The organism is Halomonas caseinilytica, from assembly GCF_001662305.1.
GTDB lineage: Bacteria > Pseudomonadota > Gammaproteobacteria > Pseudomonadales > Halomonadaceae > Halomonas > Halomonas caseinilytica.
In genome coordinates, this window is record NZ_BDEP01000014.1 from 169,547 (window position 1) to 226,496 (window position 56,950).

Genomic DNA, 56,950 nt, shown 5'->3' on the forward strand with positions numbered 1-56,950 from the left:
GGCGGGACGCCGTCCTGGCAGCGATCCTGCTCGGCACCTGTCATGCCCTTGAAAGCGGTGGTTCGTGATCCGATGCACCGCGGACGTGACGACTACAAGCACAACGCCGTCATTGCATCCGATCGATCGATGACGACACGCACTCTCAAGGTGAAACATGTCGAAACTCTCCCACGCACAATGGTCATCCCGGCTGACCTTCATCCTCGCGGCGACGGGGTCCGCGGTCGGCCTGGGCAATATCTGGAAATTTCCCTACATGGTGGGCGACAGCGGTGGCGCTGCCTTCGTGCTGGTCTACCTGCTGTGTATCGCCTTGGTGGGGCTACCGGTCCTGGTGGCGGAATGGCTGATCGGTCGCCGTGGCCAGAATAATCCGGCCAATGCCATGTCTGACCTGGCCAAGTCAGTGGGGCAGCCACGTATCTGGATGATCGTGGGCATCAGCGGCATTCTCGGGGCCTTCCTTATCCTGTCGTTCTATAGCGTGATCGGTGGCTGGTCACTGTATTACACCCTGAGCTCGGTGACCGGCGCCTTCAGCGGCCAGGATGCCGATGGCATCGGTGCATTGTTCAACGGCATGCTGGGCAACCCCGGGCTTCTGTTGCTGGGGCATTCGGTCTTCATGCTGCTGGTGATCGGTATCGTCGCTCGCGGCGTGACCAAGGGGCTGGAGGGTGCTGTGCGTACCCTGATGCCTGCGCTGGGCGTATTGTTGCTGGTACTGGTGGGCTACGGCATGACCACCGGTCACTTCGGTGAAGCACTCGGGTTCATGTTCAATCCCGATTTCGGCGCTCTGAATGGCGGTGTCGTGCTGGCTGCCATGGGGCAGGCCTTTTTCACCCTCTCGCTGGGCATGGGCATCATGATGGCCTATGGCTCCTATCTGGGTAAGGAGGTCAACCTGCTCAAGACTGCCCGCACGGTGATCATCCTCGATACCGTGGTGGCCCTGGTTGCCGGCCTGGCGATCTTCCCCATCGTCTTCGCCAATGGCCTCGATCTGGATTCCGGACCGGGACTGATCTTCGTTACCCTGCCGCTGGCTTTCGGCAACATGGGAGGCGGCGTCATCCTGGGCTTGATGTTCTTCCTGCTGTTGACCTTCGCCGCCCTGACGTCGGCAATTTCGCTGCTGGAACCCGTGGTGGAGTTCGTCGAGGAGCGCACGCCATTGTCGCGTGTCGGCTCGACCCTGGTGGCCGGAGTGGCGACCTGGGTTCTGGGCGTTGCCGCCTTGCTCGCCTTCAACGTATGGAGTGACGTGCTGATTCTCGGCTTCAACGTCTTCGACTTCCTCGACGTCTTGACCAGCAAGTATCTGCTGCCGTTGACGGGCCTGATGGCGATCATCTTCGTCGCCTGGGTACTGGATCGTGAAGGCGTGCGTCAGGAGCTGGGATTGGGTGATACCGGTGCCAAGGTCTGGACGTTGGTATCGCGCTTCATTGCGCCACTGGGCGTGATTGTGGTGTTCATCTCCAGCCTTTGAAGGGCCGGTGGTACCGCGTCATCGAGAGTGACGCCTCTCTAGAGCCCCGCTTCGGCGGGGCTCTACGTTGGTGCCTGGCACCGGATGTCGGGCAGTTGGCGATCAGTGCATGTCGTCGTTCGGTTCGTCCTCGGGAAGCTCGGCGATGTCCTGGCTCAGGCGCTTGAACTCCTCGTGGAGCTCGATACCGCGCCGGGCACGAAGATTGCGCTGGGCTGCGCTGCGGGAGCGCTGCTCGTGCTCGCTGACTTCCATGCTCATGAAGATGTCGAGAAGTTCGCTCCTGACGGAAGTTAACCGTTCGGCTTTACGCATGATCGACTCTCCTGTCTGCAGTGAATGTGCCGGCATCCTGGACGCTGCGCGACACTGCACTTCTTACTATACCCCACTTGACAGAATGATGACGTAACGTCAACCGATGTCGTGGCAGTGGCCCGATGAATCCCTGGGTGCGCATTGCCGAACGGCTTGGGGCATACTGTGAATACAAGATCTTCAACCTATGCGCGGGACGCCGAAAGGACGCCCGCTAGCCGAAACAAGGAGTGTCCGCGTGAGCCTTGGCCTGTTCGATGAAATGAGACGCCGCATGGAGCACTTTCGTCGCTCCGAGCAGAAGGTGGCGCGTTTCGTGTTGCGCAACCCCGAAGAAGTGATCCACATGCGCATCGTCGATCTGGCTACCGAGGCCAAGGTCAGCGAACCCACGGTGGTGCGCTTCTGCCGAGCGCTGGGATGCAACGGCTTTCAGGATTTCAAGCTCAAGCTGGCACAGATGCTGGCGACCGGCAGTCAGTTCGCCCAGTTCTCGATGAACGACAGCGACTCGGTGGCGGAATTCTCCCAGAGCATATTCGACTCCACCGTCGGGACCTTGCTCTCGGTGCGTGACCGGCTGGACAACGAATCGCTGAGTCAGGCAATCAATGCGCTGGCCATGGCCAACCGTGTCGAATTCTACGGTTTTGGCGCCTCTGGGGCGGTGGCCTTCGATGCCCAACACAAGTTCTTTCGCCTGCAGATCTCCACCGCTGCCTACAATGATCCGCACATGCAGAACATGTCGGCGGCGACCCTCAAGGAAGGCGATGTGGTTGTGGCGATCTCCCAGACCGGCCGTACCAAGGCGCTGGTCGCGAGTGTGCGCCTGGCACGCGAGGCCGGCGCCACGGTGATTGGCCTGTGCCCGAGCGACACGCCTCTGGCCGCTGAGGTGACCCTGCCGCTGTATATCGACGTGCACGAGGATACCGAGATCTATACGCCCATGAGTTCACGCATCGCCCATCTAGTGTTGGTCGATGTTCTGGCAGTGGGCGTGGCCAAGACCCGAGGGCCGAAACTCGCCGAACAGCTCAAGGCGGTGAAGCGAAGCCTCAACCCGCTGCGTTTTCCGGAAGAGGGCGAGTCCTGAGCCGGCATAGCCGACTCAGGAGCTTTACGCCATGAGCTTGAAGCGGGAAGACAACGCTTGACCCGGGGTTCGAGGGGCCAGCTTCCAGCTTCCAGCGTATGATAAGCTGTTGCTCCATTTTCCGAGCAGCGATGCCTTCCCCATGGACGACGTCACGGCGATCCTCGATCAGATGAACCCGGCCCAGCGCGAGGCCGTCAGTGCTCCCCAAGGCAACATGCTGGTGCTGGCCGGCGCGGGCTCGGGCAAGACGCGGGTCCTGGTGCATCGCATCGCCTGGCTGATGCAGGCCGAGAGACTTTCGCCCTATGCCGTGCTGGCGGTGACCTTCACCAACAAGGCGGCCCGGGAGATGCGCACGCGTCTCGAGGCACTGCTGGGCATTTCACTGCGCCATGTCTGGGTGGGCACCTTTCACTCCATCGCTCATCGCCTGTTGCGCACCCATTGGCAGGATGCCCGCCTGCCGCAGCATTTCCAGATCATCGACAGCGACGATCAGCTACGCCTCATCAAGCGCCTGCTCAAGGACTACAACATCGACGACGAGCGTTATCCGCCGCGTCAGGTGCAGTCCTTCATCTCGGGATGCAAGGAAGAAGGCCTGCGCCCCCATCAGGTGGATGCGCATGGCGATGCCTACCTGTCGCAGATGGTCGAGCTCTATGAGCGTTATCAGTTGACCTGCGAGCGGGGTGGGCTGGTCGATTTCGGCGAGCTGTTGCTGCGCAGCCTGGAGCTGCTGCGCGACAATCCCGCCTTGCTGGCCCATTACCAGGAGCGTTTCGGTCATGTGCTGGTCGACGAGTTCCAGGACACCAATACGCTGCAGTATGCCTGGCTGAAACTGCTCACCGGCATGCGTACGCCGATGACCGTCGTCGGCGACGACGATCAGTCGATCTATGGTTGGCGCGGGGCGCGCATCGAGAACATCCGCCGCTTCGAGAACGAGTTTCCCGACACCAAGCTGGTGCGTCTGGAACAGAACTATCGCTCCACCAGTGTGATCCTCGACGCCGCCAATGCCCTGATTCGTTACAACGCCGAGCGCATGGGCAAGGAGTTGTGGACGGCCGGGGACCATGGCGAGCTGATCTCGGTGTATGGCGGCTTCAACGACCTCGACGAAGCGCGCTATATCGTCGACACCATTCGCGAGCGGGTTGGCGAAGGCATCAATCGCCGCGAGATCGCCATTCTCTATCGTTCCAACGCCCAGTCGCGGGTCATCGAGGAAACGCTGATTCGCCAAGGCGTGCCTTATCGGATCTACGGCGGTCAGCGCTTCTACGAGCGTCTGGAGATCAAGAATGCCCTGGCCTATCTTCGCCTGTTGCTCAATCGCGATGACGATGCCTCTCTGGAGCGGGTGATCAATGTACCGGCTCGGGGTATCGGTACTCGCACCGTCGAAACCCTGCGCAACCGGGCCCGCCAGACCGGCGATTCGCTCTGGCAGGCCCTGCACGATGCGACCTCGGATGGCAGCCTGCGCGGTCGGGCCGTCTCGTCGCTGAAGGCCTTCGCCGATCTGATCGAGCAGCTCGACAACGAGGCCGCGGGGCTGTCGCTCCACGAGATCATCGATCGCGTCAACGAACGCACCGGGCTGGTCGAGCATCACCGCAACGAGAAGGGCGAGAAGGGCCAGGCCCGGGTCGAGAACCTGGAGGAGCTGGTGACCGCGGCCAAGGCCTTCACCCAGGGCGAGACCCTCGATGGCGTGGAAGCCGGCGAGGGCATGGCTGCCCTGGAAGCCTTTCTGGCCGAGGCAGCTCTCAATGCCGGTGAGCACGAGGCCGATGAATTCGAGGATTGCGTGCAATTGATGACGTTGCACTCGGCCAAGGGGCTGGAATTCCCGGTGGTATTCATGGCCGGCGTGGAGGAAGGCCTCTTCCCGCACAAGATGTCGATGGAAGAGCCCGGCCGGCTAGAGGAGGAACGGCGGCTCTGCTATGTGGGCATGACACGGGCCATGAAGAAGCTCTACTTCACCCACGCCGAATTGCGTCGGCTGCATGGCAAGGAGACCTTCCAGCGACCGTCGCGTTTCCTGCGCGAGGTGCCCGAAGGCTTCATGGAAGAGGTCAGGCTACGTGGCCAGGTCTCGCGTCCCGTCACCACCTCGCGGCCTTCGCCGGGTCTGCAGCAGAATGGCGTCGAGGGCGGGGCGGATTTGCCGTCGTTGTCGCTTGGCCAGCGCGTCAGTCACCCGGTCTTTGGCGAGGGCGTGATTCTCAACGCCGAAGGCGAGGGGGAGCGTGCCCGTGTCCAGGTCAGCTTCGAAGGAGAGGGCGACAAATGGCTGGTACTGGGCTTCGCCAAGCTGACGCCGCTGTAGTTGATGCCCTGGTAGGACGCCCTTGTAGAAAGGCACAAGCCCTGATGCATCGTTGCGTTCGCGACAATGGGTGGCGCCAGTGGTTCGCTTGCCGATGAAATCGGCCTTCGCGCATACTGCCTGTCGGACACGGTGCCGCCTGGCACGATACATAAAAAAGACCACCAAGGAGCCGCCCTCGCCATGGAGCGTCGCAACTTTCTCAAGACCAGTCTCAAGACCCTGGGTGCCGGCACAGCAGGCGTCGTCGCCGCCCCCTTCGTCAACACCGCCAGTGCGCAGGAGACCATCACCTGGAACATGGTGACGTCCTGGCCGAAGAATTTTCCTGCCCTGGGCACCGGGGCCAACGATTTCGCCGCGCGCATCGAACGCATGTCGGGCGGACGCATGCGCGTGAAGGTCCATGGCGCCGGAGAAATGGTACCGGCCATGGAGGTCTTCGATGCGGTCTCGGCCGGCACCGCCGAAATGGGGCATTCTGCTTCCTATTACTGGCGTGGCAAGGTCGCCGCCGCCCAGTTCTTTACCGCCGTGCCCTTCGGCATGACCACCACCGAGACCAACGCCTGGTTGTATAATGGTGATGGCCAGTCCCTGTGGGACGAGGTCTATGCCGAGCACAATCTCAAGCCCTTCCCGGTGGGCAATACGGGCACCCAGATGGCCGGCTGGTTCAAGAAGGAAATCAAGTCGCTGGACGACATGCAGGGGCTCAAGCTGCGCTTGCCCGGGTTGGCCGGAGAGGCGATGAGCGGCATCGGCGTGACCACCATGACCACGCCCGGCAGCGAAATCTTCACCTCTATGCAGACCGGGGTGCTGGACGCGGCCGACTGGGTCGGGCCGTACAACGATCTGGCCTTCGGTCTGCACCAGGTGGCGGATTACTACTATACCTCAGCCTGGAACGAGCCCAGCGCCGTCCTGGAGGGTACCGTCAATCTGGATGCCTGGAAGGCGTTGCCGGATGATCTCAAGGCGGTGGTGACGGAAGCGGCGCGGGCCTCCAACCTGGCCATGATCAGCGAGTTCGCGCTGCGCAACGCCGAGGCGCTGAAGACGCTGGTCGATGAGCACGGCGTCAAGTTGCGCTCCTTCCCCGACGATGTCATGTCGGCACTGCACGAGTCTTCCCGGGAGGTACTGCAGAAGCAGATCGACAGCGACGAGGCGTCACGTCGTGTGTATGACTCCTATCGCACCTTCCAGCAGAAGGTGCGTCCCTTCACCGATGTGGGCGAGTTTGCCTATCTGAAGGCCCGGGAAAAACAGCTGGGATAAGCCCGCATGAGCCGATGACGGTGGCCGCGCTTGTCTCTAGTTGTCTCCCTGGCGCACGGCCCGGATGCGGCCCTTGTCGTCCAGAGCGACCATCACGAAACGAGCCTCGGTGACCTTGTGCAGTTCATCGGGGTTGCGATCCTGTAGGGCGTGGCTCCACACCTCGACATCGATCTTGATCGAGCTGCGGCCGATCTCGCGGATCTCGGTGAAGATATTGACGACCGAGCCCACGCGGACGGGGCAGAGAAAATCCATGGCCTCGATGGCAACGGTGGCGGTTCGACCATGGGCTTCACGGCTGGCGGTCAGTTCGGCGGCCTGATCCATGTGGCCGACCAGCCAGCCACCGGGGATGTCGCCGTGCAGGTTGGTGTCCTGGCGACGGGCGGTCAGCTTCAGTGCCAACTGACCGCGCGGTGCTGGAATATCATCGAGTTCGCTCATGGGTCGTGATGCCTGGGTTGTTATTGTGGATAGGGGGAGCGCGAGTGGCGTTATCCTATTACGGCAAGCCATGATAAACGGCAAGGTCGTGGTCACTCCACCTTTTGCGGCATCATGACGCGGGCCGGCTCACCAGCCGCTTGTTCCACCGGGAGGACGCATGCTATCCGCCATTCGCCAACGCCTTCGGGTCGCCTTGCTGGTCGTGGGCTTCGTCTGCGCCACGCCCACGTTGGCCGAGGAGCCCGTCGGCACCTTGGGTACCGTGGGTTCCGATACCATGGCGGGCCTGATGTTGCGGTGGGGTGAGCAATTGGCACGCCAGCATCCGGGCATGCGCCTGCAACTCCAGGCCAGCGGCTCGGCCAGCGCGCCGCCGGCATTGACGGCTGGCACCACCCTGGTGGGCCCCATGTCGCGCCCGATGACCGAGGTCGAACTGTCGGCGTTCGAACGCCATTACGGCTATCCGCCTCAAGCCCTGGTGGTGGCGCGCGATGCTCTGGTCGTGGTGGTGCATCGTCACAATCCTCTGCGCAGCCTTGACCGCCCCGAGCTGGATGCCATCTTTTCGGATGGTCGTCGATGCGGTGCGGATGACAGCATGGATCGTTGGTCAGCATTGATCGAAGGCGATATCCAGGGACACATCATGCCGCACGGGCGAAATGCGGTTTCCGGGACGCATGAACTGTTCCGGCGCGAAGCCTTGTGCAATGGCGCCTTTCGCCCCGACGTCAGCGAGCATCCGGGCTCTGCCGCCGTGGTCGCAGCGGTGGCTTCCGACCCGCGGGCGATCGGTTATGCCGGCCTCAACCACCTGACCCCCGGCGTGCACTCGGTGGCCTTGCGCGATGACGATGGCAATGTGCATCGGCCCGAGCCGTCGGCGGTGCGGAGTGGCGATTATCCCTTCACGCGCGATCTGCGGCTTTACGTGAATCTCCCCCCGGATAATGCCTTGCCCGAGGTCGAACGTGCCTTTCTCGATCTGGTCCTGTCGCCGGAGGGACAGGCGATTGTCGAGGAGCTGGGATTCGTCGCATTGCCGCAGGCGGTGCTGGAACGTCAACGCCGCGATCTCGGTCTGGAACCACTGGGTTCCTGACGGTTGTCACTGCATTGTCATGACACTGTCGTATTTTTTCGCTACCGCATTTATTCCGCTCTGGACCCAGCATGCAACATACGCCTTCACCGCCCCCTGTACGCCGGCATTTCCGTCAGACCCGTGACCGCCTGGCCACGGCGCTGATCACTGCCGGTGGCATCGGGGTGATCGCGGCGGTGATGGCCATCGGCGTCTTTCTGGCGGTGGAGGTGGTGCCGCTGTTCTGGTCCTCATCGGATGCGCCCCGGATCAACCTGGAAACGCTGTGGCTGCCCCAGGCTTACGAGGGCCATGAGGTACCGGTACATCGCTGGCAGCCGGCGATGCCCGAGGGGGGAGGCGAACCTCGCTTCGGCATGCTGCCGTTGGTCTGGGGAACCCTGGAAGCGGCGATCTGGGCACTAGTGATTGCCGTGCCGCTTGCGCTGGGAGCGGCGGCACACTCGGCGCTGTTCATGTCGCGTCGCTTGCGGGCCCGCTTGAAGCCGACCCTGGAGCTGATGGAGGCCATGCCGGGTGTGGTCATCGGTTTCGTGGCCGGGTTGGTGTTGGCACCCTGGCTCGACGATCACCTGGCGCTGGGTCTGACGCTGCTGGTCATGCTGCCCTCGGGACTGCTGCTTGCCGGTGGTCTGTGGGCGCGCCTCGGCGCCCGATGGCGTCGCCCCCTGCCGATGGGGTGGGCGGCATTATGGCTGTTGCCCTGGTTGCTGGTGTGCTGGTTTCTGTCGTCCTGGCTGTCACCCGTGCTGGAAGCCTGGTGGTTCGGGGGCGATCTGCGTGCCTGGCTGGAGGTGTCTCTGGGGCTGGATTATGCGAATCGCAATGCCATCATCGTCGGCATGGCGATGGGATTTGCGGTCATGCCCAGCATCTATGCGCTGGCCGAGGATGCCTTGTCGGGTGTACCGAAGTCACTCGTTGAAGGCGCAGAGGCGCTCGGTGCGACACGCTGGCAGTCCTTGTGGAAGGTGGTGCTGCCGGCGGCCGGTCCGGGTGTGTTGTCGGCAGTGATGATCGGCGCCGGCAGGGCCGTGGGAGAAACCATGATCGTGCTGATGGCCAGCGGGAATACTGCGCTGATGACTGCCAGTCCGCTCGATGGCCTGCGCTCGATGGCGGCGAGCATCGCCATCGAGCTGCCCGAGGCCGTGCCTGGCGGAACCCATTACCGCTTGCTCCTGCTGGCGGCCTTGCTGCTGTTCGTCTTCACCTTCTGCGTCAATACGCTGGCCGAGGTGGTCAGGTCACGGCTTCGTCGGCGTTACCGTCGCATGGAGGGCCTGGGCTGATGATGACCTGGCGACGTCCATCCAGACGGGCGGCACGCAGCGAGGGGCCCTGGGCCTGGCTGGCTGCCGGCAGCGTCGCGACATCGCTGGCGCTGCTGGCGCTGCTGCTGGGGCTGTTGGCGGTGCGGGGGCTTGGCCATTTCTGGCCGGCCGAGGTGTCTCTGGTGGCCCTGGACGATGGCCGCCAGTTGGCCGGATGGGCGGTCAAGGAGTCGCCCCTACCGGGTGGCGACGGTCGAGAGCGACTGTATCGTACGGGCAACCGGGATCTGGATGGTGCCATCTGGGATTGGGTGGACCTGGACGAGATCCGCGAGGTGAGCCATCCCTCCGATCTGGTGGTTCTGGAGCGGCGGCGCTGGAGTGAGTTCATCGGTCGTCTCGAGGCGGTCGAGACCGAGTCGGGGGAGCGCATCTCGGGTGAATCGGCCTGGCCGGCTCTCGAGCGGCGCTTGACGGCGCTCGAACAGCATCGGGCCTCGATCGAAAGATTGCGACACCAGGTCATTCGTCCTCTGGTGCTTCGCCTCGAGGCGGGCGAGGCGTCCGAGCTGGAACGGGAAAGGCTCTCGGCGGCCCAGGAGCAGGTGCGTGAGCAGCAGGCTGCCTTGCCGAAGGATATCCTGATCCTGGAAACCGTCGACGGCAGACAGCTTCGCCAGCCGCTGACGGAAGTGACCGATGCGCTTCAACCCAATGCCATGGGGGTGGGCGAGAAGGTCGTTGCCTGGAGCCAAGGCGTCTGGCGCTTTCTCTCCGAGGGGCCGCGTGCCGCCAACACGGCCGGCGGTGTCTGGCCGGCGATCTTCGGTACGGTATTGATGGTGGTGCTGATGTCGATCTTCGTGACCCCGTTCGGTGTGCTGGCGGCAGTCTATCTCAACGAGGTGGCCCACCAGGGACGATTGACGCACTGGGTGCGCATCGGCGTGCGCAACCTGGCCGGCGTGCCGTCCATCGTCTACGGCGTCTTCGGGCTTGGTGTCTTCGTCTATGGCATTGGCGGCCACCTGGATGACTGGTTCTTCTCGTCGTCGCTGCCATCGCCGACCTTCGGCACCGGCGGCTTGCTGTGGGCGTCATTGACGCTGGCGCTGTTGACGTTGCCGGTGGTGATCGTCGCCACCGAAGAGGGGTTGGCACGCATCCCCGAGAGTCAGCGGGAGGGAGCCCTGGCGCTGGGAGCGACCCGCTTCGAGATGTTGACGCGGATCGTGCTGCCGATGGCGATGCCGGCCATGTTGACCGGCGTGATCCTGGCGGTGGCGAGGGCCGCCGGCGAAGTCGCGCCGTTGATGCTGGTCGGGGTCGCCAAGCTGGCGCCCCAGGTACCGGTGGACGGCGAGTTCCCCTTTCTCCATCTTGATAGGAAGTTCATGCATCTGGGCTACCACATCTTCGATGCCGCCTTTCATGGCGGCGATGTTCAGGCAGCGATGCCGTTGATCTATGCCACGGCATTGTTGCTGGTCCTGGTGATCCTGGTGCTTAACCTGACTGCAATATTCTTGCGTCACCATTTGAGATCGCGCCATGGCACCCTGTCGAAATAGTGAGGTGCCATCATCGCGCCAAGGGGAACCTTGATGACTGTCATGCAGGAGACGCGTTCTTCTCCGGGAGCGTTCATCGATTTCAGTCCCGATGTCACGAGCCTGGAGATTCGTGGTTTCGGCCTGCGCTACGGCGACAAGCCAGCGCTCGCCAACCTGTCGTTACGGGTGCCGCGCCATCGGGTCACGGCCTTCATCGGTCCTTCGGGGTGTGGCAAGTCGACGCTTTTGCGTGCGCTCAACCGTCTGCATGACCTCAACGAGGATGTGACATGGGAAGGTACCATCCGCCTCGAGGGGCAGGACATTCATGCTCCCGAGGTCGCCGTGGCGGAATTGCGTCGTCGGGTGGGCATGGTCTTCCAGGCGCCCAATCCCTTCCCCATGTCGATCTATGACAACGTGGCCTTCGGGCTGCGGCTGCAGGGAAGGATGCCCAAGCGGCGGGTCGACGACATCGTCGAATGGGCGCTGCGCTCGTCGGCGTTGTGGGATGAGGTGAAGGACCGCTTGCGGGCCTCCGCCTGGTCGTTGTCCGGTGGCCAGCAGCAGCGTCTGGTGATCGCCCGTACCCTGGCCGTGGGGCCCGAAGTACTGCTGCTCGACGAACCGGCCTCGGCACTGGACCCGATTTCCACGCTCAAGGTTGAAGAACTGATCCGCAACCTGAAGTCGAGCCTGACCCTGGTGCTGGTCACGCACAACATGCAGCAGGCGGCACGGGTCTCGGACTACACCGCCTTCCTGCAGGACGGCGAACTGGTGGAGTATGCCCCCACCGACACGCTGTTCACCAATCCGCGCCTTGCGCGTACCGAGAATTACATTACCGGACGCATGGCCTGATGGCCCTGCTCCCAGGAGAGTCTCATGGACATCACCAGTGACATTCACAGCCAGCATATCTCTCGCCAGTTCAATCATGAGCTCGAGGAACTCAAGACCCACCTGATGGCCATGGGCGGTCTGGTCGAAAAGCAGGTGCAGGACGCCGTGAGCGCTCTTCTCGAGGGCGATTCCTCGCTGGCCGAACGGGTCGTGGACAATGACCGCGCCGTCAACGACATGCAGATCAAGATCGACGACGAGTGCACCCGCGTGCTGGCTCGACGCCAGCCTGCCGCCTCCGATCTGCGCCTGGTGCTGGCGGTAATCCGTGCCGCCTCCGATCTGGAACGCATCGGTGACGAAGCCAGCAAGATCGCCCGTAATGCCATCGAACTCATCGACAACAATGTCGGCGGACGTGGGTTCGTCGAAGTGCGCATCATCAGTGAGCATGTGCGTCGCATGATGCGCGACGCCCTGACCTCCTTTGCCCGCTTCGACACCGAGCTGGCCCTGCAGGTCGTACAGGAGGATGAGCAGGTCGACAACGAATACCAGACGGCCATGCGTTCGCTGATGACCTTCATGATGGAGGATGCTCGTTCGATCTCGCCGGTACTCGGCATCATGTGGATCCTGCGGGCCCTGGAGCGTGTCGGCGACCACGCCAACAACCTGGCCGAGTATGTCGTCTACCTGGTCAAGGGACTCGACATTCGCCATACGGATCCGGATGATCTCGATCAGGAGCTCGGCGAGAGCTGAAGCCGCCCTCGCCGGGGCACGCTATGTGACATGGGCCGTCGCCATGAGCGGCGGCCCATGTCGTCGTGATCGAGGATATTGAACCCATGCTGGATGCTTTCACGGCGCTTTCCCGGGGGACTCGCCTGGTCTATACGCGCGGGCTGCGGCGCTATGTGTTCCTGCCGATACTTGCCAACCTGCTCGTCTACGGGAGCATGCTGACTTATGTGCTGAGCCATTTCGGTGGCTGGCTGGACGGCTGGATGGCGATGGTGCCGGGATGGCTCGATTGGCTCTCCTGGCTGATCTGGCCGTTGTTCGTGATCAGTCTGGTGCTGATCGTGTTCTTTACCTTCACCCTGGTGACGCACCTGATCGCCGCGCCTTTCTACGGCTTTCTGGCGGAAAAGGTCGAGATCGAGGTGACCGGGCGTGCACCGCTGGACGATCGGAGCCTGGTGCGTGCCGGCATCGATGCCCTCGGGCGCGAGTTGGTCAAGCTGGCCTACATCCTGCCGCGCATGGCGATCCTGTTCGTGATCAGCTGGATTCCCGTGATCAACCTGATCGCACCACTGCTGTGGGGCGCCTTCACGGCCTGGACCATGGCCATCACCTATCTCGATTATCCCATGGACAACAACAAGGTGAGCTTCGCCGACATGCGCCGGCGGCTTGCGGCGCGCCGTTGGTCGACCCTGACCTATGGCGGCTGGGTGACGCTGATCACCTGGGTGCCCCTGGCCAACCTCTTCCTGCTGCCCGGCGCCGTGGCCGCTGCGGTGTTGATGTGGGATCGCCATTATCGGGAACTCGCCCCGATCGGCGAAGGTATCGTCCCGCCCCGGTCGCGCTGAACGATACCAGGGATCAGGCTTGCTGTTGGCGGCCGCTGTCGCTTTCGGCGGCGACCAGCCGCTCATCGGGAAACACGCAGCGAAAGGTGGCGCCTTCGCCGAGGCGGGAATCGATCTCGAGCCGTGCGTCGTGGCGCAGCAGCACGTGCTTGACGATGGCCAGGCCTAGCCCGGTGCCTCCGGTGGCCGTGCTGCGCCCTTTGTCGACCCGGTAGAAGCGTTCGGTGAGGCGCGGAATGTGGTGCGAGTCGATCCCCTCGCCGTCGTCTTCCACCTCCAGGCAGGCGCCGCCTGCATGGCGTGTCCAGCGCAGGACGATATGGCTTTGTTCCCCGGCATAGCGCACGGCGTTGAAGGCGAGGTTGGACAAGGCGCTGTGGATTTCCTTCTCGCTGCCGAGCAGGCGGCGGGATTCGTCGATCTCCACGTCGAAATGATGGCGGCCGTCGGAAAGCGCCTCGGCATCGCGGCGGACATGATCCAGCAGGCCGGTGAGATCGATGGGAGTGTCGTCCTGACCGCCCTGATCGATCTCGAGCCTTGACAGCAGCAGCAGGTCGTTGACCAGGTTCTGCATTCGCGTCGTCTGGCTGCGCATCTGCTCGAAACCGCGTCCCAGTCGGCCGGGCAACTGATCGGCCATGTCGCCATAGGTTTCCAGATAGCCGCTCAGTACCGTCAAAGGTGTCCGCAGCTCATGGGAGACGTTGGCCACGAAGTCGCGCCGCATCTGCTCGAGGCGATGCAAGCGCGTGATATCGCGGGCCATCACCAGGCGTTCATCGTCGCCGTACAGGGTGATCTGGAACTGCAGGATCATCTGCTCGTCGATGGGGGAGTTCAATGTCAGGGGTTCGCGATAATCGCGAGCCTGAAAGTAGTCGATGAAGCGTGGATCGCGCAGCAGGTTGGTGATGTGCTGGCCGCGGTCATGGGCGGGCTTAAGTCCCAGCATGCGTTCGGCGGCACTGTTCCACCATTCCATGTCGCCATGGCGGTCGAGCATGACCACGCTGTCGCGCATCGCCTCGGAGGATTCCTGGATCCGCCTCAAGGTGTCGCGCAGGCGTCGCTGGGTAATGCGCTGGCCCTTCTGGTAGCGGTAGAGGCGATCGAACAGCTCGCCCCACAGCCCCGAAGCGGCCGGAGGCTCATCATGCGGATGATGGGCCAGCCATTCGTGCAGGGCGTGCAACTGGCGCAGCTGATAGGCTAGCTGGAGCGCCAGGGCCACCGCGATACCGGCGCCGATGGCGGAGAAGGGCCAGCCGATCAGGGCACCGATGGCGGTCAAGCCCACCAGGCGCCAGAGTTCTCGTTTCCAGAGCCGACTCACGTCAGCCCTTGGCGGAGAAACGGTAGCCCGTACCACGCACGGTCTGGATCAACTGCTGGTACGGGTCGCCCAGCGCCTTGCGCAGGCGGCGAATGTGCACATCCACGGTACGCTCCTCGACATAGACGTTGCCTCCCCATACCTGGTCGAGCAATTGTCCTCGTGTGTAGGCGCGTTCCTGGTGAGTCATGAAGAACTGCAACAGGCGATATTCGGTAGGACCGACTTCCAGGGACTTGCCGTCGACGCTGACGCGGTGGCTGACCGGGTCGAGTATCAGGCCGTCGACTTCCACCGGATCCTCGACGCCATGGGGCGTCGAGCGGCGCAGCACCGCCTTGAGACGGGCAACCAGTTCCCGGGGCGAAAAGGGCTTGGTGATATAGTCGTCGGCGCCGGATTCCAGCCCCTGGATCTTGTTGTCCTCTTCGCTCTTGGCCGTGAGCATGATGAGTGGCAGCTCGGCGGTGGCCTCCTCGCGCTTCAGGCGGCGAGCGAGCTCGATGCCGCTGGTCCCGGGCATCATCCAGTCGAGCAGTACCAGATCAGGTTGGTGGTCGACGATCATGGCATGGGCGGTCTGGGCATTGTCCGCCTCGAGGACATGATAGTCGGCCATCTCCAGCGCAACGGCGATCATTTCGCGGATCGGCGCTTCATCATCGACGATCAGTACGGTCTTGGCGGTCATCCCGGGGCCTCATGGTCAAGGTCAATGACAAGTCGGTGACGATGACAGCATTTCTTTATGACAATACCGTGACAACCTCGTCTTGTCGCCTTCTTGTGGGAACCGATTTCAGCCGCCGAGCGATGGCCACCAGGAGAGTCCAATACCCGCAAAGACCAGCAGGCCCGACCAATGATTGTTGAGGAAGGCCTGGAAGCAGCGGTCGCGATCCCGACCATGGATCAAGCGCTGCTGGTGCACGAAGGTCGCCGCCATGGCGGCCAGCCCCAGCCAGAAGAAGCCGCCCAGGCTCAACGATAGCCCCACTTTGGCCAGCAGGGCCAGGGTGACGAACTGCAGCAGGCCGATCATCAGCTTGTCGGCGCGACCGAACAGCACGGCTGTGGACTTGATGCCGATCTTCAGGTCGTCATCCCGGTCGACCATCGCATACTCGGTATCATAGGCCACGGTCCAGGCCACGTTGGCCGCCATCAGCAGCCAGGCTTCGGTCGGAATATGGCCGAGCACCGCGCCGAATGCCATGGGAATGCCCCAGGAGAAGGCGGCACCCAGGAAGACCTGGGGAAGATGGGTGTAGCGCTTCATGAAGGGATAGATGAAGGCGAGGAAAACGCCACCGACCGACAGCATCACTGTAAAAGGATTGGTGAACCACACCAGGACGAAGGCGAGCAGCACCAGAGTGACGAAAAGTCCCTTGGCCTCCCGCTCACTGATCCGGCCCGTGGCGAGAGGGCGGTTGCGGGTGCGCTTGACGTGACCGTCGAAATGCCGGTCGGCGTAATCGTTGACCACGCAGCCTGCGGCGCGCATCAGATAGACGCCGGCGACGAAGACCAGCACGATCCGGCGCTCGGGAACGCCCTGGGCCGCCATCCAAAGTGCCCAGAGGGTCGGCCACATCAACAGCCAGGTACCGATGGGCCGGTCGAGGCGGGTGAGATGCAGGAAATCGGGGAGTCGGGCCAGCCCGGAAGGGCGCATCAGGGATGAATCCATCAGGTTCTCTCGCATGGAGCGGCCCTGCCGGATGCCTCGTCCGGGGCGGAGAGCGCGGCGGGCGCGGACACGGTTTACGGGCGCTGTCTGAAAAGTGGACGAGCGCAGTCACTTTTCAAGAGTGTCTAGCCTAACGTGAAGGCAAGCCAAGATCATCCACCATGGCCTGCTGGAAGAACTCCTGAACGAGTACCGTGAAACGGTCATGTCGCAGGATCGAGCGGCGTCCCCAGGGACCTTCGGCATCGCAAAAGGGGCCCGAGGTTGCGCAGATCTCGATCGGACCGCGTTCGAGATCGGGTTGGCGGAACAGCCAACTGCCCATGGAGCGCTCGCCGAGCCGCTCCAGCCGGTAGTGGTCGTGAGCGGGATTCAGCGGTGCGACCGAGCGAGCCATGACCCAGGGACGATCGTCCAGGCACAACGCCACTTCACGGACCCAGGCGAGCTGGTGCATCGTCAGGCCCAGGGCGAGGGATTCGTCGCGGCTCGGATAGCCATGACGCTGGTCGAGCAGCCGGACCCGGAAGCGGCGTGGATGGCCGGCCTCGATCAGTCGCTCGGTCAGCGAATCCTGGGTGGCCAACCAATCCCACCAGCTGGGGCTCATGTCCGGACGGACAGCCGCCAGGGGACGCCATCGGGGTTCGAGTGATGGGTCGTTGCGCAATTCGTGCTCTCCGCGTCCTATCCCGGGGGCGTCTAGTGTACCATGTCGGGTCGACATACCGCCCCGTGGTGGGCCTGGCGGCCCGTGCAACGAGGATTTTCATGACCGCTCCCCTGACCCTTATCGGCTCCGGCATGGCTGGTCTCGGCCTGGTACGCCAACTGCGTGCCCAGCAGCCGGAGCGGCCGATCACGCTGCTCACCGCCGACAGCGGTGACGATTACTCCAAGCCGATGCTGTCCACCGGCTTCTCCAAGCGCCTGCCTCCCGAGCGCCTGGCCAGCCGTTCCGCTTTCGACGTCGCCGAGACGCTCGATGTGGTGGTGCGTACCCGGACGCGTGTCGATGCCATCGAGCCGGCCGAGCGCCAGCTGGTCATCGGTGCCGAGCGCCTGCCCTTTGATGAGCTGGTGCTGGCCACCGGCGCGGTGCCCACGCCGCCCTTTGCCATTCCCGAGTCCCTGGCCGGACGGGTCTTCACCATCAACGATCTCGATGATTATCGCGCTTTCCACGCCGCCCTGGAGGCGCTGGGCAGGCCGGCGAGAGTGGCCATCGTCGGCATCGGCCTGGTGGGCTGCGAGTATGCCAACGACCTGACCGCTGGCGGACACGCCGTCGAGATGATCGCGCCGGAGGCCGCTCCCTTGCCGCGCCTGTTGCCGGAACCTCTGGGCCATGCACTTGGCGAGGCCTTCGTCGAGGCCGGTATCGTGCTGCACACAGGTCGCAGCGTGGTCGAGTTGACCGATGCCGGCGCCCGGGCCGGCGTCACCCTCGACGACGGCACCGACCTCGAAGCCGATCTGGTGCTGGTGGCCACCGGACTGCGGCCGCGCACCGAGCTTGCCGAGGCGGCGGGACTGTCGGTGGGTCCCGAGGGAATTCGTACCGATCGTTATCTCGCCACCTCGGTGCCGGGTATTCATGCCTTGGGGGACGTCGCGTGCGTCGATGGCATCAACGCCATGTACGTCCAGCCGCTGCAGGCCAGTGCCAAGGCGCTGGCGGCGACGCTTGCCGGCACCCCCACCGCCGTGCGTTATGGACCCTGGCCGGTACTGGTGAAGACCCCGTTGTTGCCGGTCGTCTCATTGCCGCCGCGAGAGACGCCCGCAGGCTGGCGCATCGAGGGTGAGGGACGAGATCTGAGCGCCCTGGCCGAAGCCGAAGACGGACGTTTGATCGGATTTGCGTTGACGGGAAGCCAGGTACGTCGGAAAGTCGAACTGGCGCGGATCGCTCCGCCGTTGCTAGGCTAGAGTCGTCGACGACGGCGCCACCCGGTGTCTCCGGTTGTCGGCCGTTGTGAGCGGGCACCACTTGGCGTGTCACCAACGAGGCTGTCGCCCATGGGGCCCGGGTCCTTCGAGACAGGGTTGCCGATGGCCGTGCGATGGGCGGAGTCGAACGATTCATGGTCGAAGAACCCGAAGAACAAGAGTGCCGGTGGGACGACACCGGTAGGATGTCAAACAAGGAGGGCTGTATGCGCAAACCAGAACTCGCCGCGGCGATTGCCGAGCGTGCCGATCTATCCAAGGACAAGGCCAGTCAGGTACTCAATGTCATTCTCGATGAGATTACCGGCAGTGTGTCCGACGGGAAGGATGTGTCATTGATCGGTTTTGGAACCTTCACCGTGCGCGAGCGAGCTGCCCGCACCGGCAAGAACCCCCAGACCGGTGAGCCGCTTACCATCCCGGCCAGCAAGACGGTGGCTTTCAAGCCGGGCAAAGGGCTCAAGGACGCTGTTGCCAAGTAAAGGCCCGTCCCGGCACGGCCCGCCATTGTGGCGGGCCGTGAATTTCCCTCCCGAAACAGCCTCGGATATCCCTGCATGAAGCTTCGAGTGATGTTGTGGGTGCTGGGTGTGCTGCTCAAGCGAGCCCTGCGCCGGAAGTCCCGATTCCGTGAACGCCTGACCGAGATGCGTGGGCTGGACTGGGGTATCGCCACCGAAGATCTCTCCATTGCCCGTCATTACCGGATGTCGCCGCAAGGTATCGAGACCGGCACTGGCCTGCCGGTGGATCTCGATCTGGAGCTGCGTTTCGAGGATGCCGCCTCTGCGGTACGCATCCTTCGCAAGCCGACCCAGCAAGCCTTCCTCGACGGCATGATGGCAGGCAAGGTGCGTCTGGTCGGCGATTCCGGTGACTTGAACCGGTTACAGAAGTTGCTGCGCGATATCTGAAAGGGCCGCAAGCCGGCTCTTTGCGGCCGAGGCGTCGGCGAACTGCTGAGGAAGCGTTATACTAAAGTCTAGTATCGAGCGTCATCCTGCACTGACGCCACGCTGTCCATGATGCCTACGGAGCCTATGCTGCCGCCTTCCCTCTCCCAGCCCCTGCGTCGCCTCTGGACCCTGGAGTCCTTTGCCTACAGCCTGCGCGTCTTCATCGCCCTGACCGGCACCGTCATCCTTTGCTGGTGGCGCGATGACATGAACAGCCTGATTCCTCTGTTCCTGGGAATCATCGCCAGCGCCCTGGCCGAGACGGACGACCACTGGCGAGACCGGCTACGAGCCCTGTTGGTGACCCTGTGCTGCTTCACGGTGGCATCGCTGGCGGTGGAGCTGCTGTTCGACAAGCCGGGATGGTTCGCCTTCGGGCTGGCGCTGGCGACCTTTTCCATGACCATGCTCGGTGCGGTGAATCAGCGCTATGCGACCATTGCCAGCGCCACGCTGATCCTGGCGATCTACACCATGATCAGCCTCGAACATCGCGGCAACCCGGCTCTGGGCGATGTCTGGCGCGAGCCTGCCTTGCTGGTTGTCGGCGCGGCCTGGTATGGCGCGATCTCGGTTGTCTGGTGCGCCCTCTTCTCGCGTCAGCCCCTGAAACTCTCCCTGGCGCGTCTCTTTCGTGAACTGGGTCGTTACCTGGCGCTCAAGTCGGCGTTGTTCGAGCCCTTGCGCGACCTGGACGTCGAGGAACGCCGCCTGGCTCTGGCGCGACAGAACGGGCGCGTGGTCGAGGCGCTCAACCAGGCCAAGGAGATGATCTTCCGGCGCCTGCAGGGAACTCGGGGGAGCGGCAAGCTGGATCGCTACCTGCAGCTTTATTTCATCGCCCAGGATATCCATGAACGTGCCAGCTCAACGCATTATCCCTATGGGGAGCTGACCGAGGCCTTCTTCCATCATGACGTGCTGTTCCGCGCCCAACGGCTGCTCGACCAGCAGGGACAGGCCTGCCGGGCCCTGTCCAGTTCGCTCTTGCTCAATCGTGCCTTCGAGCACGCGCGAAGCGAGCGCGCGCTGGAGGACCTGAATGCTTCTCTGGTTCATCTCGACCAGCAGGATCGCCCTGAATGGCGCTCCCTGCTTCCCTTCCTGAGTGCCCTGGCCGATAACCTGGCGACCCTGGAGAAGCGCCTGGCCAGTGCCAGCAATCCCGAGGCCACGACGCCGCGTGCGGATGCGGCCCTCTATGACCGGACACCGCATGGCGTGCGGGACATTGGGGAACGCATCCTTGACCAGTTGACCCCGCGGTCGGCGGTGTTTCGCCATGCCGTGCGCCTGACCGTGACTCTGCTGGCGGGGTACGGAATGCTGCACTTGATTCATCCCACCCAAGGGTACTGGATCCTGCTGACCAGTCTCTTCGTCTGCCGACCCAGCTTCGGAGCGACGCGACGTTTCCTGAGGCAGCGCATCCTGGGCACGGTGGTCGGTCTGGTGGCCGGCTGGGCGTTGATCACGCTGTTTCCTGCCGCATCGATCCAGGTGGCCATCGCGGTGCTGGCCGGGGTCGCCTTCTTCGCCCTGCGCGGACGGCGCTACCTGCTGGCCACGGCTTCGATCACCCTGATGGTGCTGTGCTGCTTCAACCAAGTGGGCGATGGCTTCGGGCTGATCTGGCCACGCCTGTTCGATACCTTGCTGGGTGCCGGTATCGCGGGGCTGGCGGTGCTGCTGATCCTGCCCGACTGGCAAGGCCGCCGGCTGCATCATCAGGCGGCGACGACCCTGGACGCCAGCCGCGCCTATTTCGTCGCGATCATCGATCAGTATCGCCATGGCAAGCGCGACGATCTCGGCTATCGACTGGCGCGACGCAATGCCCACAATGCCGATGCCGAGCTCTCGACGCTGATCGGCAATGTGTTGCAGGAGCCTGAGTTCTTTCGCCGGGATGCCGATGTCGGGCTGCGCTTCCTGCTTCACTCCCACACCTTGCTCAATTACCTCTCGGCACTCGGGGCCCATCGAGACACGGAGAGCACACCGTGCGATGGATCCATCGAGGTGGCGGCTGAGGCCATTGAGTCATCATTGGGGAGGTTGGCCAGCGCGCTGAGCGAGCGCTTGCCCGTAGACGAAAAGGACACGGCGCTGTCGACGGGGCTGGCCGCTCTGGATACCGAGCCGACCCCGGGTGAGTCCCCCTTGCTGCGTACCCAACTGGCGCTGATCGGTCAGCAACTGATGCCGCTGCGGCAGGCAGCGGCGAGACTCGATCATTCCGATGAGTCTGAAGATGCCGGGCTGCACCCGGAGTCGTAAGTTAGAAGCTGTAAGCTTTAAGAAAAGCTCGCCCCGTTGGCCTGTCTGGCAGCAACATCTCTTGCTTCTTTTGCCTAGACCTGCCCATAACGGTCGGCCGTTTCACCGAGCCAGCGTCGGATCAGCGGCTGGCTGGCTTCCGGGTGAGTGGCCAGCAGGGCCTCGGCCAGGGGCGAGACGTGCGGCAGCAGGTCGGCATCGCGTTCCAGATCGGCGATCTTCATCTGCGCCAGGCCGGTCTGCCGGGTGCCCAGTACCTCGCCGGGCCCGCGAATTTCCAGGTCGCGTTCGGCGATGCGGAAGCCATCGGTGGTCTCGCGCATCACCGTGAGGCGCTGTCGCGAGGTCTCGGAGAGCGGCGGATGGTAGAGCAGCAGGCAATAGCTCTCGGTGGAGCCCCGGCCGACCCGGCCGCGCAACTGATGAAGCTGTGACAGGCCCAGTCGCTCGGGATTCTCGATGATCATCAGGCTGGCATTGGGCACGTCGACCCCCACCTCGATCACGGTGGTGGCCACCAGCAGGTCCAGTTCGCCTTCCTTGAAGGCGGACATTACCTCGGCCTTCTCGCTGGCCTTCATGCGACCATGCACCAGGCCGATGTGCAGGCCCGGCAGGGCCTCCACCAGCTCATCCCGGGTTGCCTCGGCGGCCTGGCACTGCAGTGCCTCGGATTCCTCGATCAGGGTGCAGACCCAGTAGGCCTGGCGACCCTCGGCACAGGCGTGACGAATTCGTTCGACCACGTCCGGGCGACGTTCATCCGGTACTACCGCGGTCTTCACCGGCGTGCGGCCAGGAGGAAGCTCGTCGATCACCGAGACATCCAGGTCGGCGTAGGCGCTCATTGCCAGGGTGCGCGGGATGGGGGTGGCGGTCATCACCAACTGGTGTGGCGTGAGTCCGCCGGCCTCGCCTTTCTCGCGCAGCGCCAGGCGCTGGTGGACCCCGAAGCGATGCTGTTCGTCGATGATCGCCAGCCCCAGGCGCTGAAAGTGCACATCGCCCTGGAAGAGCGCATGGGTGCCGACCACCATTCGCGCTCGGCCATCGTGAATCGCCGCCTTGGTGTCGAGTCGCGCTTTTCCCTTGAGCTTGCCGGACAGCCAGGCCACATCGATGCCGAGGGGTTCGAACCAGGCTCGGAAAGCGCGGTAATGCTGTTCGGCGAGGATCTCGGTGGGCGCCATGATGGCAGCCTGGCAATCTCCGGCGATGGCCGACAGTGCCGCCATGGCGGCCACCACGGTCTTGCCTGATCCTACGTCACCTTGCACCAGGCGCAGCATGGGCATTTCACCGGCCAGATCGGCGCGAATCTCGTCGAGTACGCGCCGTTGGGCGCCGGTCAGCGCAAAGGGCAGCTGGGTGAGAAAGCGGGCCTGGAGGCCGCGTCCGTCGGGCAGCGAGGGAGCGCCGTCACGCTGGATGCGCAGGCGAACCTCGCGCAGGCTCAACTGATGGGCGAGCAGTTCCTCCAGGGCCAGGCGGCGAGTGGCAGGGTGCTGACCCTCGGCCAGGGCCTGGGGATCGGCATCCGGTGGCGGACGATGCAGGATCTGCAGGCATTCGTGCAGGGCCGGGAGCGCGAAGCGCTGGCGCAGGGACTCCGGCAGCCATTCCGGCAGCTCGTCGGGTGCCGCGTCGAGGCGGGCCAGCGCCTGGCCGATCAAGGCGCGCAGCCGGGTCTGGTGAAGGCCCTCTGTGGTGGGGTAAATGGGGGTCAGGTGATCTTCCACCGGGGCGGTGGCATCGTTGAGCAGTCGATATTCCGGATGGTAGATCTCGAGCCCCGTGGCACCGGCGCGAGCTTCGCCGAAGGCGCGCACACGGGTGCCGGCGTGGAACTGCTGCTGCTGGGCCGGGGAAAAATGAAAAAAGCGCAGGCTGAGAATGCCGGAGCCGTCGCGCAGGCGCACCAGCAGGCTGCGGCGGCGGCCCCGAACCACCTCCGCGGCCGCCACCTCGCCTTCCACTACCGCTTCGCTCCCGGCGCGCAGGGTAGCAATGGGGGTCACGCGGGTACGGTCCTGATAGCGCAACGGCAGGTGAAACAACAGGTCGGCCACGGAGTCGATCCGCAAGCGGGCCAGTTTCAGTGCCAGCGCCTCGCCGACGCCCTTGAGGTGGGTAACGGGGGCGTCGAGTTCGCTCATGCCAAGGCCGGTTCCTGTGCTCGACAGTGTGCGATGGCGTTGGTCACCGCGTCGATGGCCTGGGGCCTCGGGAAGCTGGCGCGCCAGGCGATCGCCACGGTGCGTCCGGGTGCCGGCGGTGCGAAGGGCCGGCTGGTCAGTAGTCCACGCTCATAGTGGCTGCCGATGGCAGAGCTGGGCAGCACCGTGATGCCAAGCCGTGAGGCGACCATGTGGCGAATGGTCTCCAACGATCCCCCTTCGGCGGTGAGGGTGTTGTTGGGGCTGTTGAGCTTGTGGCTGATGGCCGGACAGGCTTCGAGGATCTGGTCACGGAAGCAATGACCCTCGCCGAGCAGCAGGAGGCGTTCCTGAAGCAGATCTTCCTTGGGGATGCTGTCGCGATTCGCCCAGGCATGATCGGCGGGCATCAGTACTTCGAAGTCCTCCTCATAGAGCGCCTTGGTCACCACATCGGTCTCGGTAAAGGGCAGGGCCACGATGATGGCGTCCAGCTCGCCGCTGCGGAGCTTGCGACGCAACTCGCCGGTGAAGCCTTCCTCGATGTAGAGGGGCATCTGCGGCGCTCGTCGGCTCAGCTCCGGCACCAGGTACGGAAACAGGTAGGGGCCGATGGTATAGATGGCACCAATGCGCAGCGGGCTGGCCAGTTGATCGCGGCCGGCGGTGGCCAGTTCCTTGATCACGCTGCTCTGTTCGAGCACGCGCTGGGCCTGCTCGACGATCCGCTCGCCCAGCGGCGTCACCTGAACAGTGGATTTCGAGCGCTCGAAAAGCGCCACGCCAAGCTCTTCCTCGAGTTTCTTCACCGCGACCGACAGGGTGGGCTGGGAAACGAAGCAATGCTCGGCGGCGCGTCCGAAGTGGCGCTCCTGGGCCAAGGTTACGATATAACGGAGTTCTGTTAGAGTCATTGTGGTGCCGGGCATCCTCTTATATACGTAGTGGGTCCCGCCGTCAGGGTATGCTCACTCATATGATAGGGACTTTTTATCAGGGGGCGAAGCAAAGGTGAAGAAGACGACGCTTATTCTTGGGTGTGGGGATATCGGCACGGTCCTGGGCAAGGAGCTGCACGGGGCTGGTCATCGGGTCGTCGGCGTGCGTCGAGATGCCCGCGAACTGGCCGATACGGTCATCGAGGGGGTCTCGGCGGACCTTGGTGATGCCGAGGCACTGGCCGCGCTGCCGGATGCCGATATCCTGGTCTATGTGGTCAGCGCCGACCGTTTCGAGGAAGAGGCCTATCGTGCCGCTTACCCTGATGGTCTGAAGGCGGTGCTCACCGAATTCGCCGAGCGTGCGCAGGCACCTCGTCACATTTTCTTCGTCTCTTCCACCAGTGTCTACGCCCAGCAGGACGGCGAGGTCGTCGACGAGGAGAGCCCGACAGAACCCAGGGGCTTTTCCGGCAAGCTGATGCGCGAGGCCGAACAGGCCCTGATCGAGCATCGGCTGCCCGGCAGTGTGGTGCGTTTCTCGGGCATCTATGGCCCGGGGCGCGATCGTCTGATTCGACAGGTTGGGGAAGGGCGCATTGCCGCCGCCACGCCGACCATGTATTCCAATCGCATCCATCGGGATGACTGTGCCGGTGTGCTGGCCCACCTGGTCGACCGCGCCCTGGCCGGCGAGACGTTGCACGAGCTGTATCTCGCCAGCGACTGCGAACCCGCGCCGATCCATGAAGTGATGACCTGGCTGGCCAGGCAGCTCAAGGTCGAGTCCAGCGAGACCATTCAGTCGCCATTGCGGCGGCGAGCCAGCAAGCGTTGCGACAATACTCGCCTGCTCGAGAGTGGCTACCGCTTTCGTTATCCCAGTTACCGGGAAGGCTATGCTCAGGTGCTGCGAGCCGGGGGATATCTGCCGGATCCGGCCATGGGCTGACGCTGAGCGTGAACGCTGGTTCGGCTCATGCGCGAGTCCAGGCGAGGGGCGTGTAACGGCTCCCCTGGTCAGTGGGTTCCGAGAGCACCAGTGCCGCCCGCGTATAAGACCAGTCCTCGGCGACGTCGGGCAGGGATGGCCCGGGCGGCTGTTCGGCACGCCTCAGCAGGGTGACGTGCGGCGTGAAGCGCCTGGGCTGCGAGGCGATGCCGATGGCCTCCAGCTCTTCCCGCAGCGACTGCTGAAGCTGCACCAGAGGGCTTTCGGGTTCCCCCCCGATCCACACGATGCCGGGTCCGGCGAAGTGTCCCCAACGATCAAGCCGCCATTGCCCCGGGACAATGCGTATGCTGCTCAGCCAGTTGGCGAGCTGCTCGACCCGTTGCGCGGGCTGCTCGCCGAGAAAGGCCAGAGTGAGGTGCAGGTTGTCATCGGGAACGCGCCGTCCGCGGCAATGGGCGTGGGCGGTGTCGGCGAGTTCACCGAACCGCCGCCGGAGCGCCGGCGGCGGCACCAGGGCGAGAAAGAGCCTCATAAATTCAAGCTGTTATGGCTCAATGAATCCGCCTTTCCTCAGTCACCGATGACCAACACCGCCTCGGCCTCGACCTGACTGCCCTTGGGCAGCGCCTTGACGCCGACGGCAGCGCGCGCTGGATAGGGCGTGTCGAAGACTTCTTCCATGATCCGGTTGACGATGGCGAAGTTGTCCAGGTCCACCAGGTAGAGGTTGAGCTTGACCACGTCCTTGAGGCCGCCGGCGGCTTCCTCGCAGACGGCCTTGAGGTTGGCGAAGACCTGGCGTGCCTGGGCCTCGAAGTCGTCGGAGACGATCTCCATGGTCGCCGGGTCCAGGGGAATCTGGCCGGACAGGTAAACGGTGTTGCCGGCCTTGATGGCCTGGGAGTAAGGGCCGATGGCGGCGGGCGCCTGATCGGTGTTGATGACAGCCTTGTTGCTCATGGTGTTCTCCGTGTGGTGGCTGTGTTGAAACGCGACAAATAAAAAGGAGTACCTCGCCCGCCGCTGCCGCGACGGGCGAGGGCGGAACGGATCAATTGCTGAGTCGGGTGATCTTGCCGACGTGCGAGAGGTTGCGCAGTCGTTTGATGATGCGCGCCAGGTGGACACGATCGCGCACAGCCAGAGTCAGGCTGACAATCGACAAGCGGGCATCGCGCTCTTCGATGTCGATGCGCTCGATGTTGGCATCCGCATCGGTGATCAGGCTGGCCAGTTCCGCCACCAGGCCGCGCCGGCTCTCCACCTCGAGGCGCAGCGGAACCGGGAAGTCTTCGTCGATCTGATCGGACCAGCTCAAGGCGAACAGCTTGTCCGGGTCGCTGCGGAGCTCGGCGAGATTACGGCAGTCCGCCCGGTGGACGACGATGCCCTTGCCGGCCGAGAGGTGGCCGATCACCGGGTCGCCGGGCAGCGGATGACAGCAACGCGCGAACTTGATCACCATGCCTTCGGCACCGCTGATCATGATGGGACCCTGAACCTGGTTCCTGGCGGTCGGCGCTGGCATATGGTCGCCGTGCTGGTAGTCGACGAGGCGTCGCGCGACCACATGGGCGACTCGGGTGCCGAGCCCGATGGACGTCAGCAATGCCTCTTCGTCGGCCAGATCGTTCTCCGCCAACAGGGCTTCCAAGGGCCCGGAAGGCAACTCCTCGAGGCTGGTCTCGAAGGTGGCCAGGGCCTTGTTGAGCAGGCGTCGTCCGAGCTGGACGGCCTCGGTGTGCTGCTGGTGCTTGAGGGCGTGGCGAATCGCCGAGCGTGCCTTGGCGGTGACCACCACATTGAGCCACGCCAGGTTGGGGCGTGCGCCGGGCGCGGTGATGATCTCCAGGGTCTGGCCGCTCTCCAGGCGGGTGGAGAGCGGTGCCAGGTGACGATCGATGCGACAGGCGATGCAGCTGTTGCCGATATCGGTATGCACGCTGTAGGCGAAGTCGATTACCGTCGCACCCTGGGGCAGCTCCATGATGTCGCCCTTGGGGGTGAACACGTAGATATCGTCGGGGAAGAGGTCGTTTTTGACGTGCTCGATGAATTCGAGCGAATCCCCGGCATGGCGCTGCATCTCGAGCAGTCCCTTGACCCACGCCCGGGCCCGGGCGTGGCTGCCCTCGGCGATGGGGTGCTCGGTCTGGCCGGCCTTGTAGAGCCAGTGGGCGGCGATGCCGTTGTTGGCCATGGCCTCCATTTCCCGGGTGCGGATCTGCACCTCGATGGGCATGCCGCCGGTGCCGAACAGGGTGGTGTGCAGGCTCTGGTAGCCATTGGCCTTGGGAATGGCGATATAGTCCTTGAAGCGACCCGGCACCGGCTTGTAGAGGTTGTGCACCACGCCGAGGATGCGATAGCAGGTATCCACGTCCTGGGTGATGATGCGAAAGCCGAAGACATCCATGATCTCGGCGAACGACTTCCGCTGGTCGCGCATCTTTCGGTAGATCGACAGTAGATGCTTCTGGCGGCCGATCACCGACCCTTTCAGGCCTTCGTCGTCGAGGCTCTTCTGCAGGCTGTTCTGTATCTGCCGAATGGAGGCACGGCGCTGCCCCCGGGCGCTCGCCACGGCACGCTTGATGCGTTCGGAGCGCATCGGGTGGAGGGCCTGGAAGGAAAGGTCCTCGAGCTCGACGCGGATGGTGTTGATGCCCAGCCGGCTGGCGACACGCGCGTAGATTTCCAGGGTCTCGCGGGCGATGCGGCGTTTCTTCTCGGGACGCAGCGCGCCGAGAGTGCGCATGTTGTGCAATCGATCGGCGAGCTTGACGATGATCACCCGGATGTCCCGGGACATCGCCAGCACCATCTTCTGGAAATTCTCGGCCTGGGCGACCGCCTTGTCCTCGAAGGTGATCTGGGTCAGCTTGGAGACGCCGTCGACGAGCTCCGCGACCGGCTTGCCGAACTGCTTGCCAAGGGCCTCCTTGTCGACGCCGGTGTCCTCGATGACATCGTGCAGCATGGCTGCCATCAGGCTCTGATGGTCCATGTGCATGTTGGCAAGGATATTGGCGACGGCCAGGGGATGCGTCACATAGGGCTCGCCGGAACGACGGCGCTGACCATCGTGTGCCTGCTCGGCATAGTAGAAGGCACGCTTGACCTGCTGGATCTCGTCCTGGGGTAGGTAGCCGCCGAGGCGGTCGGCCAGGTCATCGATGGTGAACATACGGCGCGCCCTGAATGCTTCGTGATGGCCCGGAGGAGGCGTCGGCGGAAAACCGAGGGACCGGGATCATTCCTCGAGGGGGGCACCCTGTTCGGTATTATCTGGCCGCACTGGCGGGGTACTGGCCTCCAGGGGTTCGTCCAGCACGCTGGCGTCCACCAGGCCTGCGGCGATTTCGCGCAGCGCCATCACGGTGGGCTTGTCGTTTTCCCACGGCAACAGGGCGTCACGGGAGCCGCGGGACAGCTGACGGGCCCGCTGGGTGGAAATCATGACCAGCTTGAAGCGGTTTTCGACGTTTTCCAGACAATCTTCGACAGTGACTCGCGCCATGGATGCCTTCCTGAGAGCTGACGGGAAAAGCCCCGGCCGGCGTCTTGGCGCCCCGGGGATTCCAGTGGATAGACAGGATAGATTACTCGACCCCCGGCTCCTCTGACAAGAGCGCGTCCAGCAGGGGCGCCAGGCGCTCGCTGGCTCTTGCCTGGCTCAGGCGGTGGGCGGTCACCAGCGACTGCAGTTCGCGCAGGGCGGTGGTGAAGTCGTCGTTGATGACCAGGTAGTCGTATTCATGATGATGCGACATTTCGCTGATCGCCTCGTGCATGCGCGAGGCGATCACCGCGTGCTGGTCGGTGCCGCGGCCGGCCAGGCGACGTTCCAGCTCCTCCCGCGAGGGCGGCAGGATGAATACCGAGACGGCATCGGGAAAGAGGGCCCGTACCTGGCGAGCGCCCTGCCAGTCGATCTCGAGGATCACGTCCTGGCCGGCGTTCAGCAGGTGTTCCACGGCGGCGCGGGAGGTGCCGTACAGGTTGTCGAAGACCTGGGCATACTCGAGAAACTCGCCACGCTCGATCATCGCCTCGAAGGTCGCATGGTCGACGAAGTGATAGTTCACGCCATCGACCTCGCCCTCGCGGCGCGGGCGCGTCGTATGCGAGACCGATACCTTGAGGCCGTCGAGGCTCTCGATCAGCTCACGCACCAGGCTGGTCTTGCCGGCGCCGGAGGGAGCGGAAACGATGAACAGCGTACCTTGGGGCATGGGCGGAGATCCTAAGCAATGGGCGGCTCGTGGAAAGAGGCGAGTATCGCATATTCGCCTCCATCGCCCTACCCCATGATCAGGCCGTGTTCGGCGTTCCGTAGCGGCGGCGCTCCTGCCACAGGCCGATGGTGAAGACCACCAGGCCGCCGCAGGCAAGGCCTGCGCCCACCAGACCGGAGGATGACCAGACGGCGCCGGCCTTGATGGTCACCGCGGCGAGCCAGGCGCCCAGGGCGTTGGCGCAGTTGAAGGCGGCATGGTTCATCGAGGCGGCCATGGTCTGGGCATCGCCGGCGACATCCATCAGACGGGTCTGCAATGCCGGGCCGAGTGCCATGCTGGTACCCACCAGGCCGACGAAGATCAGGCCGGTGACGAGATGATTGGCGGCGAAGAAGAAGCCGCCCTGTACCAGCAGGCACCAGACCAGAATGCAGGGAATCGCCTTGATCAGATTCTTGTCGGCCGCGCGTGCGCCAACCAGGTTGCCGATGATGGTGCCGATGCCGAAGATCGTCAGCACCCAGGGCCCCACAGCCTCGGACATGCCGGCCTGATTCGACAGGGTGGGCACCACATAGCTGAATACCGCGAACATACCGCCGAAGCCGATGCTGGCCACGCCCAGAGTGAACAGTACGCGTTGCTTGACCAGCGCCGAAAGCTCGCGCTTAGGGCTGGCGTTGGGGTCGTGCGGTTGACTCGGTACCCAGAGGCGGATCATCAAGGCGGTGAGCAGGGCGATGACGCCTACGCCGAGGAAGGCGCTGTGCCAGCCGAGCCATTGGCCCGTCCAGGTCGCCAGGGGAGCGCCGAGCACGATGGCGGTGGTCAGACCCAGCATGACGCGGCTGACCGCTCGGGCGCGCTGTTCGATGGGGACGGCGGCGGCGGCTACCAGCGCGGCAACGCCGAAATAGGCGCCATGTGGCAGGCCGGCCAGGAAGCGCAAGCCGACGAAGGGCCAGAAGGAGGTGGCGAGGGCACTGGCGATGTTGCCGACGGCAAACACCAGCATCAGGACGATCAAGAGCAGGCGACGCGGAACGCGTGCGGCCAGCGCCGAGATCAGCGGGGCGCCGACCACCACGCCCAGGGCGTAGCTGGAGATGGCATAGCCCACCTCGGCAGTGGCGACCTGCAGGTCGGCGGCGACTCGCTCGAGCAAGCCCATGATCACGAACTCGCTGGTGCCGATACCGAAACCGCCCAGGGCCAGCGCGAGCTCGGCCAGGCGGGGGTTGTGCGCCTTGGTGTCGGTCGACATGGTGTTCTCCGAAAAACGAAAGCGATCCTGCCGGGAGGACAGGATCGCGGAAAATTACTACAAAAGTATAAAGGGTGGTGGCGCGGGATGCGACCCAAGGCGTTCACATTTGCCGTGGGCACCTCCTCTCGCCTTGATCCCGAGCGGATCACCCTGCGGACTGCCCTCATTCTCGATCTTGAGCTCCACGGCGCGGCAGGGGGCGATGGCCGCTGGCGCAGCAAGGGGATATGAACGCTCAGGCTGGGGCGAAAAGGCCGGGCATTCCAGCATGCCCGGCCAAGATGTCATCTTCGTGGTGTGGCAGTCGCAGGCGGTGCATGCGAGACGTGCCGGTGCTTCCAGTAACCGGCCAGCAGTGAGCCGGACACGTTGTGCCACACTGAGAACAGCGCCCCGGGCAGCGCCGCGCCGGCGCTGAAGAACTGGTTGGCCAGTGTCACCGCCAGTCCGGAGTTCTGCAGGCCGACCTCGAAGGCGATGGTACGAGCGGTGCGCGTGTCGAAGCGCAGCAACCGCGCCAGACCGTACCCCGCGGCGAGACCGATGCCGTTATGCGCGATGACCGCCAGCGCCACGATCGGCCCCAAGGTGGTCAGTCGCCCGGCATTGAGCGCTACCACGATGGCGATGATCAAGACGATGGACGCCATGGCCAACGTCGCCAGGGCCGGTTCCACACGCTGAACATGCATCCCCAGGAAATGGTGAATCACCATGCCGAGCATGATGGGGGCCACCACCAGCTGGCCGATGCTCATCAGCATCCCCAGAACAGGCACATCGATGCTCTGGCCCAGCAGCAGCAGCGTGAGCAACGGCGTGGCGATGACCGAGATCAAGGTTGACACCATGGTCATCGATACCGACAGGGCCACATGCCCGCCGGCCAGCCAGGTCATCACGTTGGATGACGTACCGCCTGCCGTAGCGCCCACCAGCACCATGCCAATGGTCAGTTCGGTGGAAAGGCCGAGAAGTCTTGAGATCACCAACGCCGCCAGCGGCATCACCAGGAACTGCAGGAGAACGCCCACGGCAATCGGCTTGGGTGACTTCACCACGCGCGCGAAGTCGCTTTTGGTGAGCGTCAGCCCCATGGCGAACATGATGACCACCAGCAATGTCTTGATATAGCCGGCCAGTCCGGTGAAAAACTCCGGCACGAGGGCAGCAATGACGGCCAGCAGGATGGCCCAGACGGGAAACAGGCGATTGATACGTTCGAAGGTGGGCATGTGTGTTCCAGGCGTTGAAGGATCGATTGACGGCCGCTGAAGCGGCTCTGTTTATCGCGAGGCGTCGGGCGACGTCGCGTTGAGAAGCCATATGATGCCGCAATGGCCACGGTGCTCGAAAGTCGACCTTCTGTGCATCACAACGCGCCCACGGGTTGGTGGGGCCGGCATCACTCGATGTTCTGGATCTGCTCGCGCATCTGCTCGATCAGCACCTTGAGCTCGACGGCGCAGCGGGTGGTGTCGGTGACGACCGATTTCGATGACAGGGTGTTGGCCTCGCGATTGAGTTCCTGCATCAGGAAGTCCAGCCGGCGGCCGACCGGCCCGCGGCTTGCCAATTGTCGCTTCGCTTCGCCGACATGTGCCTCGAGGCGGTCGAGTTCCTCGGCCACATCGTCCTTCTGGGCCACGAGCACCATCTCGGCCTCGAGGCGTTGCGGGTCGAGCTCGGTCTTGGCGCTTTCCAGTCGCTCGTGGAGTTGATCGCGTTGGCGCGCCAGTATGTCGGGCAGCAGGCGGCGGACCTCGGCCACCTGTTCGAGAATGGCGTCGAGACGCGCGTCGATCAGGGCGGCGAGCTTGTCGCCTTCACGGGCACGGCCGGCCTCCAGGTCATCCAGGGCGCTACGGAAGAGGGCGCGCGCCTCGGATTTGACGATGTCCATGTCGGGGCCGGGGATTTCCAGAACGCCGGGGTGGTTGAGCAGCGCCAGGGCATCGGGCATGGCGGCTTGGGGCACGCCAGCGCGCACATCGGCCAGGGCGTTGGCTAGTGCCTCGAGGCGCGTGCGGTTGACGCTCAGCTGGGCGTCGCCGGTGGCGGGTGTGAAGCGCAGATGACACTCGACCTTGCCGCGTGCCAGTCGGCCGCGCAGGGCCTCCCGGAAATCAGGCTCGAGGTCGCGTAGTGTCTCGGGCAGGCGGAAATGGGGTTCGAGATAGCGCTGGTTGACCGAGCGCAGCTCCAGTTGCAGATACCCCCAGTCGGCATCCAGGTCCTGCCGGGAAAAGGCCGTCATGCTGTGGACCATGTCAGACTCCGGTCGGCGGTCAGTGAAACTGGCAGTGTAAGGGAAACCCACGGCAAATGCCTGGGGTCCGTCTTGGGTGGGTGTTTTCCCGGAATGGCCACGATTCTTGTGGTGGAGCGTGTAGAATGTGCCCATTCCGTTCGTATCCGATTCCCTTTACAGCCAACAGCAAGAGAGGTGCCATGCCCTCGGACATCCGGCGTCCCAGCGGACGCGCGACCGATCAGACCCGCGACATTCGCCTGACCCGCGACTACACCCGTCATGCCGAGGGATCGGTGCTGGTGGAGTTCGGCGATACACGCGTGTTGTGCAATGCCAGTGTCGAGGCCGGCGTACCGCGCTGGCTGCGTGGCAAGAAGCAGGGCTGGGTGACCGCCGAGTACGGCATGTTGCCGCGGGCCACGCATACCCGGGGCGGTCGCGAGGCCAGCCGCGGCAAGCAGGGCGGTCGCACGGTGGAGATCCAGCGCCTGATCGGCCGCTCGCTGCGTGCCTCGATCAATCTAAAGAAGCTGGGTGAGTACACCATCACCGTGGACTGCGATGTCATTCAGGCCGATGGTGGTACCCGTACGGCGGCCATTACCGGGGGCTGCGTGGCCCTGGTGGATGCCGTGCGCTACCTGCAGCGCGAGAAGCTGATCAAGGGCGACCCCTTCCATCAGTTGATCAGTTCGGTGTCGGTGGGGATCTATCAGGGCACGCCGGTGGTCGATCTGGACTATCCGGAAGACAGCCGTGCCGGAACCGACATGAATGTGGTGATGGCCGAAAACGGCGAACTGATCGAGGTGCAGGGTACCGCTGAATCGGGCACCTACAGCCGTGCCGAACTCAACGCCATGCTCGACCTGGCCGAGAAGGCCGGTGGCGAGCTGTTCGAGCATCAGCGCGAGGCGCTGGGCATCCGTCGCTGAACGCACCTCGAACGCAACACGCCGGCTTCCGGCCGGCGTGTTGCATCGCGCGACAGCGCGATGGCGACGTAGGGAGGTGCGTCAGAGCGTCAGGTCGTACTCGACGATCAGCGGCGCGTGCTCGGAGAAAGTCGCGTCGTAGTCGATCCAGGCATCCACTACATGGCGGCGGAAGTTGGGTCCGACGATCTGATAGTCGATGCGCCAGCCTTCCTGGCGCTCCCGCGGCTGATCCTGGTCGAGCGCCGGCCACCATGTGTATTCGCCGGCGTCGCGGTTGATCTCGCGGAAGGTATCGATGAAGCCGGTCGGGCCGAAGACCTGATCCATCCAGGCGCGCTCTTCGGGCTTGAACCCCGGCGTGGTCTGGTTGTCCGCCCAGTTCTCCAGGTCGATGGTCTTGTGGGCAATGTGCCAGGTGCCGCAGATGATGTACTCGCGGCGCTTGCGCGCCATCTTGGTCAGGTACTCCTGGTACTGCGCCATGAAGTTCTGCTTGGCGGCTGGGTCGCTGCCGTCGGGCATCAGGAAGGAAGCGATGCTGAAACGGTCGTAGTCGGCCTGCAGGAAGCGCGCTTCATGGTCGCACTGGGGAAAGCCCAGCCCGTACATGATGGCCTTGGGAATCTTGCGGCAGTAAAGGCCAACGCCGGAGAAACCGTCCTGCTCGGCGTCGAGGAAGTAGCCTTCGTAGCCTTCCGGAAAGAGGATGCTGTCGTCGAGTTCGAAGCTCTTGGCCTTGAGGTTCTGCACGCAGACGACGTCGGCGTCCTGGTTGGCCAGCCAGTCGAGAAAGCCTCGTCCGACTGCCTCGCGAATGCCGTTGACATTGATGGTGGCGATTTTCATACATGGTCCCTTTTGCGTCGCGCGTGTATGATACCCGACGTTTCGACGTTTGGGTAAATGGCATCGGTCCATGAACGTGATAGGAGGCCCCGTGGCGGATCATCGAGTCGCATCGTCCCTGCAACCATATCAACAGGCGTTCATCGCGTTCGCCATCGAGCAGGGCGTGCTGCGCTTCGGCGAGTTCACGCTCAAGTCCGGCCGGGTCAGCCCCTACTTCTTCAACGCCGGCTTGTTCAAGTCCGGTGCCGCCCTGGCCCAGTTGGGCCGCTTCTATGCCCAGGCCATCGCGGATAGCGGGCTCGAGGCTGATGTCCTGTTCGGCCCTGCCTACAAGGGTATCCCATTGGCTGCGACCACAGCCGTGGCATTGGCCGATCATCATGACCGCGACTTGCCCTATGCGTTCAATCGCAAGGAGGCGAAGTCGCATGGCGAGGGCGGCAATATCGTCGGCGCCGAGCTCGCCGGCCGCATCCTGATCGTCGACGATGTCATCACGGCCGGCACTGCCGTGCGCGAGGTGATGGGCCTGATCGAGAGCGCCGACGCCGAGGCGGCCGGGGTCGTGGTGGCCCTGGATCGCCAGGAGCGCGGCGGCGATGACGGCGATGCGCGTAGCGCCATCCAGCAGGTCGAGGCGGCCTATGGCATGCCGGTGGTCAGCATCGTCAACCTGGATATGGTGCTCGAGTATCTCGAAGTCCATGCCGGCGAGGCGTTGCGGGGTCATGCCGAGGCCATCCGCGATTACCGTGATCGCTATGGCGTGACCGCCAACTGAACGAGGTCAGCCGTGCCTCGTCGGCGTTCGACCCCAGGTAGCCGACTATGCTCGATGTGGTGCTTTTCCAGCCCGAGATTCCGCCCAATACGGGCAACTTGATCAGGCTGTGCGCCAATACCGGATTCCGCCTTCACCTGATCGAGCCGCTCGGCTTCGAACTCGATGACAAGCGACTGCGCCGCGCCGGGCTTGATTATCACGAGTGGGCCCGGGTCCGTGTGCACCGAGACTGGGAGGCCTTCATCGGGACGGTCTCGCCCCGACGGGTCTTTGCCGTCTCCACGCGCGGCCGCACCGGCTATCATGAGCCGGCCTATGGGCCGGGCGACGCCTTGGTGTTCGGCCCCGAGACCCGCGGCCTGCCGCAGGCGATGCTCGATACCCTCCCCGAAGCACAGCGGCTGCGTATCCCTATGCTCCCCGAGAGCCGCAGCCTGAACCTCTCCAACGCCTGCGCCATCCTGGTCTATGAGGCGTGGCGGCAGCTCGATTTCGAAGGCGCCCTGACGCCGACGGCCGGGAGCATGTCATGACGATCAGCATTGCCAGCCGCCTCGCCAAGCTCAATCCCCGGCAGCAAGAGGCCGTGAAGGCCATCGATGGGCCTTGCCTGGTGCTGGCCGGCGCCGGTTCCGGCAAGACCAGCGTAATCACCACCAAGATCGCTTATCTGGTGCAGGAATGCGGGATGAGCGCTCGGCGCATCGCGGCGGTGACGTTCACCAACAAGGCGGCCCGGGAGATGAAGGAGCGGGTGGGCCAGATGCTCAAGGGGCGCGAGGCACATGGGCTGAGGGTCTCGACCTTCCACACCCTGGGGCTCAACATCATCCGCGGCGAGCTCAAGGCGCTGGGCTACAAGCCGGGGTTCTCGCTGTTCGACCCCGAGGACGCCAAGGCCTTGCTGCGCGATCTGATGAACAAGGACGCTCAGGTCGATGCCGACCAGATCAATCGGGTCCAGTCGGTGATCTCCAACTGGAAGAACGATCTGGTGTTGCCGGGCCAGGCCCTGTCTCATGCCGCCGATGAGGACGAACTGTTCGCTGCTCGGGTCTACGAGGCCTATGTTCGTCATCTCAAGGCCTACAATGCGGTCGATTTCGACGACCTGATCCTGTTGCCGGTGACCCTGCTGCGTGACGATCCCGAGGCGCTGGCGCGCTGGCGACGCAAGATCCACTACATGCTGGTGGACGAGTATCAAGACACCAACGTCAGCCAGTACCAGCTGGTGCGCATGCTGATGGGCGAGCGGGCGACCTTTACCGTGGTCGGCGATGACGATCAGTCGATCTATGCCTGGCGCGGTGCACGGCCCGAGAACCTGGTGACCCTGGGCGAGGATTTCCCGCGCCTCAACGTCATCAAGCTCGAGCAGAACTATCGCTCCACCGGGACCATCCTGCGTGCCGCCAACACCTTGATCGCCAACAACCCTCACGTCTACGAGAAGACGCTGTGGTCTGACATGGGCCAGGGCGAAGCGATCCGCGTGGTGGTCAACCGCCACGAGGAAGCGGAAGCCGAACGGGTGGCCAGCGAGATTCTCACCCGGCGCATCAAGGAGCGCGCCGAATGGCGCGACTTCGCCGTGCTCTATCGCGGCAACTTCCAGGCGCGGCTGCTGGAGCTCAAGCTGCAGCACTACCAGATTCCCTACAAGCTCTCCGGCGGCACCTCCTTCTTCTCGCGCAACGAGATCAAGGACGCCATGGCCTACCTGAGGCTGTTGATCAACCCGGCCGACGACAACGCCTTTTTGCGCATCGTCAATGTGCCGCGCCGGGAGATCGGCCCCGGCACCCTGGAAAAGCTGGCCAATTACGCCACCGACCGAGGGACCTCGCTGTTCGCTGCCTGCCATGAACTGGGGCTGGCCGAGCAGTTGCCGGCGCGGGCAGTCGAACGTCTGGGGCGCTTCACCCACTTCATCGACGGCGTGCGGCGTCGTATGGATGACGGCGATGCCATCGCCGCCATTCGCGGGATGCTGCATGAAATGGACTACGAAGCCTGGCTCTACCAGAACGCCAGCGCGCCGACCATCGCCGAGCGGCGCATGGCCAATGTCTGGACCCTGGTCGATCAGCTCGAGAAATCGATGCGGGCCGATCCCGACGAGGACAGCCCCAGCACCGATACTGAAACCGACGATGTGGAAGCGGCAATCTCGCGGCTGGTGCTGCGCGACATCCTCGAGCAACAGGCCGAGGAAGACGACTCCGATCGCGTTCAGCTTTTGACCATGCACGCCTCCAAGGGGCTGGAGTTCCCGCATGTCTACCTGATGGGCCTCGAGGAAGAACTGCTGCCACACCGCAACGCCATCGAAACGGGAAGCGTGGAGGAGGAGCGTCGCCTGGCCTACGTAGGCATCACCCGCGCGCGGCGTACCCTGACCCTGACGCTGGCCCGGCAACGCAAGGCCTATGGCGAGCTGATGGACTGCACGCCGAGCCGATTCCTCGATGAACTGCCCGAGGATGCGCTGGAATGGGAAGGCCGGGCCGACCGCGAAGACCCCGAGAAGAAACAGGCTCGCGGCCAGGATGCCCTGGCGGGGATTCGCTCGCTCTTGGGTTGATGGCGATTGGCCGCATATCCAGCGAAGCCCTGCCCCGGTCAGGCCAAGTCATCTGTGAGGGGGAGGCAGGAACCTCTGGGCTTGCCCGGCTATTGCGATTCGTCGAGCAGATAGTCGACGGCCGCCTTGACCTCGGCATCGGAGAGACTGGGATCGCCCCCCTTGGGCGGCATGGCATTGAAGCCCTCGATGACGTGGGTATAGAGCGTATCGGTTCCCTTCTCCAGGCGTTGCGACCAGGCCTCGGTGTCGCCAATCTTCGGCGCATTGGCCACACCGGTATCATGGCAGGCCATGCATACGGCGTCGTAGATGGCCGCGCCATCGATGTCGCCACCCCCGCTTCCTCCTGACCCCGTGTCGCCACCCCCGGTCGACGACGCGCTGGTGCCACAATCCTGGCCCTCGAGGCAGAGCTCCCCCACCGGGGCTAGACGCTTGGCGATGGCCTCGTGGCTGGCGTCTTCCTGGGCGAAGGTCAGGCCCGTCAGGCCGAGGGTGGCCAGGCACCCCACGATCAGCTTGCTGGAACTCACTGTGCCACCTCTCTTGTTATTGGACGGCAATTGCCGGACGGCGTCACGGCCGACCTTCGAGCCACGCGGGGCATGCCGAAGGCCATGCGATGGTGGTCAGTATAACCAGCATCGGCAAAAGCGGAAAAACGCGCAGGTACCGGCAAGCCCGAGCGACTTCATCCGGCACGCGAAGAGGGGCCCAGGCAGGTGCCCCCGTTCGTTCTCTTCCCGGAGATACGGCCGTGTTATCGGCAGAGTGCGGTGAGCCCAAAAATCGATTAAAGTATAAAAAGATAGCTTGTTACTAATTCGCATGCTTTTTTGGATTCCTCACGCTGAGGCCTGTATCTGGCAGGAGGCGCCACCACTCAGGTTCCTGCGCCCCGGCCGGGCTCTTGCCGAGCTATCACGAAAACGACCGTTACCAGAAGGACACAGTGCTAATGGCGTCCCAGCCCGATAACGTGTCGCGGCGCGCGTTCCTGCGCGGTTCCGTGACCCTCATCCCCGCCGTTGGCCTGGCTGGTGGCGTCAGCCTCACTGCCCAGGCGAACGAACCCGCTCCCAATCTCAGCGAATACCAGCCGGTTTTCTTCAGTGAAGATGAGTGGTCCTTCCTGCTCGCCGCCTGCGACCGTCTGATTCCCGGTGAGAGTGCCGGCCAGGGCCCCGGCGCTCTGGATACCAACGTGCCGGTCTTCCTCGACCGCCAGATGGATGCTCCCTACGGCCATGCCGATCGCTGGTACATGGAAGGGCCTTTCGTTACGGATGGCTCTCCCGACCTGGGCTTTCAATATCCCTATACGCCGCGCGAGGTCTACCAGAAGGGCATTGCGATGACGCAGCAGTATTGCAAGCAGCAGTACGGCAAGCGTTTCGAGCAGTTGGATGGCAATACTCAGGACAGCGTCCTGCAGGGATTGGAAGCCAACGACATCGATTTCGCCGCCCTGAACGGGATCCATAAGCTGCAGGCAGCGGACTTCTTCTCGCAATTGTTGCAGAACACCAAGGAAGGCTACCTGGCCGACCCCATCCATGGCGGCAACAAGCACATGGCGGCGTGGAAGATGATCGGGTTTCCCGGTGCCCGCGCCAGCTATCGCGATTGGGTTGGCCAGCACGACGTCGAATACCCACTGGGACCGGTCAGTCTCACCGGCGAGCGAGGCTGAGCGCGAGGCGGGCATCGCGAGCCATCTCTCGCCACCAGGGTTAGAAAAAGGACTTCCACCGTGACTGCAAGATATCTGATTCCACTGTTGGCGTGTTGCACCCTGCTGACCGCCTCCCCAGTGTTCGCCGACGCCGATGACCTCGTCGAGCGTGGCGCTTACCTGGCCCGTGCCGGCGACTGCGCCGCCTGCCACACCGCACCGGAGGGCAAGCCCTTTGCCGGCGGCCTGGGGATCGAGAGCCCCTTCGGCACTATCTATTCGACCAACATCACCCCGGACCCGGAACATGGCATCGGCCACTACACCGAGGAGCAGTTTGCCGCTGCCCTGCGCGACGGCAAGCGTACCGATGGCGCCAACCTTTACCCGGCTATGCCGTATCCTTCCTACGCAAACCTGACCGACGAGGATGTCCATGCGCTCTATGCCTACTTCATGCAAGGCGTGGAGCCTGTAGCGACCCAGCCGCCGGAGACGTCGCTCGGCTTCCCGTTCAACCAGCGCTGGGGCATCACCGCCTGGAACTGGTTGTTCGCCGACCAGGAAACTTTCACGCCGAAAGCCGACCGGAATGCGTTGACCGAGCGCGGTCGCTACCTGGTCGAGGGGCTTGGCCACTGCGGTAGTTGCCACACGCCGCGCGGCATCGCCCAGCAGGAGAAAGCCCTCGACGATGGCGACGATGCCTATCTCGCCGGTGCCGATCTGAACGGCTGGTGGGCGCCTTCCCTGCGTGCCGGAAAGGGTGGCGACGGGCAAGGCATCGAAGGTTGGGACACCCAGGCGATCGTCGACTACCTCAAGACCGGCCGCAATGTGCACGCCACCGTGGGGGGCGAGATGACGTCTGTCATTGCCCACAGTACGTCGCATCTCACCGATCAGGACCTGACGAGCATTGCGCAATACCTCAAGTCATTGCCCGCCAATCCGGCGAACGAGAGTGTCGCGTCGGCCGACGAACGTGAGCAGGCCACCCGCGAGACGGCCGCGCGCCTGACCGCCGCCAAGCATCTGAGCGACGGCGAGCGCCTCTATATAGACAACTGTGCGGCATGCCACTTCAACGCCGGTGAGGGGGCCGACCGCGTCTTCCCGCAGCTCGCCGGCAACTCCTTGATCAATGCCGACGATCCGACTGGCTTGATCCACACCATCCTGGCGGGCGCCCGGCCGCCGGCGACGCCGACGATCCCTGCCCAACTGCCGATGCCCGGCTTCAGCTGGCGCCTGTCGAACGAGGAAGTCGCCACCTTGGCTACCTTCGTGCGCGGTGCCTGGGGCAATGATGCCGAGCCGGTGACGGCCGAGCAGGTCGCCAGGGTGCGTGCATCGATCAAGCAGGCCCCGCTGAGTCGGGCCCCGGATCCGAACGGCTCGCTCAACCACGAAGACGGTGACCAGTAACGGAAGGCGGGCTGCCCGAAGAGGCGGCCATGCCGATGCGCCGGAGTGCGCATCGAATGAATCGAGGAGTTAACACATGGCTAAGCAACAACCGCGAGTCGATGCGGTCATCGTCGGCCTCGGCTGGACCGGTTCCATCATGGGCATGGAACTGACGGATGCGGGGCTGAACGTGCTGGCGCTGGAACGTGGTGCCGATCGCACCAATGCCGATTTCGCTTATCCCAAGGCGGCGGATGAGATTCAGTACGGCGTTCGTCACACCATGATGCAGAAGCCGAAACAGTCAGCAGTCACCATCCGCCGCAATCTCGACGAGCGTGCGCTGCCACAGCGCAAGCTGGGTGCTTTCCTGCCCGGTGACGGCGTGGGCGGTGCCGGCGCGCACTGGACAGGTGTGCTGATTCGGCCGACGCCGACCGACCTGCAGTTGAAGAGCTTCGCCGACCAGGCCTTCGAGCCCGGGGTGTTGCAGGAAGACATGCAGATTCAGGATTTCGGTGTGACCTGGGACGAGCTGGAGCCGCACTTCACTTTCTTCGAGAAAGTGTGTGGTCAGTCCGGCACCACCGGCAACTTGCGCGGCGAGATCCAGGAAGGCGGCGATCCGTTCGAAGGGCCACGCAGCGAGCCTTATCCGCTGCCGGCGCTACAGGACACCCAGAGCACTGACATGTTCGACAAGGCCGCGCGTCAGCTGGGATACCATCCTTTCCCCAACCCTTCGGCCAACGTGTCGCGCGCTTGGACCAATCCTTATGGCATGCAGCTCGGTCCCTGCAATTATTGTGGCTTCTGTTCCCGTTACGGCTGCGTGAACTATTCCAAGGCCTCGCCGCAGACCTGCATCCTGAATGCGCTCAAGCAGCGCAGTAACTTCGCTTATCGGACTCACGCCAACGTGACTCGTGTCGAGCTGGCGCCTGATGGCAAGACCGCGACCGGCGTGACCTATATCGACGAAAACGGCGATGAGGTATTCCAGCCGGCGGATATGGTCGTCCTGGCCTCCTACGCGCTCAACAACGTGCGTTTGATGCTCAACTCCGGCATTGGCCAGATGTACGATCCCGTTTCACGCACCGGTACGGTGGGACGCAACTACGCCTACCAGATAGGCGGTGGCATTCATCTGTACTTCGACGACATCGAGTTCAACCCGTTTGCCACCGCGGGGGCCACCGGCCGGATGTTCAACGACTTCTCGCCGGGCAACTTCGACAGCGCGCCTTATGGCTTTATCGGCGGCGCCAAGATGCACGCCTCGCAGGCGAGCGGCACGCCGATCAAGACGCCGCTGCCCAACCACACACCCAGCTGGGGCCAAGGTTACAAGGATGCGTTGAAGAAGTACTACGGTCACCACATGGAGATCTCGATGGCCGGCAGCGTGATGTCCTATCGTACCAACATGCTCGACCTCGATCCGACCTGGAAGGACCCCTATGGCTTGCCGCTGCTGCGCATGACCTTCGACTGGAAGGAGAACGAACTGAAGCTTTCACGCTTCATGCGCGACCGGCTGAGAGAGATCGCGAAGGTGCTCAAGCCGGATCACATGGACGAGAGCTTCCAGCTGAGTGGCGATCACTTCAAGGTGACCAACTACGTCTCGACGCACAATGTCGGCGGGGCGGTCATGGGGACCGATCCGAGCAACTCGGCGCTCAACCGGTATCTTCAGAGCTGGGACGTGCACAATGTCTTCGTTCCCGGCGGCAACGCCTTCCCGCAGAACTTCCAGGCCAATCCTACCGACCTGATCGCCGCGCTGACGTACTGGTCGGCCAAGAAGATCAAGGAAACGTACCTGAAAAAACCGGGACCGCTGATGTCGCGTGCCTGATCACCTGGCCTGGCGTTACATGGAGCGAGGCAGGCGGGATCGCTGGCCACGGCCACGCTCTCGCCTCGCACCGATTGCCTGACGCAGGATCACCGGCGGGTGGACAGCCGATGGGCGGCAAGGTAGGATAATGCGCGCAATCGCTGCCGACGGCGGAGTGAATGAAAACTCCAAACAGGCAGGAAATACGCGCCCTTAGCTCAGCTGGATAGAGCGTCGCCCTCCGGAGGCGAAGGTCAAAGGTTCGAATCCTTTAGGGCGCGCCAGAATCGCAGAGAAACGGCCACCTCGCTCACAGCGCGGTGGCCGTTTCTCGTTGCGCCATCCGGGCGAGTTCTCATTCGGCCATTGCGCCTCGAACACCCCACGGGATCAGATGGCGGCTTGCCGCCCCGGCGATAGCCTCGGCCCGTCGAGGCGCAGGCCTTGTCTTTACAGTCGAGGGACTGTCACCTAGCTTTCATGGGTGTCCGATCGCACGGCTTCAAGACCGGTACTGGCCATGGAAAAGAATCTGGTGGAAGTGAACCTCGATAAGCTGGTCTCGTTCAGGAGAGATGTTCACCGGCATCCCGAACTTGGCTTCGAGGAACACGAGACATCGCGCAAGATCCGTGAGTATCTGGAGGCGCTGGATGTCGAATATGTCTCGGGTATCGGCAAGACCGGTATCGTGGCCTGGATAGTCGGCTCCCGGGAGGGGCATGGGGCGAGTGTTGGTCTGCGTGCCGATATGGATGCGCTACCGCTCGAGGAGCACAGTGGCGTCGATCATGCGTCCCGGCACCATGGACGCATGCATGCCTGTGGACATGATGGCCATACGACCATGTTGCTGGGGGCTGTCGAGTACTTCAGGCACAACAGGGCGTTTTCCGGCACGATCTATTTCATTTTCCAGCCGGCCGAAGAAGGGGTCGGGGGTGGCAAGGCCATGGTCGATGATGGCCTGTTCGAAAGATTCCCCATCAAGGAAGTATATGGTCTGCACAATTGGCCGGGATTACCGGTCGGCAAGTTCGGACTGGTGAGCGGCCCGATCATGGCCAGTGGCGACCGTGTCGATATTACGATCCAGGGTCGCGGCGGGCACGGCGGGCTCAACCCGCATGGGTGTGTCGATCCGATACGCATCGCAGCGGAACTCATCAGCAAGGCGCACACGATCATATCCCGTGAGGTGGATCCCCTGAACCCGGCCGTTCTCAGTATCTGCGCCATTCAAGGAGGCGATCTGGACGGCTTTGCGGTGATCCCGAATACCACGAAGTTGAGTGGCACGATTCGCGCTCTGGACGAGGAGACCCGAACCATCGTGGCGTCCGGGCTGCGGCGGCTCTGCGAAAGCCTTGAGCACTATTACGGCGCCACGATAGAACTGAAGATCGAAGACAAGTTCGGTGTGACCTTCAATGACGCCGAGGCGACGGAGTCTGCAAGAAAGGTGATTCAGGAGTGTTTCGGGGAAGATGCTCTGGTTCGGGATTACAAGCCAAGCATGGGAGGCGAGGATTTCTCCTATATGCTGGCCGTTCGACCAGGCTCTTATATTCATGTCGGCTCCGGCGATGAGGATCACCCTCATGGCTTGCATAATCCACAATATGATTTCAATGATAGCATTATTCCGCTGGGCGTAAGCTTGCTGTCTCGCTTGGCGGTTGCATCATTGAATCGACAATATTCATGACGAAAACGTAAGGATGAGCCGACAGTGTAATCGATGATCGGGAGAAGACTGGATGACCATCAACAAGGAAAAGAAGGTCGCCAAGGCATATGTGGTATTTCTGATATCACTCTTTCTGCTGCTGACGTTCCCGGTATATGCCATCGCCAATCGGGTCTTTCCGCTCGTTGCAGGACTACCCTTCGGTCTGTTCTGGATCGTGCTCATGGAGGGGGTCGCCTTTCTCGTACTCTGCGTTTTCTATCGCTATGAATACGGCAAGGGAGATCACCGATGAACAATTGGGTCTTTGCCCTGACCGCGATGCTAGTCTATCTGGTGCTGGCTTTCGTGCTGGGGCTGCTTGCCGGGCGTAGACGCTCATTCTGGTCGGTATCGGAGTATGCTGTTGCCGACCGAGGCCTCGGCCTTGTCGTGATCTGGTTCATGATGGGCGGCACGGTCTTCAGTGCCTTTTCCTTCCTGGGTGGGCCAGGCATGGCATTTTCCCAGGGGGCTGCGGCCTTTTTCGTGCCGACTTACGTGGCTCTGGGCATCCTGCCCTGGTACCTGCTGGGGCCTAAGGTAGGGCGCATTGGAGCACGCAAGAATTTCTTCACCATGGGAGATTTTCTGGGAGACCGCTATCAGTCTCGGTCACTGACCGTGATCGTGGGCGTCATTTCGGTGCTGGCCTTCATCCAGTACCTGACGCTGCAGATCAAGGGAATGGCCTTCATCTTCAATATCCTGACCGACGGGGTAATTCCCTATTGGTTGGGCGCACTTCTCGCCTACGGGATCGTCGTGATCTATGTTGCCAGCTCTGGCGTACGTGGAGCGGCCTGGAGCGATGTCTTTCAGGGGGCGTTGATGCTTGTCGTGGCATGGACCGTCGGCTTCTATCTCGTCTATGCGCTACAGGGTGGCCCGGCTGACATGTTCACGTCCATCAGCGAGTCGCGTCCTGGCTTCCTGACCATCGGGAATGAAGGCTCCACGATGTCGGGAATGGCCTATACCACCGTGATACTGGTATCGGCATTGGGCTTTCTCATGTGGCCGCACTTGTTCACCAAGTCCTATACCACGACGGAGAAGCGCATCAAGCTCACGACACTGGCGTTTCCCTTGTTCGGGATCTTCATGGTGCCGGTGCTATTCATCGGTTTTTCGGCCATCGGGGTGGTATCGCCTGATGCCCTGGGGAGTGCGGACGAGATCCTGCCGCACTTGATCACCTACGAGCTGGGCGCGAGTGGTTGGCTCTACGGCTTGATCGGTGCCGGCTCGCTGGCGGCTGCAATGTCGTCTTCCGATGCCATTACCCACGGTGGCTCGGTGTCGCTTGGGCGGGATGTGCTGCTGCCCCTGAAGCCGGACATGAACGAACGTACCCAGATCTGGATCATGCGCCTAGGGGTCGTCGCCATCGGTGCCGCTGCCTACTGGCTGTCGATCTTCGGCGCAGCGGGGATCATCGCGCTGCTGGTGGGTGCCTATGGTTCGATCGCCCAGTTCGTGCCGGCCGTCTACGGTGCCCTGATCTGGCGGCGGGCCACGAAGAGCGGCGCCATCGCGGGGCTCATCGTGGGCATTGCGGTCAACTACTATTATCAGATCGTGGCCGATGTCACGCCGCTGGACATGAACGCCGGTTTCATCGGGTTGTTATGCAACATCGTCGTGTTCGTGGCCATCAGCATGTTAACGCGTCCCGTTCCCGAAGCGCTGGCGGATGAATACCGCAACGCCTGAGTCAGAGATCGTGCAACGCATCCAGCAATGCCTGGAGCGCGTCGCCCTTGTGGCCAATCACGACCAGGGCCTGAGAACGCCCGGCGGTGGTGGCAATGCGCGTCATGCGACCGCCGGCGACCTGCACGAGGTAGCGGCTTCGCGCAGCATCGTTGGCGATGACCAGGCCCTTGACCCGAAGCAGCTCCGTTGCCGCGTCAGCGAGCAGCATATCGAGCGTCGCCACGTCGATAGGATGTGCAAATCTCACGCTCTGCGTGGTAAGCGGGCCGGTGCCGGACCCTGGACATGACGGTGCCGATGGCGGCCCTTGTGGCGCTGTTTCGAGCGTCATGCGCGCGCCGGGATTGATGGCGGTAATACGCCGCAGGACAGAGGCCTGGTGTTCGTCGCTCAGCCAGTTCATCCGATTGATGCGTAGCCGCGATACCTCGCGAATCTGTGCGGTGAAGACTTCATTGATGGCATCGTCGCCTAAGTGCCGTTCGACGGCGCTGGCATCGACCAGTGACTCGCTCTCGTCGAGCCGATAACCCCGGGCGGCATCGAGCAGTTGCATCAGGGGCCGCGGTCGGGCGATACCGCTGGCCTCGAAGACGAGGCGTCCGGGGCGTCGCGACCAACCGAGGATATCGCGCAGCTGTACCGAGAGATTGCCCGAGATACCACAGCAGGCACAGCCGTTGGTCAGCCGCAGTATATTGTCCTGCCGTGACTCGACCAGCTCGGCGTCGATGTTGAGGCGGCCGAAATCATTGATCAGAAACAGGGCATCCTGCAGCTTGCCGGCATGAATCAGATGGTTGATGCGTGTCGTCTTGCCGCTGCCGAGAAAGCCGCATAACAGCGTGGTGGGGATGTCTGCTGCCATCTCGTTACTCGCCATTGCCGGTCGGGTACCCGCCGAGGAGAGTGTCATGCACGCGAATATCCTTGAGTGGTGTCTCGCTCGTCAGGGGATCCTCGTCAAGCACGGTGATATCCGCCCACTTGCCTGGCTCCAGACTGCCGATGCAGTCATCCAGGCGGAGGGTATAGGCAGCGCCCAGGGTAATGGCTTCCAGTGCCCGGGCGCGGCTGATCTTCTCGGCATCGCCGAGCGATGTACCGCCAGAGGTCTCTCGTGTCGTGGCACACCATGCTGTGAACAGCGGAGAGAGGGGAGTGACCGGTGCATCGCAATGAATACCGAAGGGAATGCCCAGGCGATCCGCACTGGCGGCAGGCTCCAGTCGTTGGCACCGGTCGAAACCTAGCGTTCGCGTCAAATGGATATCGCCCCAGTAATAGATATGGTTGGCAAAGATGTTCAGGCAGACACCGAGCCGCGCGGCACGTCGTAGCTGGTCCTGGCGGATCAACTGAACATGCTGAAGGGTATGGCGGTGGTCCGGTCGGGGCCACATCGCCAGGGCCTCATCCAGGGCGTCGAGGATGATCGCCACGGCCTCATCGCCATTGGTATGGACATGCAGCTGAAGCCCGGCCTGATGATAGTGCTGCACCATGTCATGGAATGTCTGCGGTGGTGCATTCCAGACACCGTTCCGAGGACCGGTCAGGTAACCCGGCCACTGCAGGCGTGCCGTGAAATTCTGGATGGCACCATCGGTGACCAGCTTGACGAGGCCGCAGTGCAGGCGTTCGTGATTGTGCTGCATGACCTCGTGCAGGCGCCTGCTGCCGGCTTCCGGCTCCCAGGCCAGGGCGTTGAGGGCGGGGACCAGGCGAACCGGGTAATCGGGACGAGCCGTGGCGTTACGCAGGGCATCGACTGTGGCATCGCTCAGCGGATTGAGCAGGTCGGTCAGAGTCGTGATCCCTGCTCGCCTGGCTGCCCGGGCATAGCGTACGAGTACTCGCTCGCTGGAGGCGCCGTCGAAGATATCGAAGCCCAGGGCATCGAAGACCAGGTGCATGGCCGGCAGTTCTTGCAATTCGCCATTGGGTTGACCCTCCACATCGCGGACGATGCCCTCCAGCACCTGTTCTTCCAGCCCGATCAGGCGAAGCGTCGCGCTGTTGACCGTCATGGCGTGCAGGCTGGCATGCATGACGACGATGGGCCGCTGGTGGCTGACGGCGTCGAGCAGGCGCTTGTCGAGGCGCTCGCCGTCGAAATAGACCGGATCGAAGCCCCAGCCGATGAGGGGAGTCGCCGGCGCACCCTCGTCGAGATGGGCCGCCAGGCGTTGCTGCACGGCTGTTGGCGTCTTCAGGCCTTCCCAGCGAGCTCCGTCAGGGGCGATCCTGTCGTGATAGCCCAGATAGAGATGCTCCCAGAGGGAGCCTTCCAGTGCATGGCTGTGCCCTTCGACGAAACCTGGCACCAGCACCTTGTCGGCATAGCGGTCATCGATCTCTACCTCGCCGAAGCGCCTGATCTCCTCCAGCGGTCCAACGCTCAGGACTCGGCCTTCATGCACGGCGACGCAATGGCCGGCAGGTTGCGAGGGATTCATGGTACGAATGGTTTTCGCCGTGTAGGCAGTGATGGACATACGACCTCCTCCAGACGCCATCCCTTTCAGTGTAGGAGAAGACGATTCCGACCCGTTCGGGAACGCCAGGCAATGGAGCGAGGAGGGCCGGGTGGAGCGGGAATGGGCGACGTGATGGCCCGAGCGTCATCTGCGATTGCAGGACAGGCCTTGTTTTATGGCGTTCATGCCCGAATGTTCCGGGTACATCCCACTACAGGCGTGCATCGCCTGATCGGAGGAGTCGAACCATGAGTAATGCGAGCCAACCGATTCTCATCGTGATGACCAGCCATGGCACCAAGGGCGAGGGCGGTGATCCGACCGGTTTCTTCCTGTCCGAGGTCACCCACCCACTGGCGGTGTTCGAGGCGGCCGGCATCCCGGTGGACTTCGCTTCCATTCAAGGCGGCGAGCCGCCCGTGGACGGCTTCGACCTCGACGACGAGACGAATGCCCGTTACTGGAACGATGCCGATTTCCGCGAACGGCTCCGCAATACCAGGGCGCTTGCCGAGATCGACCCCGCCGAATATGCGGCAATCTTCTTCGCCGGCGGCCATGGCGCCATGTGGGATTTTCCCGAGAACGCTGCCGTGAACGACAAGACCCGTGCGATCTGGGAGCAGGGTGGCCTGGTCGGGGCGGTCTGTCACGGACCTGCCGCGCTGGTGAACGTGACCCTGTCCGATGGCACTTACCTGGTCGCCGATCGCGACGTGGCGGCCTTTACCGATGCCGAGGAGGCTGCGGTCGGGCTCACCGAGGTCGTGCCCTTCCTGCTGGCATCGACCCTCGCCGAGCGTGGGGCGAGGCTACATCCTGCCGCCGACTGGACGGCCCAGGTGGTCACCGACGGTCGTCTGGTGACGGGGCAGAACCCGCAATCGGCCACCGGTGTAGGCGAGGCCCTGCGCGATCGGCTCTTGTCCCGGGATTGAGCGCCGCGAGGGCGTCTGCGATCGGCAAGGGGCGGTTCTTAGGAACTCCCTATCGGTTGGATCAGAGCGTTCAATTTACCCTATGCGACGCTGATAGATATGCTAGGCGGCGTCTTACACACGTACATCCACGACAGCAAGGAGCATCATCGATGTCACTGCTCAATACCGAAGTCCTGCCGTTCAAGGCCACCGCTTACCACAACGGTGAATTCATCGACGTCACCGAGGAAAGCCTGAAGGGACAGTGGAGCATCTTCTTCTTCTACCCGGCCGACTTCACCTTCGTCTGCCCGACCGAGCTGGGTGATCTGGCCGACAACTACGAAGAGTTCAAGAAGCTGGGCGTGGAAATCTACAGTGTCTCCACCGACACCCACTTCACGCACAAGGCCTGGCACGACAGCTCCGAGACCATCGGCAAACTGCAGTACCCGATGCTGGCCGACCCGACCCACGTCGTGTCTCGCAACTTCGACGTGCTGATCGAGGAAGACGGTGTTGCCGACCGTGGCACCTTCGTGGTCGATCCCGACGGCAAGATCCAGATCGTCGAGCTGAACGCCGGCAACATCGGTCGTAACGCCGAGGAACTGCTGCGCAAGGTCAAGGCCGCCCAGTACGTGCGTGCCAACCCGAACGAAGTCTGCCCGGCCAAGTGGGAAGAAGGCGAAGAGACTCTGGCGCCGTCCCTGGATCTGGTCGGCAAGATCTAAGCAAGCCCTGCCGACACCTTCCTGGTGAGCCCGGGCTTTGCCCGGGCTGCTCTCAGCCGAATTTCATGCAAGACGCGCCGCTCCGCGAGCGTGAGGGCGAACTGCGTCTTGACGATCCGCGACGAGGAAATCGCCGTTATGTTGGACGACAATCTGAAATCCCAGCTCAATGCCTATCTCCAGAAGGTCACGCGGCCGTTCGAGATCGTCGCCACCCTCGATGACGGCGACAAGTCCCGAGAACTGCACACGCTGTTGCAGGAGGTCGCGGGTCTGAGCGACAAGATCAGCCTGCGCGAGGACGGCGACGACGCCCGGGCGCCGTCCTTCGCCCTGTATCGCGAGGGGGAATCTACCGGCGTGGTGTTCGCCGGCATTCCCATGGGCCACGAATTCACTTCCCTGGTCCTGGCACTGCTGCAGGTGGGGGGGCATCCTCCCAAGGCCAGCGACGAGACAATCGAGCAGATCAAGTCGCTGCCGGAAGGCCTGCACTTCGAGACCTATTTCTCGCAGTCCTGCCAGAACTGCCCGGACGTGGTTCAGGCATTGAACCTGATGGCCGTCCTCAACCCCGGCATCAGCCACGTGGCCATCGACGGTGCCCTGTTCAAGGACGAGGTCGACGCCCGCGAGGTCATGTCGGTGCCCGGCATCTTCCTCAATGGCGAGCCCTTCGATCAGGGCCGTATGAGCCTCGAGCAGATCCTGGCCAAGGTGGATACCGGTGCCGAAGCACGTGAGGCCGAGAAGCTCAACGCCATGCCGGCCTTCGACCTGCTGACGATAGGCGGTGGCCCGGCCGGCGCCTCGGCGGCCGTCTATGCGGCACGCAAGGGCATTCGTACCGGCGTCGCTGCCGAGCGCTTCGGCGGACAGGTGCTCGACACCCTGGGCATCGAAAACCTGATCTCGGTGCCCTATACCGAAGGCCCCAAGCTGGCTGCGGCGCTGGAAGAGCACGTCAAGCAGTACGACGTCGATATCATGAACCTCCAGCGGGCCGTCGAGCTGGTGCCGGCCAGCGAGCCGGGTGGCGAGCACGAGGTGCGTTTCGCCTCCGGAGCGAGCCTCAAGAGCCGCACCCTGGTGCTGGCTACCGGCGCCCGCTGGCGGGAGATGAACGTGCCGGGCGAGGCCGAGTATCGCAACAAGGGTGTGGCCTACTGCCCGCACTGCGACGGCCCGCTGTTCAAGGGCAAGCGTGTGGCGGTGATCGGCGGCGGCAACTCCGGTGTCGAGGCGGCCATCGACCTGGCCGGCTTGGTCAAGGAAGTCGTCCTGATCGAGTTCATGGACGAGCTGCGTGCCGACGAGGTCTTGCAGAAGAAGCTCGCCAGCCTGCCCAATGTCGAGATCATCAAGGGCGCGCGGACGACCCAGATCAATGGCGATGGGGCTAAGGTCTCCGGCCTCACCTATGAGGAACGTGCCAGCGGCGAGCTGCGCGATATCGCGCTGGAAGGCGTCTTCGTGCAGATCGGCCTGGTGCCGAACACCGAGTGGCTGCGCGACTCGCCCATCGAGCTTTCCCCGCATGGCGAGATCGTCACCGACGAGCGTGGCATGACCTCGGTGCCGGGCATTTTCGCCGCCGGCGATGTGACCACTGTGCCCTACAAGCAGATCGTCATCTCGCTGGGTGAAGGCTCGCGAGCAGCGCTGGGGGCCTTCGATTACTTGATTCGTCAGTAACTCCTGGCCAAGCCATCATCCCGTGGCGGATGACGCCCTCGTCGGTTTACCGGCGGGGGCGTTGTCTTTTGGGCTTTCGGCTGGCGTCTCGCACAGGCGGTTCATGCGGGTGAATGCCTGGTCGGCGCCGTCCAGGCTGAAGGTCATGAACCAGTAGTCCTCCGGTGCCCGGTGAATGCGCAGGCGCAGTGTCTCGCCGTGGCGCATGTCATCGAGCAGGGCATCGGTATCCGGCATCGACAGGCGCACGTAGAAGCCATCGTCGCCGCGTTCGGTGATGAAGGCGCCCTCTCCGCTGTGGATGCCGTCGCGGTCGACCAGCAGATCCACCGGCACCCGGTCCCAGGTGGTGCTTCTGGCCTGGACGTCATCGAGCGCCACGCGGATTTCCAGCCAGGGGCGCGCGCAGGCGCCGGGCGTGGCGTTGGCGCTGAGCACACTGTCGGCGTAGCTGTGTTGCTCGATGGCGCGGACATGGCGCTCCTCGCCAAGGGTCAGGCTCAGCGAATGCCAGTCGCCATGGGACTGGACATCGCCTGTGTTGAAACTGGTCGCCAGGGCGGGCGTGGCGAGCAGGGTGGCAAGTGGCAGCAGCCCGCTCGCAAGGAGGGTGACAAGACGCATGGGACATTCCACAACCGTGACCCGCGCAGGCTAGCATGTCGCGTGCTCGGCTGTCCGGCCCTCTGCTTCCACCCCGTACGGGGCGCGCCGTGATCGAATCCTGTCCGAACCTGATCGGCGAGACACGAAGAGGGGAGTCACGAGGGAGTAGGCGATAGGCTTCCGGCGTTGTGGCAAACGTTTAATGGGAGCGTTGCCGCGGCGGCGAGGGGGTTGCTAAATTCGCAGGCGTCGCATAGCGAACCCATGCATGCACATTACAAGACAACAATGGAGTTTCTGGTCATGCGCAATAACAACAAGACGCTGGTGGCCCTATCCCTCGCCACCCTGTCGCTTGGAACGGCCGCTTCTGCCTCGGCGGCGACCCTGGACGAGGTCAAGGAACGCGGCGAACTGCACTGTGGTGTCAACGTCGGGTTGGCCGGCTTCTCCTCATCGGACGAGGACGGCACCTGGCAAGGCCTGGACGTGGAAACCTGCCGAGCCGTGTCCTCGGCCATCTTCGGCGATCCCGACAAGGTGGCCTTCACCCCGCTGACCGCTAAGGAGCGTTTCACCGCGCTGCAATCCGGCGAGATCGATGTCCTTTCGCGCAATACCACCTGGACGGCGACCCGGGACAACTCCCTGGGGCTGAATTTCACCGCCACCACCTTCTACGATGGCCAGGGCTTCATGGTCGACAAGGAACTGGGCATCGAGAGCCTGGACGACCTGAACGGTGCCTCGATCTGCATCCAGTCCGGTACCACGCATGAACTCAACCTCGCGGACTATTTCCCCTCTCGCAATATCGATATCAAGACCGTGACCTTCGACACCCCGGACCAGACGGCCCAGGGCTTCGCCAGTGGTCGTTGTGATGTGTTGACTTCCGATACCTCCCAGCTCAGCGCCCTGCGCCTGCAGCTGCCGGAGCCGGACAGCGTCGAGATCCTCACCGAGCTGATCTCCAAGGAACCGCTCGGGCCGGTGGTGCGCCAGGGCGACGATCAGTGGTTCGACATCGTCAAGTGGACGATCTTCGCCATGGTCAACGCCGAGGAAATGGGCGTGAACAGCGACAACGTCGACGAAATGAAGCAGGACCCGCCCAATCCCGGTGTAGCGCGCCTGCTGGGTGTCGACGGCACCTACGGCGAACAGCTCGGCCTCGGCAACGACTGGGCCTACAACATCATTTCCCAGGTGGGGAACTATGGTGAGGTCTTCGCCGACACCGTGGGCGAGAACTCGCCGTTGGGCATCAGTCGCGGCATGAACGCGCTGTGGAACGAGGGCGGCATTCTCTACGCACCGCCGGTTCGCTGAGCCAATAACCTGGATACGGGCCGGCGCGGCTTGAGCGATGGCCGCCCTCCCTGGCGGCTATCCTGCGGGTCCGACGTATCGTCGGGTCCGTCGGTGGCCGAGTCGCGCCTGGCCCTGCCGATTCCAGCTTCTACCGCTCGTCCTCTCCCCAAGGAGGATGGTGGTGGGTCGTGATATCCATTCGAGGCTCGACATGCAGCGTTCTTCTTCCGAACGAGGGCCGCTATGGCGTGACCCCGCCGTTCGTGCGTTGGTGATTCAGGCGATCCTGTTGCTGGCCCTGCTGGGCTTCATCGCCATGATCGTGACCAACACCCTGGCTAACCTGGAGGCTCGTGGCATCACCACGGGCTTTGGTTTTCTCCAGGAACGCGCCGGGTTTTCCATTCCGCAGACCCTGATCGACTACAGCGGCGACAGTTCCTATGCGCGCACCTTCGTGGTGGGCCTGCTCAACACCTTGTTGGTGTCGGGCATGGGGATCGTGGCGGCGACCATCATCGGCTTTATCGTGGGTATCGCCCGGCTGTCGAGCAATTGGCTGATGGCCAAGCTCGCCGCCGCCTATGTCGAAATCTTCCGCAACATTCCGCTGCTGGTGCAGATCCTGTTTTGGTATTTCGCGGTCCTGCAGGCCTTGCCAAGCCCGCGCCAGAGCCTGTCGCTGTTCGAGGCCTTCTTCCTCAACGTGCGCGGTCTGGTCGTGCCTGCACCCGAGCCGCTGCCAGGATTCTCGGCGACCCTCTGGGCGCTGTTGCTGGCGGTCATCGCAGTGGTGGGGTTGAGTGTCTTTGCCCGTCGCCGGCAGGCCCGCACCGGCAAGGCGTTGTCGGTCTTTCGACTGGGTGCGTTGATTCTGATCGGCCTGCCCCTGGCGGCCTTTCTGGCGACCGGCCGGCCGCTGGCCTGGGACGTGCCGACACTGAGCGGCTTCAACTTCAATGGCGGGGTGACGGTGATTCCCGAACTGGTGGCCTTGTGGCTGGCGCTATCCATCTACACGGCCTCCTTCATCGCCGAGATCGTGCGTTCGGGCATCCAGTCGGTGCCCCAGGGACAGGTCGAGGCGGCACGGGCGATCAGCCTGCCGGGCGATGTGACCTTGCGCAAGATCGTCATTCCCCAGGCCATGCGCGTGATCGTGCCGCAGCTCACCAGCCAGTACTTGAACCTGACCAAGAACTCCTCGCTGGCCACCGCCATCGGCTATCCGGACCTGGTGGCGGTGTTTGCCGGGACGGCCCTCAACCAGACCGGGCAGGCCATCGAGATCGTCGCCATCACCATGGCGGTCTATCTGTTGATCAGCCTGGTGGTATCGGCGCTGATGAACCTCTACAACGCGCGCACCCTGCTCAAGGAGCGATGAGATGGCGACACGAACCGAGATGATCGAGGCGCGTCGTCCGCCGGACATGCGCCGTGGGGTGGTCGGCTGGCTGCGCGCCAACCTTTTCAATGGCCCGTTCAACAGTGTGGCCAGCCTGTTGACCATCGTGTTGCTGGCCATGGTGCTGTGGCCCCTGGCGAAGTGGGCACTGATCGATGCCGACTGGCTGGGCTCGACCCGTGAGGCTTGTACGGGCGAGGGCGCTTGCTGGGTGTTCATCAGCGCCCGTTTCGAAACCATCATCTATGGCTTCTATCCGGATGCGGCGCGATGGCGAGTGGATCTCGTCCTGACGATGATGGCCTTGCTGATCGCCTGGCTGGCGATTCCACGTCTGCCGGCCAAGCGTTGGGTCGGCCTCTTCGCCCTGGTCGGCTTCCCGATTGTGGCCTACTTCTTGTTGCTGGGCGGACACTTCGGGCTCGAGGCGGTGCCGACCCGCGAGTGGGGCGGGTTGATGCTGACCCTGACGGTGGCCACCGTGGGTATCGTCGGCTCGCTGCCGATTGGCGTGGTGCTGGCGTTGGGGCGGCGCTCGAAGATGCCGTTGGTGCGTAGCCTGTGCGTGGTGTTCATCGAATTCTGGCGTGGCGTGCCGCTGATCACGGTGCTGTTCATGGCCTCGGTGATGCTGCCGCTGTTCGTGCCCACCGAGGTGGAGTTCGACAAGCTGCTGCGCGCGCTGATCGGCATCATGTTCTTCTGGAGCGCCTACATGGCCGAGGTGGTGCGCGGCGGCCTGCAGGCGATTCCCTCGGGCCAGGAGGAGGCCGCCAAGGCGCTCGGCCTGGGCTATTGGCGCCGAATGGGGCTGATCGTGCTGCCGCAGGCCCTGAAGCTGGT

At 63.4% G+C, this 56,950-nt stretch carries 52 protein-coding genes and 1 tRNA gene (1 of these 53 only partly in view); 32 read left to right on the forward strand and 21 right to left on the reverse strand.

The features are described from left to right. Positions 1-157 precede the first annotated feature (157 nt). Positions 158-1,498, forward strand: a complete 1,341-nt coding sequence (locus A9O65_RS08495) for a sodium-dependent transporter (RefSeq protein WP_064699945.1) — start codon at positions 158-160, stop codon at positions 1,496-1,498. 102 nt (positions 1,499-1,600) lie between these two features. Here A9O65_RS08495 and A9O65_RS08500 read toward each other — a convergent pair whose 3' ends face one another. Further along, on the reverse strand, positions 1,601-1,813 hold the full coding sequence (locus A9O65_RS08500) for a PA3496 family putative envelope integrity protein (RefSeq protein WP_064699946.1): 213 nt from the start codon (positions 1,811-1,813) through the stop codon (positions 1,601-1,603). A gap of 241 nt (positions 1,814-2,054) precedes the next feature. On the opposite strand from A9O65_RS08500, the gene hexR reads away from it, so the two are divergent. The 3 genes from hexR (at position 2,055) to A9O65_RS08515 (ending at position 6,546) form a co-directional block, all read left to right on the forward strand. After that, a complete protein-coding gene (gene hexR, locus A9O65_RS08505; protein ID WP_064699947.1) occupies positions 2,055-2,915 on the forward strand; it encodes a transcriptional regulator HexR in 861 nt (286 codons plus the stop codon). Between the two features lie 142 nt (positions 2,916-3,057). Then, complete coding sequence (gene uvrD, locus A9O65_RS08510) at positions 3,058-5,262, forward strand: DNA helicase II (protein ID WP_064701865.1); 2,205 nt, start codon at positions 3,058-3,060, stop codon at positions 5,260-5,262. 183 nt (positions 5,263-5,445) lie between these two features. Next, positions 5,446-6,546 (forward strand): TRAP transporter substrate-binding protein, encoded by a 1,101-nt coding sequence (locus tag A9O65_RS08515; protein WP_064699949.1) that lies wholly within the window; start codon positions 5,446-5,448, stop codon positions 6,544-6,546. A gap of 36 nt (positions 6,547-6,582) precedes the next feature. On the opposite strand, the gene A9O65_RS08520 is transcribed toward A9O65_RS08515, so the two are convergent. Further along, on the reverse strand, positions 6,583-6,993 hold the full coding sequence (locus A9O65_RS08520; protein ID WP_064701866.1) for an acyl-CoA thioesterase: 411 nt from the start codon (positions 6,991-6,993) through the stop codon (positions 6,583-6,585). A 160-nt stretch (positions 6,994-7,153) separates the two neighbouring features. On the opposite strand from A9O65_RS08520, the gene A9O65_RS08525 reads away from it, so the two are divergent. From A9O65_RS08525 to cysZ, 6 genes are all read left to right on the forward strand, one after another. Continuing rightward, positions 7,154-8,101 carry a phosphate ABC transporter substrate-binding protein gene (locus A9O65_RS08525; protein WP_064701867.1) on the forward strand — a complete coding sequence of 316 codons (948 nt, stop codon included), beginning with the start codon at positions 7,154-7,156 and terminating at the stop codon, positions 8,099-8,101. 71 nt (positions 8,102-8,172) lie between these two features. After that, positions 8,173-9,396 carry an ABC transporter permease subunit gene (locus tag A9O65_RS08530; RefSeq protein WP_064699952.1) on the forward strand — a complete coding sequence of 408 codons (1,224 nt, stop codon included), beginning with the start codon at positions 8,173-8,175 and terminating at the stop codon, positions 9,394-9,396. Continuing rightward, on the forward strand, positions 9,396-10,949 hold the full coding sequence (gene pstA, locus A9O65_RS08535; protein WP_064699953.1) for a phosphate ABC transporter permease PstA: 1,554 nt from the start codon (positions 9,396-9,398) through the stop codon (positions 10,947-10,949). The genes A9O65_RS08530 and pstA overlap by 1 nt, the downstream gene beginning before the upstream one ends. A 33-nt stretch (positions 10,950-10,982) precedes the next feature. Continuing rightward, entirely contained in the window at positions 10,983-11,795 is an 813-nt protein-coding gene (pstB, locus tag A9O65_RS08540) for a phosphate ABC transporter ATP-binding protein PstB (RefSeq protein ID WP_064699954.1), read from the forward strand. 24 nt (positions 11,796-11,819) lie between these two features. Further along, the gene (gene phoU, locus A9O65_RS08545) at positions 11,820-12,542 is read left to right on the forward strand and encodes a phosphate signaling complex protein PhoU (protein ID WP_064699955.1); all 723 of its coding nucleotides are present in this window, start codon (positions 11,820-11,822) and stop codon (positions 12,540-12,542) included. Between the two features lie 86 nt (positions 12,543-12,628). Further along, complete coding sequence (gene cysZ / locus A9O65_RS08550; protein ID WP_064699956.1) at positions 12,629-13,381, forward strand: sulfate transporter CysZ; 753 nt, start codon at positions 12,629-12,631, stop codon at positions 13,379-13,381. Positions 13,382-13,394: 13 nt separating this feature from the next. Here the strand turns inward: cysZ and phoR are convergent, their stop codons facing one another. The 4 genes from phoR to A9O65_RS08570 form a co-directional block, all read right to left on the reverse strand. Next, positions 13,395-14,717 carry a phosphate regulon sensor histidine kinase PhoR gene (phoR, locus tag A9O65_RS08555; RefSeq protein WP_064699957.1) on the reverse strand — a complete coding sequence of 441 codons (1,323 nt, stop codon included), beginning with the start codon at positions 14,715-14,717 and terminating at the stop codon, positions 13,395-13,397. Position 14,718: 1 nt separating this feature from the next. After that, positions 14,719-15,408 (reverse strand): phosphate regulon transcriptional regulator PhoB, encoded by a 690-nt coding sequence (gene phoB / locus A9O65_RS08560; protein ID WP_064699958.1) that lies wholly within the window; start codon positions 15,406-15,408, stop codon positions 14,719-14,721. 108 nt (positions 15,409-15,516) lie between these two features. Continuing rightward, positions 15,517-16,410 (reverse strand): 4-hydroxybenzoate octaprenyltransferase, encoded by an 894-nt coding sequence (gene ubiA, locus A9O65_RS08565; RefSeq protein ID WP_064700015.1) that lies wholly within the window; start codon positions 16,408-16,410, stop codon positions 15,517-15,519. Positions 16,411-16,540: 130 nt separating this feature from the next. Continuing rightward, positions 16,541-17,080, reverse strand: a complete 540-nt coding sequence (locus A9O65_RS08570) for a chorismate--pyruvate lyase family protein (protein WP_064701868.1) — start codon at positions 17,078-17,080, stop codon at positions 16,541-16,543. 101 nt (positions 17,081-17,181) lie between these two features. Between A9O65_RS08570 and A9O65_RS08575 the strand changes: the two genes are divergently transcribed. The 4 genes from A9O65_RS08575 (at position 17,182) to yccS (ending at position 21,599) form a co-directional block, all read left to right on the forward strand. Further along, positions 17,182-18,342 (forward strand): NAD(P)/FAD-dependent oxidoreductase, encoded by a 1,161-nt coding sequence (locus A9O65_RS08575; RefSeq protein WP_064699960.1) that lies wholly within the window; start codon positions 17,182-17,184, stop codon positions 18,340-18,342. A gap of 227 nt (positions 18,343-18,569) precedes the next feature. Then, the gene (locus A9O65_RS08580) at positions 18,570-18,845 is read left to right on the forward strand and encodes an HU family DNA-binding protein (protein WP_064699961.1); all 276 of its coding nucleotides are present in this window, start codon (positions 18,570-18,572) and stop codon (positions 18,843-18,845) included. A gap of 75 nt (positions 18,846-18,920) precedes the next feature. Next, entirely contained in the window at positions 18,921-19,277 is a 357-nt protein-coding gene (locus A9O65_RS08585) for a hypothetical protein (RefSeq protein WP_064699962.1), read from the forward strand. 126 nt (positions 19,278-19,403) lie between these two features. Further along, the gene (yccS, locus tag A9O65_RS08590; RefSeq protein WP_064701869.1) at positions 19,404-21,599 is read left to right on the forward strand and encodes a YccS family putative transporter; all 2,196 of its coding nucleotides are present in this window, start codon (positions 19,404-19,406) and stop codon (positions 21,597-21,599) included. Positions 21,600-21,673: 74 nt separating this feature from the next. On the opposite strand, the gene recG is transcribed toward yccS, so the two are convergent. Then, the gene (gene recG / locus A9O65_RS08595; RefSeq protein WP_064699966.1) at positions 21,674-23,755 is read right to left on the reverse strand and encodes an ATP-dependent DNA helicase RecG; all 2,082 of its coding nucleotides are present in this window, start codon (positions 23,753-23,755) and stop codon (positions 21,674-21,676) included. After that, positions 23,752-24,669, reverse strand: coding sequence for a hydrogen peroxide-inducible genes activator (locus A9O65_RS08600; protein WP_064699967.1), 918 nt, complete (start codon positions 24,667-24,669; stop codon positions 23,752-23,754). Before A9O65_RS08600 ends, recG begins: the two co-directional genes overlap by 4 nt. Positions 24,670-24,766: 97 nt before the next feature. Between A9O65_RS08600 and A9O65_RS08605 the strand changes: the two genes are divergently transcribed. Beyond that, complete coding sequence (locus tag A9O65_RS08605) at positions 24,767-25,645, forward strand: SDR family oxidoreductase (RefSeq protein WP_064701870.1); 879 nt, start codon at positions 24,767-24,769, stop codon at positions 25,643-25,645. A gap of 25 nt (positions 25,646-25,670) precedes the next feature. Here the strand turns inward: A9O65_RS08605 and thpR are convergent, their stop codons facing one another. The 8 genes from thpR to A9O65_RS08645 form a co-directional block, all read right to left on the reverse strand. Beyond that, complete coding sequence (thpR, locus tag A9O65_RS08610; protein ID WP_064701871.1) at positions 25,671-26,180, reverse strand: RNA 2',3'-cyclic phosphodiesterase; 510 nt, start codon at positions 26,178-26,180, stop codon at positions 25,671-25,673. A gap of 38 nt (positions 26,181-26,218) precedes the next feature. Beyond that, positions 26,219-26,608, reverse strand: a complete 390-nt coding sequence (ridA, locus tag A9O65_RS08615; RefSeq protein ID WP_064699970.1) for a RidA family protein — start codon at positions 26,606-26,608, stop codon at positions 26,219-26,221. A 91-nt stretch (positions 26,609-26,699) separates the two neighbouring features. Then, positions 26,700-28,835 (reverse strand): RelA/SpoT family protein, encoded by a 2,136-nt coding sequence (locus A9O65_RS08620; protein ID WP_064701872.1) that lies wholly within the window; start codon positions 28,833-28,835, stop codon positions 26,700-26,702. A 66-nt stretch (positions 28,836-28,901) separates the two neighbouring features. Next, entirely contained in the window at positions 28,902-29,168 is a 267-nt protein-coding gene (gene rpoZ, locus A9O65_RS08625; RefSeq protein WP_064699972.1) for a DNA-directed RNA polymerase subunit omega, read from the reverse strand. A gap of 82 nt (positions 29,169-29,250) precedes the next feature. Next, complete coding sequence (gene gmk / locus A9O65_RS08630; RefSeq protein ID WP_064699973.1) at positions 29,251-29,883, reverse strand: guanylate kinase; 633 nt, start codon at positions 29,881-29,883, stop codon at positions 29,251-29,253. A gap of 79 nt (positions 29,884-29,962) precedes the next feature. Beyond that, positions 29,963-31,153 carry an MFS transporter gene (locus A9O65_RS08635; protein WP_064701873.1) on the reverse strand — a complete coding sequence of 397 codons (1,191 nt, stop codon included), beginning with the start codon at positions 31,151-31,153 and terminating at the stop codon, positions 29,963-29,965. 287 nt (positions 31,154-31,440) lie between these two features. Further along, positions 31,441-32,391, reverse strand: coding sequence for a bile acid:sodium symporter family protein (locus tag A9O65_RS08640; RefSeq protein WP_064701874.1), 951 nt, complete (start codon positions 32,389-32,391; stop codon positions 31,441-31,443). Between the two features lie 170 nt (positions 32,392-32,561). Continuing rightward, positions 32,562-33,425 carry a YicC/YloC family endoribonuclease gene (locus A9O65_RS08645; protein WP_064701875.1) on the reverse strand — a complete coding sequence of 288 codons (864 nt, stop codon included), beginning with the start codon at positions 33,423-33,425 and terminating at the stop codon, positions 32,562-32,564. Positions 33,426-33,607: 182 nt separating this feature from the next. Here A9O65_RS08645 and rph point away from each other — a divergent pair, with 182 nt between their 5' ends. Then, positions 33,608-34,345 carry a ribonuclease PH gene (gene rph / locus A9O65_RS08650; RefSeq protein ID WP_064699977.1) on the forward strand — a complete coding sequence of 246 codons (738 nt, stop codon included), beginning with the start codon at positions 33,608-33,610 and terminating at the stop codon, positions 34,343-34,345. 81 nt (positions 34,346-34,426) lie between these two features. On the opposite strand, the gene A9O65_RS08655 is transcribed toward rph, so the two are convergent. After that, positions 34,427-35,194: an exodeoxyribonuclease III gene (locus A9O65_RS08655; protein WP_064699978.1), complete on the reverse strand. Its 768-nt coding sequence runs from the start codon at positions 35,192-35,194 to the stop codon at positions 34,427-34,429. Between the two features lie 70 nt (positions 35,195-35,264). Here A9O65_RS08655 and pyrE point away from each other — a divergent pair, with 70 nt between their 5' ends. The 3 genes from pyrE to rep are packed head-to-tail and all read left to right on the forward strand — an operon-like array spanning position 35,265 to position 38,568. After that, entirely contained in the window at positions 35,265-35,978 is a 714-nt protein-coding gene (gene pyrE, locus A9O65_RS08660) for an orotate phosphoribosyltransferase (protein ID WP_064699979.1), read from the forward strand. A gap of 47 nt (positions 35,979-36,025) precedes the next feature. Then, positions 36,026-36,514: a tRNA (uridine(34)/cytosine(34)/5-carboxymethylaminomethyluridine(34)-2'-O)-methyltransferase TrmL gene (gene trmL, locus A9O65_RS08665; RefSeq protein ID WP_064699980.1), complete on the forward strand. Its 489-nt coding sequence runs from the start codon at positions 36,026-36,028 to the stop codon at positions 36,512-36,514. Beyond that, positions 36,511-38,568: a DNA helicase Rep gene (gene rep / locus A9O65_RS08670; RefSeq protein WP_064701876.1), complete on the forward strand. Its 2,058-nt coding sequence runs from the start codon at positions 36,511-36,513 to the stop codon at positions 38,566-38,568. The genes trmL and rep overlap by 4 nt, the downstream gene beginning before the upstream one ends. A gap of 89 nt (positions 38,569-38,657) precedes the next feature. On the opposite strand, the gene A9O65_RS08675 is transcribed toward rep, so the two are convergent. Beyond that, positions 38,658-39,104, reverse strand: coding sequence for a c-type cytochrome (locus A9O65_RS08675; RefSeq protein WP_064699982.1), 447 nt, complete (start codon positions 39,102-39,104; stop codon positions 38,658-38,660). A 425-nt stretch (positions 39,105-39,529) separates the two neighbouring features. Between A9O65_RS08675 and A9O65_RS08680 the strand changes: the two genes are divergently transcribed. The 7 genes from A9O65_RS08680 to A9O65_RS08710 all read left to right on the forward strand — a co-directional run bounded on the left by A9O65_RS08680 (position 39,530) and on the right by A9O65_RS08710 (position 46,947). Beyond that, entirely contained in the window at positions 39,530-40,264 is a 735-nt protein-coding gene (locus A9O65_RS08680) for a gluconate 2-dehydrogenase subunit 3 family protein (protein ID WP_064701877.1), read from the forward strand. Between the two features lie 60 nt (positions 40,265-40,324). Beyond that, entirely contained in the window at positions 40,325-41,674 is a 1,350-nt protein-coding gene (locus tag A9O65_RS08685) for a c-type cytochrome (RefSeq protein ID WP_064701878.1), read from the forward strand. Positions 41,675-41,750: 76 nt separating this feature from the next. Then, positions 41,751-43,520: a GMC family oxidoreductase gene (locus tag A9O65_RS08690; RefSeq protein ID WP_064701879.1), complete on the forward strand. Its 1,770-nt coding sequence runs from the start codon at positions 41,751-41,753 to the stop codon at positions 43,518-43,520. A gap of 189 nt (positions 43,521-43,709) precedes the next feature. Continuing rightward, positions 43,710-43,786, forward strand: a tRNA-Arg gene (locus A9O65_RS08695). A 236-nt stretch (positions 43,787-44,022) separates the two neighbouring features. Next, the gene (locus A9O65_RS08700) at positions 44,023-45,210 is read left to right on the forward strand and encodes a M20 aminoacylase family protein (protein ID WP_064699986.1); all 1,188 of its coding nucleotides are present in this window, start codon (positions 44,023-44,025) and stop codon (positions 45,208-45,210) included. Between the two features lie 52 nt (positions 45,211-45,262). After that, the gene (locus A9O65_RS08705) at positions 45,263-45,487 is read left to right on the forward strand and encodes a hypothetical protein (RefSeq protein WP_064699987.1); all 225 of its coding nucleotides are present in this window, start codon (positions 45,263-45,265) and stop codon (positions 45,485-45,487) included. After that, positions 45,484-46,947: a sodium:solute symporter family protein gene (locus A9O65_RS08710; protein ID WP_064699988.1), complete on the forward strand. Its 1,464-nt coding sequence runs from the start codon at positions 45,484-45,486 to the stop codon at positions 46,945-46,947. The genes A9O65_RS08705 and A9O65_RS08710 overlap by 4 nt, the downstream gene beginning before the upstream one ends. Position 46,948: 1 nt before the next feature. On the opposite strand, the gene A9O65_RS08715 is transcribed toward A9O65_RS08710, so the two are convergent. Together A9O65_RS08715 and A9O65_RS08720 are read right to left on the reverse strand one after the other, a co-directional pair. Continuing rightward, positions 46,949-47,866 carry a CobW family GTP-binding protein gene (locus A9O65_RS08715; protein ID WP_082920018.1) on the reverse strand — a complete coding sequence of 306 codons (918 nt, stop codon included), beginning with the start codon at positions 47,864-47,866 and terminating at the stop codon, positions 46,949-46,951. After that, positions 47,823-49,448, reverse strand: coding sequence for an amidohydrolase (locus tag A9O65_RS08720; protein WP_074749314.1), 1,626 nt, complete (start codon positions 49,446-49,448; stop codon positions 47,823-47,825). The genes A9O65_RS08715 and A9O65_RS08720 overlap by 44 nt, the downstream gene beginning before the upstream one ends. A 230-nt stretch (positions 49,449-49,678) precedes the next feature. Here A9O65_RS08720 and A9O65_RS08725 point away from each other — a divergent pair, with 230 nt between their 5' ends. The 3 genes from A9O65_RS08725 to ahpF all read left to right on the forward strand — a co-directional run bounded on the left by A9O65_RS08725 (position 49,679) and on the right by ahpF (position 52,779). Next, on the forward strand, positions 49,679-50,368 hold the full coding sequence (locus tag A9O65_RS08725; protein ID WP_064699991.1) for a type 1 glutamine amidotransferase domain-containing protein: 690 nt from the start codon (positions 49,679-49,681) through the stop codon (positions 50,366-50,368). 152 nt (positions 50,369-50,520) lie between these two features. Next, the gene (ahpC, locus tag A9O65_RS08730; RefSeq protein ID WP_064699992.1) at positions 50,521-51,084 is read left to right on the forward strand and encodes an alkyl hydroperoxide reductase subunit C; all 564 of its coding nucleotides are present in this window, start codon (positions 50,521-50,523) and stop codon (positions 51,082-51,084) included. A gap of 138 nt (positions 51,085-51,222) precedes the next feature. After that, positions 51,223-52,779 carry an alkyl hydroperoxide reductase subunit F gene (gene ahpF / locus A9O65_RS08735; RefSeq protein WP_064699993.1) on the forward strand — a complete coding sequence of 519 codons (1,557 nt, stop codon included), beginning with the start codon at positions 51,223-51,225 and terminating at the stop codon, positions 52,777-52,779. Positions 52,780-52,794: 15 nt separating this feature from the next. Here the strand turns inward: ahpF and A9O65_RS08740 are convergent, their stop codons facing one another. Then, positions 52,795-53,403 (reverse strand): hypothetical protein, encoded by a 609-nt coding sequence (locus A9O65_RS08740; protein WP_064701881.1) that lies wholly within the window; start codon positions 53,401-53,403, stop codon positions 52,795-52,797. A 285-nt stretch (positions 53,404-53,688) separates the two neighbouring features. Here A9O65_RS08740 and A9O65_RS08745 point away from each other — a divergent pair, with 285 nt between their 5' ends. The 3 genes from A9O65_RS08745 to A9O65_RS08755 all read left to right on the forward strand — a co-directional run. Continuing rightward, positions 53,689-54,717, forward strand: a complete 1,029-nt coding sequence (locus A9O65_RS08745; protein ID WP_064701882.1) for an amino acid ABC transporter substrate-binding protein — start codon at positions 53,689-53,691, stop codon at positions 54,715-54,717. Between the two features lie 193 nt (positions 54,718-54,910). Next, positions 54,911-56,086 carry an amino acid ABC transporter permease gene (locus tag A9O65_RS08750; RefSeq protein ID WP_064701902.1) on the forward strand — a complete coding sequence of 392 codons (1,176 nt, stop codon included), beginning with the start codon at positions 54,911-54,913 and terminating at the stop codon, positions 56,084-56,086. A 1-nt stretch (position 56,087) separates the two neighbouring features. Beyond that, positions 56,088-56,950: the 5' portion of an amino acid ABC transporter permease gene (locus A9O65_RS08755; protein WP_064701883.1), read on the forward strand. It continues 232 nt past the right edge of the window; the window shows 863 of its 1,095 coding nt (coding positions 1-863); its start codon is at positions 56,088-56,090; its stop codon lies beyond the right edge, outside the window.

Coding starts and splice junctions, on each gene's coding strand:
- A9O65_RS08495 (WP_064699945.1), top strand. CDS start 158: ATGTCGAAACTCTCCCACGCACAATGGTCATCCCGGCTGACCTTCATC.
- A9O65_RS08500 (WP_064699946.1), bottom strand. CDS start 1,813: ATGCGTAAAGCCGAACGGTTAACTTCCGTCAGGAGCGAACTTCTCGAC.
- uvrD (WP_064701865.1), top strand. CDS start 3,058: ATGGACGACGTCACGGCGATCCTCGATCAGATGAACCCGGCCCAGCGC.
- A9O65_RS08515 (WP_064699949.1), top strand. CDS start 5,446: ATGGAGCGTCGCAACTTTCTCAAGACCAGTCTCAAGACCCTGGGTGCC.
- A9O65_RS08520 (WP_064701866.1), bottom strand. CDS start 6,993: ATGAGCGAACTCGATGATATTCCAGCACCGCGCGGTCAGTTGGCACTG.
- A9O65_RS08525 (WP_064701867.1), top strand. CDS start 7,154: ATGCTATCCGCCATTCGCCAACGCCTTCGGGTCGCCTTGCTGGTCGTG.
- A9O65_RS08530 (WP_064699952.1), top strand. CDS start 8,173: ATGCAACATACGCCTTCACCGCCCCCTGTACGCCGGCATTTCCGTCAG.
- pstA (WP_064699953.1), top strand. CDS start 9,396: ATGATGACCTGGCGACGTCCATCCAGACGGGCGGCACGCAGCGAGGGG.
- pstB (WP_064699954.1), top strand. CDS start 10,983: ATGACTGTCATGCAGGAGACGCGTTCTTCTCCGGGAGCGTTCATCGAT.
- phoU (WP_064699955.1), top strand. CDS start 11,820: ATGGACATCACCAGTGACATTCACAGCCAGCATATCTCTCGCCAGTTC.
- cysZ (WP_064699956.1), top strand. CDS start 12,629: ATGCTGGATGCTTTCACGGCGCTTTCCCGGGGGACTCGCCTGGTCTAT.
- phoB (WP_064699958.1), bottom strand. CDS start 15,408: ATGACCGCCAAGACCGTACTGATCGTCGATGATGAAGCGCCGATCCGC.
- ubiA (WP_064700015.1), bottom strand. CDS start 16,410: ATGGATTCATCCCTGATGCGCCCTTCCGGGCTGGCCCGACTCCCCGAT.
- A9O65_RS08575 (WP_064699960.1), top strand. CDS start 17,182: ATGACCGCTCCCCTGACCCTTATCGGCTCCGGCATGGCTGGTCTCGGC.
- A9O65_RS08580 (WP_064699961.1), top strand. CDS start 18,570: ATGCGCAAACCAGAACTCGCCGCGGCGATTGCCGAGCGTGCCGATCTA.
- A9O65_RS08585 (WP_064699962.1), top strand. CDS start 18,921: ATGAAGCTTCGAGTGATGTTGTGGGTGCTGGGTGTGCTGCTCAAGCGA.
- yccS (WP_064701869.1), top strand. CDS start 19,404: ATGCTGCCGCCTTCCCTCTCCCAGCCCCTGCGTCGCCTCTGGACCCTG.
- recG (WP_064699966.1), bottom strand. CDS start 23,755: ATGAGCGAACTCGACGCCCCCGTTACCCACCTCAAGGGCGTCGGCGAG.
- A9O65_RS08600 (WP_064699967.1), bottom strand. CDS start 24,669: ATGACTCTAACAGAACTCCGTTATATCGTAACCTTGGCCCAGGAGCGC.
- thpR (WP_064701871.1), bottom strand. CDS start 26,180: ATGAGGCTCTTTCTCGCCCTGGTGCCGCCGCCGGCGCTCCGGCGGCGG.
- ridA (WP_064699970.1), bottom strand. CDS start 26,608: ATGAGCAACAAGGCTGTCATCAACACCGATCAGGCGCCCGCCGCCATC.
- A9O65_RS08620 (WP_064701872.1), bottom strand. CDS start 28,835: ATGTTCACCATCGATGACCTGGCCGACCGCCTCGGCGGCTACCTACCC.
- rpoZ (WP_064699972.1), bottom strand. CDS start 29,168: ATGGCGCGAGTCACTGTCGAAGATTGTCTGGAAAACGTCGAAAACCGC.
- gmk (WP_064699973.1), bottom strand. CDS start 29,883: ATGCCCCAAGGTACGCTGTTCATCGTTTCCGCTCCCTCCGGCGCCGGC.
- A9O65_RS08635 (WP_064701873.1), bottom strand. CDS start 31,153: ATGTCGACCGACACCAAGGCGCACAACCCCCGCCTGGCCGAGCTCGCG.
- A9O65_RS08640 (WP_064701874.1), bottom strand. CDS start 32,391: ATGCCCACCTTCGAACGTATCAATCGCCTGTTTCCCGTCTGGGCCATC.
- A9O65_RS08645 (WP_064701875.1), bottom strand. CDS start 33,425: ATGGTCCACAGCATGACGGCCTTTTCCCGGCAGGACCTGGATGCCGAC.
- rph (WP_064699977.1), top strand. CDS start 33,608: ATGCCCTCGGACATCCGGCGTCCCAGCGGACGCGCGACCGATCAGACC.
- A9O65_RS08655 (WP_064699978.1), bottom strand. CDS start 35,194: ATGAAAATCGCCACCATCAATGTCAACGGCATTCGCGAGGCAGTCGGA.
- pyrE (WP_064699979.1), top strand. CDS start 35,265: ATGAACGTGATAGGAGGCCCCGTGGCGGATCATCGAGTCGCATCGTCC.
- trmL (WP_064699980.1), top strand. CDS start 36,026: ATGCTCGATGTGGTGCTTTTCCAGCCCGAGATTCCGCCCAATACGGGC.
- rep (WP_064701876.1), top strand. CDS start 36,511: ATGACGATCAGCATTGCCAGCCGCCTCGCCAAGCTCAATCCCCGGCAG.
- A9O65_RS08680 (WP_064701877.1), top strand. CDS start 39,530: ATGGCGTCCCAGCCCGATAACGTGTCGCGGCGCGCGTTCCTGCGCGGT.
- A9O65_RS08690 (WP_064701879.1), top strand. CDS start 41,751: ATGGCTAAGCAACAACCGCGAGTCGATGCGGTCATCGTCGGCCTCGGC.
- A9O65_RS08700 (WP_064699986.1), top strand. CDS start 44,023: ATGGAAAAGAATCTGGTGGAAGTGAACCTCGATAAGCTGGTCTCGTTC.
- A9O65_RS08705 (WP_064699987.1), top strand. CDS start 45,263: ATGACCATCAACAAGGAAAAGAAGGTCGCCAAGGCATATGTGGTATTT.
- A9O65_RS08710 (WP_064699988.1), top strand. CDS start 45,484: ATGAACAATTGGGTCTTTGCCCTGACCGCGATGCTAGTCTATCTGGTG.
- A9O65_RS08715 (WP_082920018.1), bottom strand. CDS start 47,866: ATGACACTCTCCTCGGCGGGTACCCGACCGGCAATGGCGAGTAACGAG.
- A9O65_RS08720 (WP_074749314.1), bottom strand. CDS start 49,448: ATGTCCATCACTGCCTACACGGCGAAAACCATTCGTACCATGAATCCC.
- A9O65_RS08725 (WP_064699991.1), top strand. CDS start 49,679: ATGAGTAATGCGAGCCAACCGATTCTCATCGTGATGACCAGCCATGGC.
- ahpC (WP_064699992.1), top strand. CDS start 50,521: ATGTCACTGCTCAATACCGAAGTCCTGCCGTTCAAGGCCACCGCTTAC.
- ahpF (WP_064699993.1), top strand. CDS start 51,223: ATGTTGGACGACAATCTGAAATCCCAGCTCAATGCCTATCTCCAGAAG.
- A9O65_RS08740 (WP_064701881.1), bottom strand. CDS start 53,403: ATGCGTCTTGTCACCCTCCTTGCGAGCGGGCTGCTGCCACTTGCCACC.
- A9O65_RS08745 (WP_064701882.1), top strand. CDS start 53,689: ATGCGCAATAACAACAAGACGCTGGTGGCCCTATCCCTCGCCACCCTG.
- A9O65_RS08750 (WP_064701902.1), top strand. CDS start 54,911: ATGCAGCGTTCTTCTTCCGAACGAGGGCCGCTATGGCGTGACCCCGCC.